Origin of the sequence: Xanthomonas phaseoli pv. dieffenbachiae (assembly GCF_008639345.1) — a bacterium.
GTDB classification, from domain to species: Bacteria; Pseudomonadota; Gammaproteobacteria; order Xanthomonadales; family Xanthomonadaceae; genus Xanthomonas; species Xanthomonas phaseoli.
Map to the genome: position 1 here is coordinate 2698266 of NZ_CP041380.1, position 57420 is coordinate 2755685.

Annotated in this window: 50 protein-coding genes, 1 tRNA gene, 1 other RNA gene and 2 pseudogenes (1 of these 54 cut by a window edge); 25 read left to right on the forward strand and 29 right to left on the reverse strand. The window is 65.0% G+C overall.

Going from position 1 to position 57420, the window contains the following annotated elements; translation table 11 throughout:
• The first annotated feature begins 187 nt into the window (after positions 1-187).
• Positions 188-1279 carry a ribonuclease D gene (rnd, locus tag FLG15_RS12335; RefSeq protein ID WP_150146424.1) on the forward strand — a complete coding sequence of 364 codons (1092 nt, stop codon included), beginning with the start codon at positions 188-190 and terminating at the stop codon, positions 1277-1279.
• Between the two features lie 203 nt (positions 1280-1482).
• On the opposite strand, the gene ligD is transcribed toward rnd, so the two are convergent.
• Positions 1483-4101 (reverse strand): DNA ligase D, encoded by a 2619-nt coding sequence (ligD, locus tag FLG15_RS12340; protein WP_150146427.1) that lies wholly within the window; start codon positions 4099-4101, stop codon positions 1483-1485.
• A 14-nt stretch (positions 4102-4115) separates the two neighbouring features.
• Positions 4116-4292, reverse strand: coding sequence for a DUF3606 domain-containing protein (locus FLG15_RS12345; RefSeq protein WP_017156156.1), 177 nt, complete (start codon positions 4290-4292; stop codon positions 4116-4118).
• A 218-nt stretch (positions 4293-4510) separates the two neighbouring features.
• Between FLG15_RS12345 and FLG15_RS12350 the strand changes: the two genes are divergently transcribed.
• From FLG15_RS12350 to FLG15_RS12360, 3 genes are all read left to right on the forward strand, one after another.
• Positions 4511-4912 carry an H-NS histone family protein gene (locus FLG15_RS12350; RefSeq protein ID WP_003485983.1) on the forward strand — a complete coding sequence of 134 codons (402 nt, stop codon included), beginning with the start codon at positions 4511-4513 and terminating at the stop codon, positions 4910-4912.
• A gap of 92 nt (positions 4913-5004) precedes the next feature.
• Positions 5005-5080: transfer RNA gene (locus FLG15_RS12355), tRNA-Ala, on the forward strand.
• Positions 5081-5253: 173 nt separating this feature from the next.
• Positions 5254-6489 carry a tyrosine-type recombinase/integrase gene (locus FLG15_RS12360; RefSeq protein WP_244665522.1) on the forward strand — a complete coding sequence of 412 codons (1236 nt, stop codon included), beginning with the start codon at positions 5254-5256 and terminating at the stop codon, positions 6487-6489.
• Positions 6490-6728: 239 nt separating this feature from the next.
• On the opposite strand, the pseudogene yecR reads toward FLG15_RS12360, so the two are convergent.
• A pseudogene (gene yecR / locus FLG15_RS12370) lies at positions 6729-7051 on the reverse strand (YecR family lipoprotein).
• Between the two features lie 183 nt (positions 7052-7234).
• On the opposite strand from yecR, the gene FLG15_RS12375 reads away from it, so the two are divergent.
• The 3 genes from FLG15_RS12375 to FLG15_RS12385 all read left to right on the forward strand — a co-directional run bounded on the left by FLG15_RS12375 (position 7235) and on the right by FLG15_RS12385 (position 8973).
• Positions 7235-7447 (forward strand): helix-turn-helix domain-containing protein, encoded by a 213-nt coding sequence (locus FLG15_RS12375; protein ID WP_228507970.1) that lies wholly within the window; start codon positions 7235-7237, stop codon positions 7445-7447.
• A 174-nt stretch (positions 7448-7621) separates the two neighbouring features.
• Positions 7622-8533, forward strand: a complete 912-nt coding sequence (locus FLG15_RS12380; protein WP_017163762.1) for a ParB N-terminal domain-containing protein — start codon at positions 7622-7624, stop codon at positions 8531-8533.
• Positions 8534-8739: 206 nt separating this feature from the next.
• The gene (locus FLG15_RS12385) at positions 8740-8973 is read left to right on the forward strand and encodes a helix-turn-helix transcriptional regulator (RefSeq protein ID WP_244664086.1); all 234 of its coding nucleotides are present in this window, start codon (positions 8740-8742) and stop codon (positions 8971-8973) included.
• A gap of 223 nt (positions 8974-9196) precedes the next feature.
• Here FLG15_RS12385 and FLG15_RS23485 read toward each other — a convergent pair whose 3' ends face one another.
• Complete coding sequence (locus FLG15_RS23485) at positions 9197-9514, reverse strand: hypothetical protein (protein WP_209228174.1); 318 nt, start codon at positions 9512-9514, stop codon at positions 9197-9199.
• Positions 9515-9706: 192 nt separating this feature from the next.
• Between FLG15_RS23485 and FLG15_RS12390 the strand changes: the two genes are divergently transcribed.
• The gene (locus FLG15_RS12390; RefSeq protein WP_170922292.1) at positions 9707-10813 is read left to right on the forward strand and encodes a sensor domain-containing diguanylate cyclase; all 1107 of its coding nucleotides are present in this window, start codon (positions 9707-9709) and stop codon (positions 10811-10813) included.
• Between the two features lie 42 nt (positions 10814-10855).
• Here FLG15_RS12390 and FLG15_RS12395 read toward each other — a convergent pair whose 3' ends face one another.
• Both FLG15_RS12395 and FLG15_RS12400 read right to left on the reverse strand, forming a co-directional pair.
• Positions 10856-11365: a chemotaxis protein CheW gene (locus tag FLG15_RS12395; RefSeq protein WP_017156159.1), complete on the reverse strand. Its 510-nt coding sequence runs from the start codon at positions 11363-11365 to the stop codon at positions 10856-10858.
• Between the two features lie 11 nt (positions 11366-11376).
• Positions 11377-13035, reverse strand: coding sequence for a methyl-accepting chemotaxis protein (locus FLG15_RS12400; RefSeq protein ID WP_150146436.1), 1659 nt, complete (start codon positions 13033-13035; stop codon positions 11377-11379).
• Positions 13036-13347: 312 nt separating this feature from the next.
• On the opposite strand from FLG15_RS12400, the gene FLG15_RS12405 reads away from it, so the two are divergent.
• Positions 13348-13953: a DNA-3-methyladenine glycosylase gene (locus FLG15_RS12405; RefSeq protein ID WP_170922345.1), complete on the forward strand. Its 606-nt coding sequence runs from the start codon at positions 13348-13350 to the stop codon at positions 13951-13953.
• Here the strand turns inward: FLG15_RS12405 and FLG15_RS12410 are convergent.
• Positions 13893-18287 carry a DEAD/DEAH box helicase gene (locus FLG15_RS12410; protein ID WP_150146439.1) on the reverse strand — a complete coding sequence of 1465 codons (4395 nt, stop codon included), beginning with the start codon at positions 18285-18287 and terminating at the stop codon, positions 13893-13895. The genes FLG15_RS12405 and FLG15_RS12410 overlap by 61 nt on opposite strands.
• Before the next feature lie 190 nt (positions 18288-18477).
• On the opposite strand from FLG15_RS12410, the gene FLG15_RS12415 reads away from it, so the two are divergent.
• Together FLG15_RS12415 and FLG15_RS12420 are read left to right on the forward strand one after the other, a co-directional pair.
• A non-coding RNA gene (locus FLG15_RS12415) (sX9 sRNA) lies at positions 18478-18554 on the forward strand.
• Between the two features lie 76 nt (positions 18555-18630).
• Positions 18631-19011 carry a DUF3301 domain-containing protein gene (locus FLG15_RS12420; protein WP_057677894.1) on the forward strand — a complete coding sequence of 127 codons (381 nt, stop codon included), beginning with the start codon at positions 18631-18633 and terminating at the stop codon, positions 19009-19011.
• A 191-nt stretch (positions 19012-19202) separates the two neighbouring features.
• On the opposite strand, the gene FLG15_RS12425 is transcribed toward FLG15_RS12420, so the two are convergent.
• The 8 genes from FLG15_RS12425 to FLG15_RS12465 all read right to left on the reverse strand — a co-directional run bounded on the left by FLG15_RS12425 (position 19203) and on the right by FLG15_RS12465 (position 26589).
• The gene (locus FLG15_RS12425) at positions 19203-19538 is read right to left on the reverse strand and encodes a hypothetical protein (protein ID WP_057677895.1); all 336 of its coding nucleotides are present in this window, start codon (positions 19536-19538) and stop codon (positions 19203-19205) included.
• Positions 19539-19727: 189 nt separating this feature from the next.
• On the reverse strand, positions 19728-20168 hold the full coding sequence (locus tag FLG15_RS12430) for a ClpXP protease specificity-enhancing factor (protein ID WP_057677896.1): 441 nt from the start codon (positions 20166-20168) through the stop codon (positions 19728-19730).
• Positions 20169-20246: 78 nt separating this feature from the next.
• A complete protein-coding gene (locus tag FLG15_RS12435) occupies positions 20247-20882 on the reverse strand; it encodes a glutathione S-transferase N-terminal domain-containing protein (protein WP_017159210.1) in 636 nt (211 codons plus the stop codon).
• Positions 20883-21287: 405 nt separating this feature from the next.
• On the reverse strand, positions 21288-22046 hold the full coding sequence (locus tag FLG15_RS12440) for a cytochrome c1 (protein WP_057677897.1): 759 nt from the start codon (positions 22044-22046) through the stop codon (positions 21288-21290).
• Positions 22039-23298 (reverse strand): cytochrome b, encoded by a 1260-nt coding sequence (locus FLG15_RS12445; protein ID WP_017156168.1) that lies wholly within the window; start codon positions 23296-23298, stop codon positions 22039-22041. Before FLG15_RS12445 ends, FLG15_RS12440 begins: the two co-directional genes overlap by 8 nt.
• On the reverse strand, positions 23298-23942 hold the full coding sequence (petA, locus tag FLG15_RS12450; RefSeq protein WP_011347774.1) for a ubiquinol-cytochrome c reductase iron-sulfur subunit: 645 nt from the start codon (positions 23940-23942) through the stop codon (positions 23298-23300). The genes FLG15_RS12445 and petA overlap by 1 nt, the downstream gene beginning before the upstream one ends.
• A 505-nt stretch (positions 23943-24447) precedes the next feature.
• Positions 24448-25431, reverse strand: coding sequence for a lytic transglycosylase domain-containing protein (locus tag FLG15_RS12460; protein ID WP_057677898.1), 984 nt, complete (start codon positions 25429-25431; stop codon positions 24448-24450).
• A gap of 192 nt (positions 25432-25623) precedes the next feature.
• A complete protein-coding gene (locus FLG15_RS12465) occupies positions 25624-26589 on the reverse strand; it encodes a helix-turn-helix transcriptional regulator (protein WP_057677899.1) in 966 nt (321 codons plus the stop codon).
• 165 nt (positions 26590-26754) lie between these two features.
• On the opposite strand from FLG15_RS12465, the pseudogene FLG15_RS12470 reads away from it, so the two are divergent.
• The 9 genes and pseudogenes from FLG15_RS12470 (at position 26755) to FLG15_RS12510 (ending at position 35170) form a co-directional block, all read left to right on the forward strand.
• A pseudogene (locus FLG15_RS12470) lies at positions 26755-27347 on the forward strand (glutathione S-transferase family protein).
• 39 nt (positions 27348-27386) lie between these two features.
• Positions 27387-28841 (forward strand): tRNA (N6-isopentenyl adenosine(37)-C2)-methylthiotransferase MiaB, encoded by a 1455-nt coding sequence (miaB, locus tag FLG15_RS12475; protein WP_057677900.1) that lies wholly within the window; start codon positions 27387-27389, stop codon positions 28839-28841.
• Positions 28842-29264: 423 nt separating this feature from the next.
• Complete coding sequence (locus FLG15_RS12480; protein WP_057677901.1) at positions 29265-30248, forward strand: PhoH family protein; 984 nt, start codon at positions 29265-29267, stop codon at positions 30246-30248.
• A gap of 1 nt (position 30249) precedes the next feature.
• Entirely contained in the window at positions 30250-30798 is a 549-nt protein-coding gene (locus tag FLG15_RS12485) for a hypothetical protein (RefSeq protein ID WP_057677902.1), read from the forward strand.
• 97 nt (positions 30799-30895) lie between these two features.
• A complete protein-coding gene (gene ybeY / locus FLG15_RS12490) occupies positions 30896-31381 on the forward strand; it encodes an rRNA maturation RNase YbeY (protein ID WP_008571323.1) in 486 nt (161 codons plus the stop codon).
• A complete protein-coding gene (locus FLG15_RS12495) occupies positions 31381-31899 on the forward strand; it encodes a hypothetical protein (RefSeq protein WP_057677903.1) in 519 nt (172 codons plus the stop codon). Before ybeY ends, FLG15_RS12495 begins: the two co-directional genes overlap by 1 nt.
• A gap of 95 nt (positions 31900-31994) precedes the next feature.
• Entirely contained in the window at positions 31995-32873 is an 879-nt protein-coding gene (locus FLG15_RS12500; RefSeq protein WP_057677904.1) for a CorC family transporter, read from the forward strand.
• On the forward strand, positions 32870-34153 hold the full coding sequence (locus FLG15_RS12505) for a lipoprotein N-acyltransferase Lnb domain-containing protein (protein WP_057677905.1): 1284 nt from the start codon (positions 32870-32872) through the stop codon (positions 34151-34153). Before FLG15_RS12500 ends, FLG15_RS12505 begins: the two co-directional genes overlap by 4 nt.
• Before the next feature lie 15 nt (positions 34154-34168).
• Positions 34169-35170, forward strand: a complete 1002-nt coding sequence (locus FLG15_RS12510) for a magnesium and cobalt transport protein CorA (RefSeq protein ID WP_057677906.1) — start codon at positions 34169-34171, stop codon at positions 35168-35170.
• Between the two features lie 165 nt (positions 35171-35335).
• Here FLG15_RS12510 and FLG15_RS12515 read toward each other — a convergent pair whose 3' ends face one another.
• The 9 genes from FLG15_RS12515 to FLG15_RS12555 all read right to left on the reverse strand — a co-directional run bounded on the left by FLG15_RS12515 (position 35336) and on the right by FLG15_RS12555 (position 47148).
• Positions 35336-36727, reverse strand: a complete 1392-nt coding sequence (locus FLG15_RS12515) for an NAD-dependent succinate-semialdehyde dehydrogenase (protein WP_209228165.1) — start codon at positions 36725-36727, stop codon at positions 35336-35338.
• A gap of 182 nt (positions 36728-36909) precedes the next feature.
• The gene (locus FLG15_RS12520; RefSeq protein ID WP_057677907.1) at positions 36910-37758 is read right to left on the reverse strand and encodes an ABC transporter permease subunit; all 849 of its coding nucleotides are present in this window, start codon (positions 37756-37758) and stop codon (positions 36910-36912) included.
• Complete coding sequence (locus FLG15_RS12525; protein ID WP_150146444.1) at positions 37755-38666, reverse strand: ABC transporter permease subunit; 912 nt, start codon at positions 38664-38666, stop codon at positions 37755-37757. Before FLG15_RS12525 ends, FLG15_RS12520 begins: the two co-directional genes overlap by 4 nt.
• Positions 38663-39796, reverse strand: a complete 1134-nt coding sequence (locus FLG15_RS12530; RefSeq protein WP_057677908.1) for an ABC transporter ATP-binding protein — start codon at positions 39794-39796, stop codon at positions 38663-38665. Before FLG15_RS12530 ends, FLG15_RS12525 begins: the two co-directional genes overlap by 4 nt.
• A gap of 114 nt (positions 39797-39910) precedes the next feature.
• Complete coding sequence (locus FLG15_RS12535) at positions 39911-41401, reverse strand: efflux transporter outer membrane subunit (RefSeq protein ID WP_209228166.1); 1491 nt, start codon at positions 41399-41401, stop codon at positions 39911-39913.
• A 4-nt stretch (positions 41402-41405) separates the two neighbouring features.
• Positions 41406-42992 carry an MDR family MFS transporter gene (locus FLG15_RS12540; RefSeq protein ID WP_017156184.1) on the reverse strand — a complete coding sequence of 529 codons (1587 nt, stop codon included), beginning with the start codon at positions 42990-42992 and terminating at the stop codon, positions 41406-41408.
• Positions 42989-44191 carry an HlyD family secretion protein gene (locus FLG15_RS12545; RefSeq protein ID WP_057677910.1) on the reverse strand — a complete coding sequence of 401 codons (1203 nt, stop codon included), beginning with the start codon at positions 44189-44191 and terminating at the stop codon, positions 42989-42991. The genes FLG15_RS12540 and FLG15_RS12545 overlap by 4 nt, the downstream gene beginning before the upstream one ends.
• Before the next feature lie 249 nt (positions 44192-44440).
• On the reverse strand, positions 44441-45556 hold the full coding sequence (locus FLG15_RS12550) for a polyamine ABC transporter substrate-binding protein (RefSeq protein ID WP_057677911.1): 1116 nt from the start codon (positions 45554-45556) through the stop codon (positions 44441-44443).
• 224 nt (positions 45557-45780) lie between these two features.
• Positions 45781-47148: an aspartate aminotransferase family protein gene (locus FLG15_RS12555; RefSeq protein WP_150146450.1), complete on the reverse strand. Its 1368-nt coding sequence runs from the start codon at positions 47146-47148 to the stop codon at positions 45781-45783.
• A 185-nt stretch (positions 47149-47333) separates the two neighbouring features.
• Here FLG15_RS12555 and FLG15_RS12560 point away from each other — a divergent pair, with 185 nt between their 5' ends.
• On the forward strand, positions 47334-47741 hold the full coding sequence (locus FLG15_RS12560; protein ID WP_209227612.1) for a hypothetical protein: 408 nt from the start codon (positions 47334-47336) through the stop codon (positions 47739-47741).
• Positions 47742-48012: 271 nt separating this feature from the next.
• On the opposite strand, the gene FLG15_RS12570 is transcribed toward FLG15_RS12560, so the two are convergent.
• The gene (locus tag FLG15_RS12570; protein WP_150146458.1) at positions 48013-49398 is read right to left on the reverse strand and encodes a glutamine synthetase family protein; all 1386 of its coding nucleotides are present in this window, start codon (positions 49396-49398) and stop codon (positions 48013-48015) included.
• Between the two features lie 6 nt (positions 49399-49404).
• Positions 49405-50160 (reverse strand): gamma-glutamyl-gamma-aminobutyrate hydrolase family protein, encoded by a 756-nt coding sequence (locus tag FLG15_RS12575; RefSeq protein ID WP_057680103.1) that lies wholly within the window; start codon positions 50158-50160, stop codon positions 49405-49407.
• Between the two features lie 143 nt (positions 50161-50303).
• Here FLG15_RS12575 and FLG15_RS12580 point away from each other — a divergent pair, with 143 nt between their 5' ends.
• From FLG15_RS12580 to FLG15_RS12595, 4 genes are all read left to right on the forward strand, one after another.
• Positions 50304-51683, forward strand: a complete 1380-nt coding sequence (locus FLG15_RS12580) for a glutamine synthetase family protein (protein WP_057687080.1) — start codon at positions 50304-50306, stop codon at positions 51681-51683.
• Positions 51680-52999, forward strand: a complete 1320-nt coding sequence (locus tag FLG15_RS12585) for an NAD(P)/FAD-dependent oxidoreductase (RefSeq protein ID WP_170922318.1) — start codon at positions 51680-51682, stop codon at positions 52997-52999. Before FLG15_RS12580 ends, FLG15_RS12585 begins: the two co-directional genes overlap by 4 nt.
• Positions 53000-53083: 84 nt before the next feature.
• Complete coding sequence (locus FLG15_RS12590) at positions 53084-54382, forward strand: diguanylate cyclase (RefSeq protein ID WP_209228167.1); 1299 nt, start codon at positions 53084-53086, stop codon at positions 54380-54382.
• Positions 54383-54511: 129 nt separating this feature from the next.
• Positions 54512-54973 carry a bacteriohemerythrin gene (locus tag FLG15_RS12595; RefSeq protein ID WP_057677890.1) on the forward strand — a complete coding sequence of 154 codons (462 nt, stop codon included), beginning with the start codon at positions 54512-54514 and terminating at the stop codon, positions 54971-54973.
• Between the two features lie 119 nt (positions 54974-55092).
• Here the strand turns inward: FLG15_RS12595 and FLG15_RS12600 are convergent, their stop codons facing one another.
• The 3 genes from FLG15_RS12600 to FLG15_RS12610 form a co-directional block, all read right to left on the reverse strand.
• Complete coding sequence (locus FLG15_RS12600; protein ID WP_150146461.1) at positions 55093-56373, reverse strand: MFS transporter; 1281 nt, start codon at positions 56371-56373, stop codon at positions 55093-55095.
• A 505-nt stretch (positions 56374-56878) separates the two neighbouring features.
• The gene (locus tag FLG15_RS12605) at positions 56879-57157 is read right to left on the reverse strand and encodes a hypothetical protein (RefSeq protein WP_057677889.1); all 279 of its coding nucleotides are present in this window, start codon (positions 57155-57157) and stop codon (positions 56879-56881) included.
• Positions 57147-57420 carry the 3' portion of an FdhF/YdeP family oxidoreductase gene (locus tag FLG15_RS12610; protein WP_057677888.1) on the reverse strand. 2075 nt of this gene lie beyond the right edge of the window, so 274 of the gene's 2349 nt are visible here — the last part of the coding sequence; its start codon lies off the right edge, out of view; its stop codon occupies positions 57147-57149. The genes FLG15_RS12605 and FLG15_RS12610 overlap by 11 nt, the downstream gene beginning before the upstream one ends.

Here is a 57420-nt window from a genome sequence, read left to right on the forward strand (position 1 = left end):
GCGCCCGCCTGCTGGCTGCGCAGGCGTTTTGCCAGCCGCTCTGGGCGCGACCATTGCCCACGCTGCCATCCGGTCACCGCACTCACCCACCACCTGCTCCTTCCAGTGCTCTGCCGCACGACAGGCGATCGCGACGTTAGGCTATTCTGCGCGCTCTGCGCAAACCCTTGCCGCCGACGGAAATCACGTGCCCCATTGGATCACCCACCCCTCCGAGCTGACTGACCGCCTGCAGGCAGCGCGACCATCGCGTATCGGCCTGGATACCGAATTCATTCGCGAACGCACCTACTGGCCGCAGTTGGCCCTGGTGCAGATGGCCATCGGCGATGAGAGCCTGCTGATCGACCCGCTGATCCCGGGCATGAATGCGGCGCTCAAGGAGTGGTTGACCGCCACCGACATCGTCAAGGTGATGCATAGCGCCAGCGAAGACCTGGTCACGTTCAAATGCGCGTGTGGCGCCTTGCCGCGGCCGTTGTTCGACACCCAGATCGCCGCGGCGCTGGCCGGTGTCGGCGGTGGCATGGGCTACCAGAAACTGGTGAAGGAAGTCACCGGCACCTTGCTGACCAAGGGCGAAACACGCTCGGACTGGATGCGTCGCCCGCTGTCGCCGGCGCAGCTGGAATATGCCGCCGACGACGTGCGCTATCTGTTTGCGATCCACGACGAGCTCACCCGCCGCCTCGCCGAGCAGAACCGGCTGGAGTGGCTGGCCGAAGACGCCGACCGCCTGCTCGCCACGGTGGAGCACGACGATGGCGAGCGCTGGCCGCATGTGAGCCTGCGTGCCGCACAGTTCTTGGAACCGGCAGCGCAACGCCGGCTGCTGCGCCTGCTGCGTTGGCGCGACCTGCAGGCACGGCAGAGCGATCGCCCGCGCAGCTGGATCCTGGACAACGAACTGGCCAGCCAGCTGGCGCGGTTTCCACCCGCCGATCCGGAAGCCTTGCTGCGGCAGTTCGATAAATTTCCCAAGGCGCCGCGCAAGCTCGCCAACGCGGTGTGGGATGCACTCAACACCCCGCTTCCGGACGAAGAGCACGCGCCGCTGGCGCAGGCCGCCACCGACGGCAACAAGGCCTTACTCAAGCGGCTGCAAGACACGGTGGCGCAACGTAGCCGCGAACTCGGCTTGCCGGACGGCCTGCTGGCCTCGCGCCGCCACCTGGAAACCTTGATGGAACAGCGCAGCTGGCCTGCGGCGCTGGGCCAATGGCGCCGTGCCCTGCTTGAAGCACAGCTGATGCCGCTGCTGGACAATACTGCAGCGTAGGATCGCAGCGGTTTTGGCGCGCCAGAGCCGGCAGCGATGCTGGCTCTTCATTAGATGCGGGCGAGCGGTGCCGAACTGGCGAAGGCCGCCTGACGAGCAGCATGGAATGCGCGAGGACGTCGCGCAGCGCCTGCGTCGCGGCGACTTCACTACCGGTCGCGTACGCGCAGCGGCAATGCCGGCATGCTCTGTGCCCAATCACATCACTCCTCGTCCTGCTCCGCCCAGCGCGCCAGGTTCTGCCGGATGCGGTCCATGTCTGCCCAAGGGTCCTTGCGCCGACGGCGCAGCTTCTCCGGGACATCGCGCAAGGTGAACGCATCGGCGCGCTGCAGCTTGGACAGGTCCGACCACGCCAACGGCAACGCAACTGGCGCCCCCGGACGACCACGCAAAGAATAGGAAGCAACTGCAGTGGCGCCACGGCCGTTGCGCAGGTAGTCGACGAAGATGCGCTTGTTGCGCAGCCGCTTGGTGGCTGTGGCAATGAACCGCTGCGGCTCGGCCTGCGCCAGGGCATCTGCAAATCCCTTGGCGAAACGCTTGGTCACCTCCCAGTCGCAGCCGGGATTCAGGGGCACCACCACGTGCAACCCCTTGCCGCCGGAGACACGCAGGAACGATTCCAGCTCCAGCTGTGCCAGCAGCTTGCGGATATCGTTGGCCGCACGTTTGACCTCGGCAAACGGCACGTCCGGGCCAGGATCGAGATCGAACACCACCCGGTCGGCCACATCCGGGCGATCCGCATGCGAGCCCCAGGAATGGAATTCCAGCGCATTGAACTGCACCAGTTCCAACAACCCGGGCGCGTCTTCGACCACCAGGTAATACGCGTTGGTGCCGGTCTCTTCGGTCAGCTTGACCGAGCTCACGCGCTCCAGGCCTGCGGTATGGTGCTTCTGGAAAAAACACGGTTTTTCGGCACCGCTGGGGCAGCGGATGATGGACAGCGGCCGTCCTACGATCTGCGGTAACAGGTGATCCATCACCGCCTGGTAGTAGTCCCAGACATCGCGCTTGGTCGCGCGGATATCCGGGTAGATCAACTTGGTCGGGCTGGACAGCGTGGGTAGCGCAGCCGAGGAAGGTGTGGCAACCGCAGATTTGCGCGCAGGCGCTGTTGCTCGCGTCGCTGCACGTTTGGGCGCCTGGGTTGCGGCGTCTTTGGCAGCACGTTTGTTTGCCGCACGCTTGGCAGACGACGATGCAGCCGGGCCGGCTCCTGCATCGCTGTCGGCCAGATCGGCAATGCGTTTGTCCGGGCGAAGCGCCTTGAACGAGGCCTGGCGCAACAACTGTTGCCCCCCAATGCCGCGATAGAACACCTCCACCACAAAGCGCGGCGCAAACCAGGTGGCGCCGCGCAGGTCGGTGTCTTCGGTGGGAATGTGCGCGGTAGGCTTGCGCCCGCCACCTTCCAGTTGCCGGATGACTTCACGCATCAGGTCATCGGAGAACCCGGAACCCACACGGCCCACGTACAACCAGCCATGCACCGGGTCCGGCGTGGCCAGCAACAGCGAGCCGAAGCCGCTGCGGCTGCCCTTGGGCGCGGTGTAGCCGACCACCGCATAGTCCTGACTGGCCAGTTGCTTGGTCTTGCGCCAATCGTCGCTGCGCCCGTCGCGATACGGGCGATCCGCGCGCTTGGAAATGATGCCTTCGAAGTGCTGTTCGCCGGCCACCCGGAACGCCTCGGTGCCATCGCCTTCAACGTGCGAGCTATAGGCCAGATGCGTGTTGGGTGCAGCCTCCAGCACCTGCTGCAACAGCTGCTTGCGTTCGCGCAACGGCGCCTCGCTGATGTCCACCCCGTCCACGTGCAACAGATCGAACACCGCCAACGCCAGCGGCACCTGGCGCTCGCCGGACAAGGTGGCCTGCAGCAGGTTGAAGTCGTCCTTGGTGCCGCGCCCGGCGATCAATTCGCCATCGAGTTGCGCGCTGCGCAGGCCCAGCGACTGGATGGCATCGGCAATTTCCGGTGTCTTGTCGGTCCACTCCAATGCATTGCGCGACCACAGCCTTACCTTGCCGTCGGTCACAGTGGCCAGGATGCGGTAACCGTCCCATTTGATTTCGTGCAGCCACTGCGTGCCTTCGGGCGGGGACTGCCCCAGCTTGGCCAGCTGCGGCGCGAACGGCGCATCCTCCATCTCGGCGCGACGTGCATTACTCAACGCCAGCGCCTGCTTCGCCCAGGTACCACGCTTTTTCGCCACCGGCGCAGGCACGGTCGTCAGCGCCTTGCGCTGGGTCTTGCCGGCGCCTGCGCGGCGTACATCGTCGGCAGGCGCGGCAGCGACGTCGGCCAGTAGGTCGTCGGCCTCCAACGTGCCGGCGTAGGCATCGTCTTCTTTAAACAGCAGCCACTGCGGCTGCCGCGCGGGCTTGCCCGAGCGCACCAGATGCCAACCGCCCTTGAGCTTGTTGCCGAACAACTCGAAGCGCAGATGTCCCTTGGCCAACTGCGCTTCGGGGTCGCCCGCCGTGGCCCACACGCCATGGTCGAACTGCGCCACGTGCCCGCCACCGTATTCGCCCTTGGGAATCTCGCCTTCGAAACTGGCGTAATCGACCGGGTGGTCTTCCACCTCCACCGCCATGCGCTTGACCTTGGGGTCGTAACTTGGCCCCTTCGGCACCGCCCAGCTCTTGAGCGCATCGCCCAACTGCAGGCGAAAATCGTAATGGCGACGGCTGGCGTGGTGCAGCTGCACCACGAAGATCGCACGCTGCCCCGGCGGCAGGGCCTTGCCCGGCTCCGGCTCGCGGGTCTTGTCGAAGCTGCGCTTGCGGCGGTATTCGCTCAGGCTCATGGCAGACCTTCCGCTTACTTGCCCAGATGCTGGCGTACGCTGGCGGCCATTGGCCCCACCTTCTGCACCGCCGCGCGCAATTCATCGGCACTGACGCCCAGAGTCTTGGTCCAGTACTGCAGCTCATAGGCTTCATTGACGTTGATGCGGTCACGGTCTGGCGAACCGACGTTGCGTTTGTCGTCACTCATGACATGCTCCTGTATCGTCGTGGTCGGGTCTGCTAACGTGAGCCGTCGGCCCAGCAGCACCCGTAGCGACAATGCGAAAGCGTTCGAACAGGCGTCGTGAAAGGCCTGTTCACGCCATGTGCAAGCCCCTGTTGCATAACGGCCGCTCCGGGCCACATGCCATAATGCCGCGCGCCCTACGGGCGGCGTGTCCACTCTTATTCCGAGGCCATACCTCTGTGAGCAATACCTCTTCGAAACTGGATTCCATCGCGCAAGCCAAGGCCAAGCTGCTGGACGAACTGCAGAAGCTGGAAGAACAGGAGAAAACCGAGCGCGCGAGCGAGGCATCCTCTGCGCATGCCACCATCGTTTCCCTGCTCGAGCAGTTTGCCGGTCACTTCAACACCAAGCAGCGCAACGACATTGCCGCTTACCTGGGCACCACTGCCGCGCGCAAGGAAGTGGTCAAGAGCGGCCGCAGCGAAGTGAAGCCCAAGTACGAGCTGCCGCACACCGGCGAAACCTGGTCCGGTCGTGGCCGCACGCCGAAGGCGTTCGCTGCCTGGGAAGGTTCGGTGTCGTACAAGGAATGGAAGGCGAAGAACCCGGACCTCAAGTTCCCGCTGGTTCGCGAGTAAGGCCAACACCCGCACGATCGTGCCGCCTGGCACCGTCGGCCGCGTCCTTCGCTTGGCGAACCGCGCGGCTTGTGGGTAGAATCGTCGCACGTGGGGCGGTAGCTCAGCTGGGAGAGCGTCGCGTTCGCATCGCGAAGGTCGAGGGTTCGATCCCCTTCCGCTCCACCATCTTGCCGTCCTAGACGGTGCAAACGAGGCCAGAAAGCACTGTGACATAAGGCTTTCCGGCCTTTTTTGTTTCCGAGGTAGTCTAGCCGAGACCGCGCAAATCCGGCGGTATCTGGCGGTAATTTTGGCGGTAGCTGGGGCATCCCCTAACCTGTTACCGCCAAGGAGCTACCATGCCTCTCACCGATACCACTATTCGTAGGACGAAGTGTCTCGCAACGCCTCAGAAGCTGCGCGACGGCAACGGCCTGTATCTGCTACTACGACCCGACGGCGCACGCTGGTGGCGCTACGACTACCGCCGCCCGGTCACCGGCAAGCGCAACACCCTGTCATTCGGCACCTACCCCGAAGTGAGCCTCGCAGATGCGCGGGAGAAGCTGGCGGAAGCGCGTCGGCTGCTCGCGGCCAAGGTAGACCCAGGCGAACAGCGGAAGGCCGTCAAGGCCGCTGGGGAGGCCGCCGCAGCGAACAGCTTCGAGGTCATCGCCCGAGAGTGGTTCTCCAAGCAGCAGAAGGATTGGAGTTCCCAGTACGCGGACAAGATCATCCGCCGCTTGCAGAGCGACATCTTTCCCTGGATCGGCAGCAGCCCCATCGCAGCCATTACCGCCCCGGAACTGCTGAAGCACTTGGAGCGGATCGAACAGCGAGGCGCCATCGAGACCGCTCATCGAGCCTTGCAGACCTGCGGCGCAGTCTTTCGGTACGCAGTGCGTACTGGCCGGGCCGAAGCCGATCCTACAGGTGCATTGAAAGGAGCGCTGACTCCCTGGCGATCCATGCCGTTCGCTGCTGCCACCACATCGGAGGAAGCTACGGGCGTGCTGCGGAAGATTGACATCAGCACCAGTCGGCCAGTGGTCAGGAGTGCCCTGCGACTGGCACCGTTGCTGTTCGCCAGACCCGGCGAGCTTGTCCGCATGAGGTGGGCGGAACTGGACCTCGACGCCGGACAGTGGCGCTACTTCGTGACCAAGACCAAGCGCACCCACATCGCCGCCCTTTCGACTCAGGCTGTGGAAATCCTGCGCGACCTATACCCTCTTACCGGACGCGGCGAGTTCGTTTTCCCTGGTGGGCGGGACCCTCGCAAGCACATGTCGGGAAATGCCATCCTCGTAGCCGCCCGCCGCTGCGGCATTGAGAAGGATGAAAGTTCCATGCGCAGTTCATTACTTCGATCCTTTTCACCCCTCAAAAAAGACGAAGAGCGTTTTTGCCTGCAAGCATTTCAAGTACCTCTATCAGGAGGAGTTTCGCTATGTATTTATCCCTACAAGCCCAATAAAGACCCTGCCTCCAATTCACTTAAATCTTGGCCCACTAAAGGACATTGCCGAACTTATCCACAGGAGCTAGCACTCCATAGGCGCACCCGCCCACAGCCGTCATCTGTATCATTTTAAATTTCAATGCGCCGAGGAAATCCTCACGATTGCAAAGGCTATAAGTGCTGCCACGAGAAGACCCATAACCAACTGCACCACAACCAAGTGCCAGGGCTTTTTGCCCAACCTCAATGTCAGCCTACTGGAAAGGGTGCTAATTGCACCAAGTGCAAACATGATAAGTGGGAGTGCAAGCAGTGTTCCCATGATTGACCTCGAAAAATCTGGCGACCCGTGTAGGTTTCGGCGCAACAAGATTAATTACCTGGATTGCCGATGCACTGGAATTCAATCGTCACGCGCCTTGATCCGCAGTTTCCGAAGCCTCGGCGTGACAAACACTCGGCACTCTGCGATCCGAACGGCTCCGCTCCCTTATAGCCCAGTTTTTGCACTTCTGCTCGGCAAGCTGCACGGCCTGCTGCTCGCTCATGTCGGGGCGCTGAAACTCATTGCGCTCATACGAAAGCGCTACCACACCATCCGCGCGACTGGCTTTGGTCACAAGCCAATCTGCATGAGTAGCACACGCACTGAGAAGAAGCGCGGCCCCGGCAACGCTGCAAAACTTCAACTTCATCGTTGGTCACCTTGTTCTGGACTTGTTGCACTGAGCGGGCGCTCCGCGCTCAATCGAATGATAGGCCCATCTCGCCTTTAATGTCACTCATAGAGGGTGAACTCATAGGGCGTGGCCCGATAAAGGGCGCATCGGCATCGTTCTCCAATGCTGGAGGAAGCGATGCCCACCGATCCGCGCGCCATGTTCGGACTGCGACTAGCCGAAGTTAGACGAGCCCGAGGACTTTCCCAAGAACGCCTCGCACTAGAGAGCGGGCTCGCACGCAGCTACCTGGGTGGCGTCGAGCGCGGGCAACGCAACATCGCGCTCCTGAACATCTACCGCCTTGCTGATGCTTTGGGCGTTCCTCCAGCCTCACTACTGGAGCCTCCATCTCAGGAAAAGTCAACCTAAGAGCCCTTACCTAGCTCCGTTAACCACCTGATTTTTAAAGGAAGCTCATTTCGGTACCCCTATAGGACACAACGCTGTCCTAGACGCGCTTGACTTCGGCACACGGAACAGACTCACCGGCATGATGCCGACTAAGTTATGCGCGTCTCCCGCGACTCGAATAGGAGGCCAGCAATGAACTATGACGCCGCACTTGAGCGATTCAGGTGCACCCCTCAACAGCATCTACTTATCAGCTATGTTCGGCTCGCTGACGCTTTGCAGCCCAGAGTGACCCGCATAGTTCCAATTCGCGACAAGGGCCGGATCGAGCAGGGCCGCGAGCAGCACATCGCCACCCTTCGATTAGCGCTAGAAGTATCGGAACAGACACAACTTGACCCTGTGTGGATAGCGGATATCGGGCACGCAGAGTCTGTGGCCCCCGGCTTGTACCTCGTAGACGGACACCATCGCCTAACTGCCTATAGACAGGCTGGTCGAGACACAATTCCCGCGAGTATCTTGCCGATGGACTGGCATGCGGCCGTCGCCGTCTCGAAGCTGGTGAACTGCACTGGCAGATCACTCGCCCTCCACAAAGAACAATGCCGAGATGCCGCTTGGCAGTACCTTGCAATCCTGACGCAACGAGGCGCCAACGAGCTTCCAAAGGGCGAATCGTTACGCTCTATCGCAGGCCGATTCGGCATCAGCAAGAACACCGTCGGCAGCATGGTGACTTATCTGCCCCGCGTGGTCCCAACGGAGTTCAATTCACTGTCGATTGACCCCGGCACTGGCTGGCCGAGGTGGCGATACGTGCGGGAAGCCAACAGCCCATGGCAGACAAGCTTGCCCAGTACCGAGCAGCAGCAGTTAGACCGGGATGCGGAGAAGGTCGCGCGCAGTATCGTCAAGCTGGTGGATGGCTCATCCCCAGCCGTGCGCGCCAGAGCACTTGAGATGCTGGCGAACGACGAGGTGAATGCCACAGATCAACTCGCATCGGTGGATCTTCTTGCTCACTTCAGCCCACCACCATACCGCCCTGTCCCAATTGGGACACCCGCTGTCCCAGCGCAACCGGCACATCTGGACAACTGACAGCCCAAGCCTGACTTGACCGCCCTGCCGGCGGGAGAAGAAAAAAGGTTTTCGCTGCGAAATTACGCGGCAGTCACTTCAACCATCCAAGGCCCAGCCGCCCCCATGCCGCCCCCTCCAGGGAGGCTGCCCTACGGCAGGCACCACACCAACCTAAAGGCTTGCTGCAACCTCATGCAGCGGGCCTTTCTCATTTCAAGGAAGCCATGACGACTCAACCACAGACGACGCTGCCATATCATTTCATGCGCTTGCCCGAGGTCATCGCCACCGTCGGCGTGAGCAAGTCCACGCTCTATGCCTGGGCCGCTGCGGGCAAGTTCCCGAAGCCAGTACAATTCCCCGGTGGCAACATTGCGGCATGGGTCTCCACAGAAGTGGCCGCATGGATGAGTGCAGCGGTAGACGCACGCAATGGTACGCGGGGCCTAGCCGCATGAGCTTGGCGGTAACTATGGCGGTAACAGCACTCACCGCATCGGAAATACTTATTGCATTACAGCTACTTGCAGGTATTATTCGGGAGCCTTCCGCCCACCATCGAGTCAAACGCACGAGCCCTGGAGACGTCATGTTTCCGGGGCTTGCGCGTTTTTAAGGCCCGCGGGTGACCTTCGGTGCAGGCCGGTCGGTCGCCGTGGCGTGGGGATCACGTCGCGCGCGCTAAGGTCCGGCTTCACTCCACAGCGGACCCACCCCATGAGCAAGCAAGGCCAACAACCCGATGACGTCGCCGACGATGCGCACGGCGTGACCGAGAGCCAGTAAGACCGCAAGCACGACGATGCCGCCAAGCAACTCCCGGGCCAGGAAGATCTGAAGGTGCACGACGAGCAAAGCCGTCGCCCCACTGGCAAGGCTGGCCAGGGAGAGTAAGCCGTCCAACCTGCTGCCTGGCACCGGGCAGCGTTGCGGCAATGTCGATGCGGCGAACCTCCATGCGGCGAACCTCCATGCTGCATCGTCGCCGGGGCGTTCCATCCTATCCTGCAGCTGAGAACGCTGCGTCCGCGGGACCGGAATCGGGCGCCGACCAGCCACGCCGCTCCTGTGGCAAGATCAGGACAGGCGCTCGCCGATATGCCGCTGCCCTGGGAAGCAGTGCCTTGCCACGGTGGCGATCGCATCGGCCAGTGCCTCATCGCGTTAACCCCTCATCGCCTCGATGGCGCCTTGTTCCCGGTGGTGCTTTGCATGCAGATACCCGACGCCCCTGCGTTGAACCTGACCCACGCAACGTTGCTGCCAGGCGGCGTCAACGCCATGATCGGGGCGCGCCTGCCGGCCAACGAAGATGAGCGCGTCCAGGCACTGCATGCTTACCGCCTGCTGGATACCGCACCGGAGCCGAGCTACGACGCGTTCACCGCGATCGCAGCCGCGGTCTGCCGGATGCCGATGGCGCTGATCTCGCTGGTCGATACCCATCGCCAGTGGTTCAAATCCCGGCTTGGCATGCAGCAGAGCGAGACCCCGCGCGAGTTGTCGTTTTGCGCGCATGCCATTCTCGAACCCGATCAGGTGATGGAAGTCGGCGACACTCACCTGGACGAGCGGTTTGTGCGCAACGCGCTGGTGACAGGCGAGCCGCAGATCCGCTTCTATGCAGGCGCGCCGTTGTTGACCCCGGACGGCATCGCACTGGGAACCCTGTGCGTGCTGGATCGCGTTCCGCGGCGGCTCTCGGTGGCCGAGCGCGATGCGCTGCAAGCCCTGGCCAAGCAAGTCGTCAGCACCATCGAACTGCAACAGGCCGCGCGGCTGGTGGAGCTGGACGCACTGCGCGACGCGCTTACCGGGCAATGGAATCGCGCCGGGCTGGAGCACGCCTTGCACGCGCTTGCCGATGCGCCCAGCGCTGCCGCTGATGCGCCACTGGGTTTCATGCTGCTCGAACTGGATGGCTTCAAGCGGCAGAAATTGCAGGCCGGCGCGGCAGCGGCCGATGCCACCTTGCTGCAGGTCGCTACATTGCTGGAAACGCAGCTTCCGCCTGCCGCAATCGTGGCGCGCCTGGCCTGCGATCAATTCTGCGTGGCGTTGCCGGCGACCGCTGCATCTGCGGCCTTCGCCACTGCCGAAGACTTGCGCAAGGCGGTGGAAGGCGCGCGCTGGCCCACCGGTCCGTTGACGCTCAGCGCAGGTGTGGTGGAGGTGGCCACGCCAACCGCGCTCGACAGCAATACCTTGCTGGCCCGTGCGCGGCACGCGTTGCAGCAGGCGCGTGGCGATGGCCGCAACCGCGTGCACCGCTTCGACGGTTGGCAGCTGCGGGCCTGATCGACGCAGTCCGCGCCGATCGCCCTGCGGCATGGCTGTCGCTCAGGCCGCCAGTGCGTCGGTGTTTCCGGCGATCTCGTCCACCTGCAGCACTTGCTCCATCTCCAGCAGGACTACAAAGCGCTCGCCGACCTTGCCCATGCCGCGTAGCAGATCGCGGCGGATATGCGTGCCGAACGACGGCGCCGCTTCGATGTCCTGGTCGGCCAGTTCGATCACTGCATTGACCGCATCCACCAGCACGCCAATCACCTGCGTGCCCTGTGCCTGCTCGGTGGCCAGAATCACGATGCAGCTGCGTTTGCCGATCGTGCTGTCTGCGCGCCCCAGCCGCGATTGCAGGTCCACCACCGGCACCACCGCGCCGCGCAGATTGATCACCCCGCGCACGCAATCGGGCATCGACGGTACCGGCGTGGGAGCGCGGTATTGAATGATCTCGCGAATGCCGAGAATGCTGGTGGCGAAGGTTTCGCCATCCAGTTGAAAGGTCAGGTATTGCGCGGCGACATCGGCGTCGCCGGGCATCACATCAAGCGTCGGTGCGGTCATTGGTCGCTCTCTCAGAAACGCGCGAACTGGCCTTCGTCGGGACCCTCGGACATCGCATACGCCGGCGCTGCGTTGCTGCGCCAGCCACGCGTGCCCGCCGCACGCGCCGGCCGCGCGGCGACCTGCTTGCCGCGCTTGGGCGGCGCAGTCTGGGCGCCCTGCCCGCCCAGCCGGAAGAACGCCATGCTTTGCTGCAACTGTTCGGCCTGCGCGCTCATTTCCTCGGCAGTGGCGGCCAGTTCTTCGGATGCGCTGGCGTTCTGCTGGGTGGTCTGGCTCAACTGCACGACCGCCGAATTGATCTGGCTGACGCCGGAAGATTGCTCCTCGGAGGCGGCGGAAATTTCCTGCACCAGATCGGAGGTGCGCTTGATGCTGGGCACGATCGAATCCAGCAAACGGCCGGCGCGGTCGGCCAATTCCACGCTCGAACTGGCCACCTCGCCGATTTCCTGCGCGGCTACCTGGCTGCGCTCGGCCAGCTTGCGCACCTCGGCGGCGACCACGGCAAACCCCTTGCCATGCTCGCCGGCGCGCGCGGCTTCGATCGCGGCATTGAGCGCAAGCAGATTGGTCTGGTACGCGATGTCGTCGATGATGCCGATCTTCTGCGCGATCTGCTTCATCGCCTGGGTGGTGGCAACGACCGCTTCGCCACCTTCCACGGTTTCTTTCGCGGCCTGGGTAGCCATGCCGTCGGTGACGCGCGCGTTTTCGGTGTTCTGGCTGATCGATGCGGTCATCTGCTCCAGCGAGGCGCTGGTTTCTTCCACACCGGCGGCCTGTTCGCTGGCCGCCTGCGACAACGACTGCGCGGTGGCGCTGACTTCTTCGGACGCACTGGCGAGCGTTTCGGCGCTGGTGTTGACCTCGCCGACCACCTGCGACAGCTTCTGCACCATGGTGCGCATCGCTTCGAGCAATTGCGCGGTTTCGTCGCGGCCGTGCACATCGATGCGCATGGTGAGATCGCCTTCGGACAAGCCATTGGCCACCGCCACCGCGCGGCGGATCGGCCCGGTGACGCTGCGGCTGATCACCACACCGAGAATGGCACCGAGCAACACGCCGCTGCAGATGATGGCGACCAGCAGCCTGGAACTGCGCGTATGGATCGCATCGGCTTCCGCGTTGGCCGCCGCGGCGCTGCGCTCGCGCAGGCCGCTCAGGTCGGTCATCAGGTTATCCACTTCGTCCGAGCTGGCACGTACCGCGCGCGACAGCGCGGCCAGTTCCGGATTAGCCTCGCGCAGCGCTTCGCGGTTGGCGGCTTCGATGAAGCGGCCGCGCTCGTCCAGATATTTCTGCCAGGCGCGATCGAATTGCGCCAGCTTGTTCTTGCCTTCTTCGCTCTGGAAGCTCGCACGCGCACGGGTCATGTAATCGACCACCTTGGCGGTGTATTTGTCGATGTTCTGCACATGCGACTGGCGCTCTTCTGCGCTGCTGGCCAACAGCAGATTGGCGCGCGCGCGCCCTGCATAGATGAGGTTGATATTGGCTTCCTTGACGTTGGACATGCCGAGCAATTCGCGCTCGTACAACGAACTCGACAGCGCATTGATACGGCCGGAGTTGGAATAGCCCACCCACCCGATGCATGCGCCGATCGCCGAGACGATCAGGAATGCCACGATCAGTCTGGTTCCGATTCTGAAGTTGCCTAACATTGGGGAGTTCTCTCAAGAGGGATGCGTGGGCGACATGCGCTGCAGGAAGGCGATGGCGCTGCGCGTACCGCGCATGGCGATACGGCTGGTCTAACCCATCGCTAATGGCTATCGGCGACGACAAAACGCGCTTGAGATGCGTCCGGGGCCGCGGCGCCTATTCATCGAATCGAATCTGCGCTTTTGTGACAGATCACGCGCTCATCACGGGCCATATTCGGAAAAACCCTACCCCCGCCCGTGCGCTATCCAGGCCAATCCGCCGGGACATCACGTCCGCGTCGCTATGCTTTGGCCATGCCTGCAACGCCCTTGCCCCGTACGTTCTATGCCCACGACGCCCGCCAGGTCGCGCCGCAATTGCTCAACAAGGTGCTGGTCAGCGCCGACGGACGCCGCGGGCGCATCACCGAAGTGGAAGCCTATTGCGGCAGCGACGACCCGGCAGCGCACTCGTTCCGCGGCATGACGCCGCGCACGCGGGTGATGTTCGGTGCGCCCGGGCACCTGTATGTGTATTTCATCTATGGCATGCACTGGGCAATCAATGCGGTCTGCGGCGGTGCGCCCGGGCACGCGGTGCTGATCCGCGCGCTAGAACCGCTGGACGGGGTCGACCACATGCAGGCCGCGCGCGGCGCCGCGCCCGTCACCGCCTTGACCACCGGCCCAGGCCGCCTGGCGCAGGCGTTCGGCGTGACCGCCGCCGACAACGGGCTGGATCTCAGCACTGCGGCCGCGCGGCTATGGATCGAAGACGACGGCATGCCGCCTCCGTCCAACCCAGTGGCAACGCCGCGCATCGGCATCCGCAAGGCGGTCGATGCGCCCTGGCGGTGGGTGGTTGCAGATAGTCGCTATGTGTCGCGCCCGCTTCCGCGCGCGACCGGAAAAGCCACGCTGCTTGCCGGCGATTGAGCCAGCCAGCGCTCCATCGGCGATTGCTCGGCCGCGCCCGGCCCGCGCTGTAGCAGGCGCAACGCCTGCTCGGCCTGCGTGGGGGTGAGCTCCTGCAAGGCCTGGAAGCGGTCTGCCGCCCACACCGCCATCGGCAGCCCATCCAGCGAAGCGACCCGATTGCCCGGCACGCGCGTGACCCGCTCGCCCGGCAGCAGACTGCCGAGCAGATTGCTTGGGTCGCTCGCACTGATGCAGATCCACTGCTGCGGCAATGGCTGCGCGCGCACGCGGCGCAAGGCCGCAATCGCCTCCGGCAACGCAAACTGCTCGCCGGACAACCCGGCGATAAACCGCCCGCTGCGGATTTCGCCGCGCGCTTCGAGCCGTTGATACATGCGCAGCAATTCGCGCCATGGCGGCAGCCACGCGGCCTCGCATTCGAGCAGCCGCCAACACACCACGCCGTAGCGGCGCAACAACGTGCGCGCCACGTGCTCGAGCGTGTCCTGATGGCGCTGCGCGGCCTCGGCAAGCGGCAGCTCGGGCAGCGCTCGCACCGGCGCCCAGCGGCCCGCATCGCGGATGCCCAGCGCGCTGGCACGGCGACGCTGCCGCGACAGTGCCGACGGCCGCTTGGACGCCGGCACCAGCAGCGCGCGCAGGCCGGCATAGCTGTCGCAATGCGCGCGGCCGCGCATTACCAGCTCGCTCAACGCATCTTCCAGCTCGGTGTTCATCAGATGTGCCGCGTCGGCGATTTCATCGAAGAACAGCGCGCCTTGCTGCTGCAACACGTCCATGACGCGTTGCGCGCGCGAACCCAATGGCGCGTCGTCGGCATCGCGCGCCAATGCGCTCCAACGCTGCGCTTCGCGCCGTGGCAGCAGCACGATCGGCGTGCTGCGCAGTGCAGCGCCGCTGCGGCCACCGCCGGGCCGCAAGCGTGCCCATAGCGTGCGCCCGGCGGTGCACAACTCGTCCAGCCAGGCCGGTTGATAGTCGCGGATGCGCGCCGGCAATAGCTCGCTCTCCCACAGCACCGCAGGCGCCTCGAAGCCCTCGAGCTGCCCCACCACCCCGGCCAGCGCATCCGGCCCAGCCACCCGGCTGCTGCTGTCCACGTGCTGCCACTCGAACAGAAAACGCGCGTAATCGCGCTGCGATACCGGTTCGATCTCGCGGCGCAGACGCCCCAATGTGTAGCGGTGGATGCGTGCCAACAGATGGCGCTCGCACCACTCTTCGGCCTGCGCGTGCGCACTGAACTGCCCGGCCATGACATAGCCCTCGCGTTGCAGGGCCGCCAGCGCCAGCGCGATCTCTGATTCGGGCACCAGCAACGCCTGGGACAGGGCCGGCACCTGTGCCGGGCCGACCGCAGACAGGCGCCCGCGCAGCAGTTCGCGCACCGCCCAGTCGCGCTGCCAGTCGGCAACACGGCAATCGGCCGGCGCCTGCAGCGGCGGCTGCGCAGTTGCTTGCCGATACAACGGCATGAACCAGTCGATGCGCTCGGCGCTGATCCACAGCGCCGGGCTGCCGTGCAAGGCAATACAGCTGGCACGACCCGCTGCGGCCAGCGCGCCCAACCATGCCTGCCACTGCGCATCGGTGGCCTCTGCGACCGGCAGCACGCCCAGCCCCACCAGTGCCTCATGCATCTCTTCGGCATCGCGCGGCTGTGGCCAGGCCTCTTCGCGAACGGCCTCGATGGCTTGCGGATCGAGCTGGCCCAGGTCGTCGCTGCTCTGCGGCGTGTAGCGCCGACTTTGCACGGCCTGGGTGCGGCGTTCTTCCAGCGGCGCATCGTCGAGGAATGCATACGGACGCGCATTCAAGGCTTCGGCGGCCAGTGGCGACGGCGCAGCCAGGTCGCGTGCGACCAGCGTCACCGCGCCCGATTCCAGACCGCGCAATACCTGCAGCCAGCCTTCGCTATCCATGGCGTGGTGCAGGCAATCTTCCAACGTCTGCGCCACCAACGGATGGTCCGGCACCTCGCGCTCGCCGACCAGGTTCTCCGCACAGGCCACCTGGTCCGGGAATACCGTAGCGAGCAAATCTTCGGACTTCATGCGTTGCAACTGCGGCGCAACCTTGTTGCCGCCACTGAAGCGCGGCAGCGCCATCGCGTTGGTCGCGTTCCAGCGCCAGCGCACGCCGAACAGCGGTGCATCCAGCAATGCCTGGATCAATACATGCTCGGCCGAGGACGAATGCAGGTAACGGCCAACCTCTTCCAGCGCAAAGCTATGACTGGTCGACAGCGACAACACAATCGCATCTTCGGTGGCTGCCGCCTGCAATTCGAAATTGAAGGTGCGGCAAAAGCGCTTGCGCAGCGCCAGCCCCCATGCACGATTGATGCGGCTGCCGTATGGCGAATGGATGACCAGCTGGGTACCGCCGCTGGCATCGAAGAAGCGCTCCATCACCAGGCACTGCTGGGTGGGCATCGCGCCCAACGCCGTGCAAGCGCTTGCCAGATAATCCACCAGTTGCCGCGTCGCTTCGGCAGACATCTCCAGCTCGCGCTGCAGCCAGTCGCGCGCGGCTTGGTGCGGCGCGGTGTCCAGACGCGTGGCAATCTCGCCACGCAGGCGCGACACCGCCGCAGACAGTTCATCGCTGCGACCCGGCGCTTCGCCCAGCCAGAACGGAATGTTCGGCGGCGCACCCTTGGCATCTTCCACGCGCACGCGCCCGGCTTCCACGCGCAAGATGCGGTAGCTCGCGTTGCCGAGCTGGAACACATCGCCGGTGAGGCTTTCGACGGCGAAATCCTCGTTCACCGTGCCGATCTTTTCGGCTTGCGGTTCCAGCACCACGCTGTAGTCGCCGGTTTCGGGAATGGTGCCGCCGGAGGTGAGCGCCGTCATGCGCGCACCGCGCCGGGCGTGCAAGCGCCGATGCACCGCATCGCGATGCAGGTAGCCGGCGCGCGGACCGAGCCGGGTGCTGAAGCCATCGCACAACATGCGCACCACGCTGTCGAAGCTGGCACTGCTCAACCCGGCGAACGGCCACGCGCGCCGCACCAGCGCGAACAGCGCATCTTCGTCCCAGTCTTCGCAGGCGGTTTCGGCAACGATCTGCTGCGCCAGCACATCCACCGGCGCTGGCACGATGCGCAAGGCATCCAGTTCGCCGCGGCGGATGCTGTCCAGCAGCGCGGCGCATTCGACCAGTTCGTCGCGGGTTTGCGGAAACAGGCGCGCCTTGGGCGTACCGCCGACCTTGTGTCCGGAACGCCCGGCGCGTTGCAGGAAGGTGGCGATCGAGCGCGGCGAACCGAGCTGGCAGACCAGATCGACATCGCCGATATCCAGCCCCAGTTCCAGCGATGCGGTCGCCACCAACACGGTGAGGTCGCCGGCCTTGAGCCGTTGCTCGGCCAGCAGGCGCGTCTCGCGCGAAAGGCTGCCGTGATGCGCCGACACGCGCTGCTTGCCGAGCAGATCGCCCAGATGCCGCGCCGCGCGTTCGGCCATGCGCCGTGTGTTGACGAACACCAGCGTGGTGCGATGCTGCTGCGCCAGTGCGGCCACATCGGCGTACACCTGCAGCCACTGGTCGTTGGACATCACCACGCTCAGCGGCGTGGGCGGCAACGCCAGGGCCAGGTCACGCCGGCGGGTGTAGCCGATATCGACGATCTCGCACGGCGGCGGCACGCCGTCTGCGTCGACACCGACCAAAAATTGCGCCACCGTTTCGATGGGCTTCTGCGTCGCCGACAGCCCCACCCGCGTGATCGGCTGCGCGACCAGCCGCTGCAGGCGCTCCAGTGTCAGGCTCAGGTGGCTGCCACGCTTGTCCGACGCCACCGCGTGGATTTCATCGACGATCACGGTCCGAACATGCCGCAGCGACGTGCGCCCGGATGCCGACCCCAACAGCACGTACAGCGACTCCGGCGTGGTCACCAGAATATGCGGCGGCGTGCGACGCGGCTGCGCGCGCTCGCGCTGCGGGGTGTCGCCGGTACGCACCGCCGTACGAATCGGCACATCCGGCAAGCCTCCGGCGACCAGCGCCGCACGGATGCCCTGCAACGGCGCGTCCAGGTTGAGGTGGATGTCGTTGGACAAGGCCTTCAACGGCGAGACATACACCACACGGGTTTCGTCGGGCAACGCACCGCCGTTGGCCAGCCCGTCGCGGATCAACGCATCGATGGCGGCGAAGAACGCCGTCAGCGTCTTGCCCGAGCCGGTCGGCGCGGCCACCAGCGTGTGACGTCCGGCCTGGATCGCCGGCCACGCGGCGATCTGCGCCGGTGTCGGCGCAGCGAAGGTCTGCGCGAACCACGCAGCGACCACAGGATGGAAGTGTTGCAGGACAGGATGCATTGGCAATGCCCGACGCCATTGCTCATCATGACGGCAAGGCGCGCGGATGTAACTCGGCGGGAACTACCATCAATGGGGCTGCGCAGCGGTGCAGACAAGCCATGGGCCAGGCCGGTAGTGAACGATTTAGAGCGGCTGACAAAACGACTGCGCAGCCGCCAGGCGGGCGCGGCCGGTGCTCGGAATCGGCATGTCCCACTCGTACACTCCGGTTCTGAGCGCGCCGTCCACGCCCACCTGACAGCTGCTCGCTACCTTTTGTTAGCCGCTCTTAGCGCAATGGTGACGGCCTCTGCCGTCGACAAGGCGACGCCTTCGCAACGCTGCGGCGCCGGCCCGGCGATTGTCCGCCGGCCACGTGCCGTGGCACATTGACGGCATGCCCAGCCTGATTCTTTTCATGATCGCCGGCGCCGCGCTGTTCGCGTTCTGGAACTCCTCGCGTGCGGCTGCCGAACGCGCCGACATCCTCGGCCGCAATGCCTGCCGCGCGGCCGACGTGCAATGGCTGGACCAGAGCGTGCATTCCACCAATCTCCGCGTGTGCAGGATGCCCAGCGGCTGGCTGGGCTTCGAGCGCACCTTCCGTTTCGAGTATTCCTACGACGGCGTGGATCGCCATAGCGGCAAGCTGGTGCTGCGGGGCGATCAACTGATTGCCTTCACCGGGCCGCAGGTCGCGACCGTCAGGGCCTTGCACCCGGAGCATGAGCGTCTGGAGTAAGGCGCGCAGTTGCCGGTCGCACGCGCGCCGACGTCTAACGTACCTGCAACTTCACATGCCTGGGCGACAGCAACTGGCCGGCCGGTTTTCCTCTTGGATTCCGGCGGTCGTCAAACTGTCGCTACGCGCTGTCGCTGTGCGTGCACGCGGTTGGCCGTTCCAGCAGTCGCGGCACTCCACAGCCGGCCGCGTCATTCCAAGGCCGTCGAATCCGGAACGGGCTCGTAGCCATTGCCCCTGCCGCTCAGCCAGCACAACTGCAGCTTGCCCTCTCGACGCAGCTGCGCCTGGGCGAACAGCGACAACGGATCCAGCAGGTCGGCATCCTTCAATAGACGCGACTTGCCGGCAACGTCGATGCTGAGAAAATGCGCCTCACTCGGCGTATCGATGTAACTGCGCGCAACCAGACAACGCTCGCCATCCACGAAGCGATAGATGTCGTACTCGTACACGTAGGCGTCGTCGAGCGCGCCGGACGCATCCGGCGCGCTGCAATCGACATGACGGGTGCGCTCTACGTGCAATCGAACCCTCCACTTGCCGAGCCTGCAGGTCATATGCTCGCCGCTTTCACCGCAGCTCATGGAACCTGGGGCGCCATCACCGGTCGCCGTGGACGGTACGCGGCAACCTTAGCTTACGGATGGTCCCTGCCGATTCCGGTCACGGGCTGCACTCGCCTTGCGGCGGCGCAAACCTGTGGTGCGCTGTCCTTATTTCACCACGCGAAGATGCGGGCGCTTGCCGCCGCTGGGCGGTTCGTCCGGCGTCGGCGCGCTCGGCGGTGGCGTGCCCGGATCGGGCGGCTCGCTGTTGGTGCCGGGAATGTCGTCCGGCAGGGCCATGCCCTGCCCGGTTTCGCGCGCATAGACCGCCAGCACGGCGGCCATCGGCACCATCACCGGGTGGCTCACGCCACCGAAGCGCGCAGTGAAGCTCACGCTTTCGTTGTCCACCTGCAGGCCAACCACGGCACGCTCGGCGATATTCAAGACGACGCGACCGTCCTTGACGGCACTGGCAGGCACCTGCACACCGGGCAAGCCGGCATCCACCAAAACGTGCGGCGTCATGCCGTTGTCGTTGATCCATTCGACCAAGGCCCGCAACAGGTACGGGCGATGGCTGGTCATGCGGGGGAAATCTTCGCTCATTGCGTCATTTTACCCGCACATGGCCCGTCGCGGCGGCCACGCGATCGGAAGTCGGTCTGTTGGCATACAGCCGTCGCATCAGCCCGGCAGATCGCGCAGCTTCTTTTCCTGGTCGGTGAGGCTGCGGATGAAGCCCGGGTTGCGGAAGATCCGGTTGCCGTAATCCTCGATCGCCTTACCGTCCTTGGGCAGGCTGATTTCCAATGCATCCAGTCGCCAGATGATCGGCGCCATCGCGCAATCGGCCAGACTCATTTCCGGATTGAGGAAGAATTTGCTGGCCTTGAACAACGGCACCGATGCGGTAAGCAGTTCTTTCAGGCGCTTGCGGCCGGCCTCGGCCTGCGTCTTGTTGCCGAGCTGGATCGCCTGTACTTGCGGCACCCAGTCATGCTCGATGCGCAACATGGCCAGGCGCAGACGCGCGCGCGAGAGCGGGTCGACCGGCATCAGCGGCGGATGCGGATAGCGCTCGTCCAGGTATTCGCTAACCACCGACGCGGCGTACAGCACCAGGTCGCGTTCGACCAGCGTCGGCACCGAATGATAGGGATTGAGATCGATCAGATCTTCGGGAGGATTTTGCGGGTCGACCGCCACCAGGTCGTAGGTCACCCCTTTCGCCGCCAGGACCAGACGAACCCGGTGGCACAACACGTCGTCGTTGGACGAAAACAAAGTCAAGGTATTCCGCATACGCACACTCGTCGCCATTCAAGGCTCTCCGACGACCGGAATCCGCCGGCCGCATCGGCGCGGCCGGCCCAACGCCGACAGTCACCACGGTCTATCGAGTGTGCAATCACGTCACGCAAAAGCCAAGAGTGATAGGGCTTATTAATGTTCCGATAAGGCGGTTGTTGCGGCACTCCCCGAAACCGCAGCACGCGTGGGCGCTGCCACCCTGTTTCAGCGAGCGACGCAGGCGGCCCCGATAGAGATGCTGTCCGCCTGCCAACCATCGCCCCGCCCCTCTCCGTACGGGAGAGGGCAAGCGGTTCCCGTTGGCAGCGCCCGCAAGGCGCGGCGATCAGTGAGGTCTCCAAACACCTAGCCATGCCTGCCCTGCACTGCACTGCAAAGGTTCGCTCCCGCAGCCGATGACGGCCTGCGCAGCGCTCAATGCACGTCCTTCCAGTACTCCTTCTTCAGCAAGTAAGCGATGAAGGTAAGCAGCGCCAGGAACAGGACCACCCACACGCCCATGCTCTGGCGCTTCAATGCAGCTGGCTCGCCGGCGTACTCCAGGAAGTTGGCGATATCGCGCACGGTCTGGTCGAATTCCACCGGCGTCTGGCGCCCCGGCTGCCCCAGCTTCAATGCCTCTACCGGCTTGTCGCCGGTGGCCTTGTCGGCCGGGCCGAATTGCGCCTGCTGCAAGCCCTGCAACTCCCATAGCGGGTTGGGCATCGACGCGTTCGGAAACAGTTTGTTGTTCCAGCCCAGCGGGCGGGTCTGATCCAGATAAAACGACTTGAGATAGGTGTAGACCCAGTCCGTACCGCGCACGCGCGCAATCAAGGTCAGATCCGGCGGCGCCTTGCCGAACCACTTGGTCGCGGCATCGTGCGGCATGGTGCCTTCGATGTGTTCGCCGACTTTGGCACCGGTGAAGTTGAGGTTGGTCATGACCTCCTCTTCGCTCAAGCCCAGATCGCTGGCCATGCGCGAATAGCGCAGGTACTTCAACGAATGGCAGCCGGAGCAGTAGTTCATGAACAACTGCGCACCGCGCTGCAGCGATGCGCGATCGCTCAGGTCATTGCCGGCTTGCTGCACCGCCCCGCCTTCGGCAGCCACCGCACCGCCAGCGATCACCAGGCCGCAGAGCAAGGCGACCACGCGCGACGTCCATGACCTCACGTTCGAATTAGTCATGGGTCGTCACCCGCTCCGGCACCGGCTTGGTCTTGTCCAGCCGCGTCCACACCGGCATGGTGATGAAGAAGGCGAAGTACAGGAAGGTCAGCACGCGCCCGACATAGGTTTCATGCGCGTCGGTGCCGGGGCCGGAGCCGATCACGCCCAGCCAGACGAAGCACACCACCAGCACGCCCAGCGCCAGCTTGGAAATCCAGCCGCGGTAGCGCACCGATCGCACCTTGGCGCGATCCAGCCAGGGCACCAGGAACAGGATTGCGATGGCCGAGAACATCACCAGCACGCCACCGAGCTTGTTGGGCACCACGCGCAACATGGCGTAGTACGGCGTGTAGTACCACACCGGCTTGATGTGCTCCGGCGTCACCAACCGGTTGGCCTCGGTGAAGTTGTCATGCTCCAGGAACAGGCCGCCGAACGCCGGTGCGAAGAAGATGATGAAGGCCGCGATCAACAACAGGAAGCCGACGCCCACCAGGTCCTTGACCGTGTAATACGGATGGAACGGAATGCCATCGGCCGGCTTGTGCGCGTCCCAGCGATTGCCCTTCGGACCTTTCTTGATGTCCACGCCGTCCGGGTTATTGGAACCCACTTCGTGCAGCGCACCGATGTGCAGCACGATCAACAGCAGCAGCACCAACGGCAGCGCGATCACATGCAGCGCGAAGAAGCGGTTGAGCGTGGCATCGCCGGGCAGGTAGTCGCCCATGATCCATTCGGTCAGCCCGTTGCCGATCACTGGAATGGCACCGAACAGCGAGATGATCACCTTCGCGCCCCAGAAGGACATCTGTCCCCACGGCAGCACATAGCCCATGAAGGCTTCGGCCATCAGCACCAGGTAGATCAGCATGCCCAGGATCCACACCAGCTCGCGCGGCTTCTGGTAGCTGCCGTACATCAAGCCGCGGAACATGTGCAGGTACACCACGATGAAGAACAGCGAGGCCCCGGTGCTGTGCATGTAGCGGATCAGCCAGCCCCACTCCACGTCGCGCATGATGTATTCGATCGAAGCGAATGCATCGGCGGCGCTGGTCTTGTAGTGCATCGTCAGGAAGATGCCGGTGACGATCTGGTTGACCAGCACCACGATGGCCAGCGAGCCAAAGTAGTACCAGAGGTTGAAGTTCTTCGGCGCGTAGTACTCGCTGATGTGCTTGCGGTACATGGGCATCAGCCCGGGCGCGCGCTCGTTGACCCAATCGAACACGCCGTTGGCGGTACGGACCAGAACATTGCTCATCAGGCAGCCCCCGTGGTTTTGGCCGACGCACCGGCATCGTCAGGATCGACGCCGATCACCAAGGTGTTGTCGTCCACGTAGTGGTGTGGGGGCACCAGCAGATTGATCGGTGCCGGCACGCCGTCGAAGACGCGGCCAGACATGTCGAAGCGCGACTTGTGGCAAGGGCAGAAGTAACCGCCTTTCCACTGGGGGTCGTAAGGCTCGGGGCGGATTTCGGCGACCATCTCCGGCGAGCAACCCAGATGCGTACACAGCCCGACCAGCACCGAAATGTCGGACTTGATCGAGCGATATTCCGGGTTTTTCAGCACGTATTCCGGCTGCTGGTCCTTGTTCTCGGACTTGGGGTCCTTGAGCCGGTCGTCCAGCGACGGGAGCGCGTCGAGCATGGCCTTGGAGCGTTTGACGATCCAGATAGGCTGACCGCGCCATTCAAGGACCATGCGCTGGCCTTCCTGCAAGGCGCTGATGTCGGCGGTTACCGGTGCGCCAGCCAACTTGGCACGCGCACTGGGATTCCACGACTTCACGAACGGAACTGCAACGAATCCTGCTCCGACCGCACCGACCACGGCCGTTGTCGCGGTCAAAAACCGACGACGCCCGATATCAGCAGGTGCGTTAACCCCATCGTTGGCCATCCGGCTCTCCGATCTTGATTAGGTAGCGTGAGGCTGCCAACGGCTGGCGGGGGGTCCAGCCGCGATGAATCGACCGCAGTGTAGCGGAACGCTTAATGCACAGACAACGCAATGTACGCAGTCGGCCCTATGCGATGCAACGGCCGATGCAGACGGCAGCCGATTCGACGGAGTTCAAGCAGCATGGAAGGCGCATGGCTGTGACGTAGTGCCATTGCGTCGCCTGCAACCGCAATGCACGCGTGCGGCGGATGCGTGGGCATGGTGCAAGCGCAGCAAATACGCGTCCGCGACTCGCTGCGGACGCTGCAACCGAGGTCGCTGGTACACAAGCACTCGCCCCACCGCACGCTGCGCGGCGCCGTGGCGGAGATTCCCGACCGCAGCTACCAATACGTCAATCAGCGGTCCGGGCATGGATCGCGCAGACGCCTCGGGACTTGTGAGATGTCAGGAGCGCCGGCCGCGCCCGCCGGGCAGCTGCACAGTCGTTTTGCTAGCCGTTTTAGTTGGCTGCCGTGGCCTGGCCACGATAGCGGCCGGCCAAGACGCCCACGCGTTGCACGTAACGCTGGGTCTCGCTGTACGGCGGCACGCCGCCGTAACGGTCCACCGCGCCCTCGCCGGCGTTGTAACCGGCAGCGGCCAGGGTCAGGTCGCCATTGAAGCGCTTCAGCAGCCAGGACAGATACTGCACGCCCCCGCGAATATTTTGCGTTGCATCATAGGCATCGCTGACGCCGAAGCGGCGCGCGGTGCCTGGCATCAACTGCATCAGGCCTTGCGCACCGGCACGACTGAGCGCAAGCGGGTTGTAGGCCGATTCGGCGTGGATGATCGCGCGCACGATCGATTCTTCCACCCCGAACTCGCGCGCCGCCGCTGCGATTTCCTGCTGGTACGCGTTGGTGTTGAGCCGGATCGCACCGAAATTCACCCCGGGCTTGGCACCGCAGGCGTAGCAGGTTTCGATGAAGCTGTAATGGATGGTGCGCAAGCCTTCGATGCTGGCGACCTGGCGCGGACGGGCGCTGGTGTAGTGACGCACGCCGTCCTTCATATAAGAGTAAACCTGCCCGCTGACGACCCGGCGCGGGTTGGTTGCTGCTGGCGCTGGCGGCGTGACGACCGAGACGGACGACTCCGGCAAGGCACGCGGAGCGGGTGCAGAAGCGACCTCGGCAACATGCCGTGGCGGCTGGCTGACCGGCTGACTGATAATGGTGGCGGGCGCGCCGCTGTCGATATTGGCCATGCTGTGCGCAGGGCTGATGGCTAGACGCCCGGCCGAAGGAGATGACGGCAGGCGGCGGGCCGAACGGTCGGGGGTATAGCTGCTGATGACGCTGCAGGTGGCGCCGCTCTGGCGCTTGCTCAGGTAGCTGGTGATGCCGTCAGCGTCGACGCACTTGTACAGCGTGCCGGCGCTGACCGGCGCAGCCGACAACGTGACGAGCATCAGCCCCAGCAATCTTGACATCCCCTTCATGCGCGGAGTGTCCCAGCTTGCCCAGGGCTTGCCAAGTGTCGGCCGGCGTTTGGAGCAGCCAGCAAAGCGCCCTGCGCAGCCGCCAGGCGTGCGGGACCGGTGCTCGAAATCCTCGAGTCTCCATCCCGCACTCCGATGACGAGCGCGCCGCCGGCCACCCGAGGACCGCTCGCGACGGCCTGGTGGCCGACCTCACTGCGGCAGCCGGTCCAGCTGCGTGTGCAACGCGTCCAGTGCCTGGGTCAAGGCGGACCGGGCTTCGGCCGGCGCAATCGCGTCGAACGGCAGGTCCAGCAACAACAGGTTGGCTGCCAGCGCGGGCATGCTCGGCGCCCCAAGACCCAGCCAGCAATGCGCGGGACCATCGGCCTGCAATGCACCCAGCCAGGGCGGGATGCGCGCGGCCAATGCCTGGACCGTGCCGGCCAGACGCACCCGCGCCCGGCACGGAAACGGCGCTTCGCCGATCGCCTTGCGCAAGAGCTGGAGTGGCTCTTCGGGCAATGCACGAGGAGCGAACCGCGCGCCGGTGGCGACCGCCTGATCGATCCGGTCCACGCGCAGGCTGCGCCAGTCCTGGCGTTCGCAGTCCCAGACCAGCAGGTACCAGCGCCGCCCGTAGTTCACCAGCAGTGCGGGCTCGACGTTGCGGGTGATGGCCGTACCCGAATGGCGCCGATAGTCCAGCCGCAGCGTGGTCCGATCGCGGCAGGCGGCCGCCAGCTGCGCGAGCAGGCCCGCATCGACCAGCGATTCCGTTTCGGCAGCCGGCATGCTGGCGATGGCGGCATGTGCGGCACTGGCGCGCTGGCCGCTGCGGCGCGGCAGCAGGGGATCCAGTTTGGCCATCACGCGTTCCGCAGCGGCGTCCATCCCGCGCACCGCTGGCGCGGCGGCGCGCAAGGCGACCGCCACGGTCAGCGCCTCGTCCTCTTCCAATAACAGCGGTAATGCCGCACCGCCCTGCCCCAGCCGGTAGCCTCCGCCGCTGCCGGGCGCTGCATGCACCGGGTAACCCGCTTCGCGCAGGCGCTCGATATCGCGCCGCAGGCTGCGCGGATGGATGTCCAAGCGCTCTGCCAGCGCGACACCGGACCAGCTCCGCCCGCCTTGCAGCAGGGAAAGCAGACGCAACAGACGGGCAGCAGTGGAAGCCATCACGCCACCGTATTGCGGACAGAAACTGTCCGCAAGTGGCCCGTAACATCGTGATACCCCGCCCTCACACCACCTGCTTCGCCACCGCAGCCACCCCGGAAGACCGCAATGTCCGACGACCGCCACGTCACCCTCTTCCACAACCCCCGCTCCCGCTCGCGGGGGGTGCTGGTCTTGCTGGAAGAGCTGGGCGCACGCTACAGCCTGCAGCCCATCGATCTGGAGAAGGAACAGCAGCGCACACCGGAATTCCTTGCGATCAACCCGATGGGCAAGATTCCGACCATCGTTCATGGCACCAGCGTGGTCACCGAACAGGGCGCCATCTATCAGTACCTGGCCGAGCTGTACCCGGAAGCCGGCCTATCCCCGGCGCCGGGCGATGCCGACCGCGGCGCCTACCTGCGCTGGCTTGCGTTCTACGGCTCGGCCTTCGAACCGGCAATCATCGACCTTGCGCTCAAGCGCCCCGCCCCGCCCCGCCACGCTCGCTCTCGCCTTATGCCGACGCCGACACGGTGCTGCAGGTGGTCGATGCGCAGCTGGCAAAGGGCGATTACCTGCTGGGCGAGCGCTGCAGTGCAGCCGATGTGCTGTGGGGCGGCGCCTTGGCGTGGATGGTGGACTTGGGCCTGATCGACCCGCCGGCCCCGACCCGCGCCTATATCGCCCGGATGGCCGCGCGCCCGGCAGTGGCGCGCGCCGACGCCGTCAGTGCCGGGCGCGCGCCCGCGGACGGCGCCAGCGCAAGCGGGTAAACTGCGCGGCTCTCTTCCTACCCGCCTGGAATAAGCGCCATGCCCGGGACACCCGTTTCCGACCTGTCCGCGGCCGCTGCCATGGACGCACCCGCCCTGTTGCCCTTGCCCGTCGCGCGCCCATCGGCACCTGCCGTAGTCCGCGGCAAGCTCTATATCAAGACCCACGGATGCCAGATGAACGAGTACGACTCGGCCAAGATGGCCGACGTGCTTGCCGCTTCCGAAGGCCTGGAGCTGACCGATAACCCGGAAGAAGCGGACGTGGTGCTGGTCAATACCTGCTCCATTCGCGAAAAGGCCCAGGAAAAGGTCTTCAGCCAGCTGGGGCGCTGGAAGGCGCTCAAGGCCGGCGGCAAGCCGGTGATCATCGGCGTCGGCGGCTGCGTGGCGTCGCAGGAAGGCGAAGCCATCGTCAAGCGTGCGCCCTACGTGGACCTGGTGTTCGGGCCGCAAACGTTGCACCGGCTGCCGGAACTGATTCGCGCGCGACGCGAATCGGGCAAGTCGCAGGTGGACATCAGCTTCCCGGAGATCGAGAAGTTCGACCGCCTGCCCGAGCCGCGTGCCGAAGGTCCGTCGGCCTTCGTCTCGATCATGGAAGGCTGCTCCAAATATTGCTCGTTCTGCGTGGTGCCCTACACCCGTGGCGAGGAAGTCAGCCGTCCGTTCGAGGACGTGCTGGTGGAAGTGGCGCAGCTCGCGGCGCAAGGCGTGCGCGAGATCAACCTGCTGGGCCAGAACGTCAACGCCTATCGCGGCGCATATGGCGCCGATGCAGGCGAGGCGGCGCAGTATGCCGATCTGGGTCTGTTGATTCGCACCATCGCGCAGATCGACGGCATCGGCCGCATCCGCTTCACCACGTCGCATCCGCTGGAGTTTTCCGATTCGCTGGTGGATGCCTACCGCGACGTGCCGCAGCTGGCCAACTACCTGCACCTGCCGGTGCAGGCCGGCAGCGACCGCATTCTGTCGGCAATGAAGCGCGGCTATACCGCGCTGGAATTCAAGTCGAAGATTCGCAAGCTGCGTGCAGTGCGCCCGGACATCTCGATCAGTTCGGACTTCATCGTCGGCTTCCCCGGCGAGACCGAGGCGGACTTCGAAAAGACCATGAAGCTGATCGAGGACGTGGGCTTCGACCAGAGCTTTTCGTTCGTGTATTCGCGCCGCCCCGGCACCCCGGCATCGGACCTGCAGGACGACACGCCGGAGGCGGTGAAACAGGCGCGTCTTGCGCGCCTGCAGGCGCACATCAACGCGCACGCGGCGAGCATTTCGCAATCGATGGTGGGCAGCGTGCAGCGCGTGCTGGTGGAAGGCCCCTCGCGGCGCGATCCGAACGAATTGACCGGCAAGAGCGAGAACATGCGCCCGGTGAATTTTCCGGGCAACCCGCGTTTGATCGGACAGTTCGTCGATGTGTTGATCACCGAGGCGATGAGCAATTCGCTGCGCGGCCGGATTCAACTGGACGACAGCGCACGATGATGGCGCGTGGGCGCTGCGCGATGCGGCGCCCCTTCAAGCAGGCCAGCCACGCGGCGAAGCGTGTTGCGCGCAATGGTCAAAATTTCGCCACACCTCCGTAGCGCCTTGCAACGCAAGGCCTCGTCTTACTTACCCACAGGCTTTGCCGAATTCGATCCACATCCTGTGTGGACAACCCTGTCGGCACTGGCGATTTTTTCACCAACTCCCCGGCAAACCTTGCGCCAGTAAGCGCGCCGCGTTTTATCCACAGCTTAGTGATGCGTGACTCCACAGCGCTTGTGGAAAACCTGCACGCGTCTGCGGACAGTCGCATCGCCGAGGTGCCGCGCCGCCCGCTGTGTTGGTGGGATCACATGCCGCGCGCTACCCTTTCGCTCCCGCCCTACCGACGCGCACCCAGGTGCGCTGTCCGATCCAACCATGAACGCACCTGCACATCGCGATTTCACCCTGGAACCGGAGGACATCGAGCGCCTGGCCAACCTGGCCGGTCCGTTCGATGCGCATCTGCGCCAGATCGAACTCAAGCTTGGCGTGGAGATCGCCAACCGCGGCAACGTCTTCCGGGTGACCGGACCGGAGCCGGCCATCGCCGCTGCCCAGTCGCTGTTGACCGCGTTGTACGACGAGGCCGCAGCCACGACGTTCGACACGCACGCAATCCACCTGCGGCTCAACGATGCCAACCTCGAGCATGTGGCCGAGCGCGCGTATCAGGCCCAGGATGTGGCGATCAAGGTCAAGCGCGGCACCGTGCGTGGCCGTGGTGCCAACCAGGCCAAGTACCTGCACGCGATCGCCACCCACGACATCAATTTCGGCATCGGCCCGGCCGGCACCGGCAAGACCTTCCTGGCGGTCGCAAGCGCGGTTGAAGCGCTCAACGAATCGCGTGTGCAGCGGCTGATTCTGGTGCGCCCGGCAGTGGAAGCCGGCGAAAAGCTGGGCTTTCTGCCGGGCGATCTCAGCCAGAAGGTCGATCCGTACCTGCGCCCGCTCTACGATGCGCTGTACGAAATGCTGGGCGTGGAAAAAGTGGTCAAGTTGCTGGAGCGCAACGTCATCGAGATCGCGCCGCTGGCCTATATGCGCGGCCGCACGCTCAACGATGCGTACGTGATTCTGGACGAAGCGCAGAACACCACCATCGAACAGATGAAGATGTTCCTGACCCGCCTGGGCTTCGGCTCCACGGCGGTGGTCACCGGCGACCTCACCCAGATCGATCTGCCCAAGCACGTCAAGTCCGGGCTACGCGATGCGATCGAAGTGCTGCGCGATGTGGAAGGCACCAGTTTCACGTTCTTCGAAGCACGCGACGTGGTGCGTCACCCATTGGTGCAGCGCATCGTCACCGCCTACGACAAGCGCGATAGCGCCGTGCTGCCTCCTGCGGCTAACTGACGTGCAAGGCCGCGCCCTCCTGCTTGGGGTGTGGTTGGTACTGGCTTGCCACCAACCTGCGCATGCGCAGGCACGCCAACAGGCCGACACGACCACGCGCGTCATGCTGCGGCAGCAGCTGGCCGCGTCCTGTGTCTCGCTGGCCGGTGCGCAAGCGACCATCCTGTTGGATCGGGCCGAACTGGAACGCCTGGCGTCGGAGACACCTGCAGCCGGTGCGGCGGCGGCCGATGAGGATGCGCGGCGACAGGCGCTGCTAGCCGCAACGCGAGCGCAGGCGCTCCTTGCCGCTACCGGCAAGGCGCACGACCGCTTCGGCTGCGCAGTAGCTCACGATGACAAGGAAAGTGCCGACACGCGCTATCTGGTTGGTCGCTTGCTGGAGCACGGCCAAGCCGCAATCTGGACCCAATCGCCACCGGGTTTCGCGCCGGTCCTGGAGATCAGGCGGGCCGACCCGCACTGCCAGAACGGGCCGATGGGCAGTGCGTTTTATCGTGTTGCCAACGGCGGCGCGCTTGTCCTGGTGCTGGTCGAGTGCGTTCGCTGATCCCGGACCGGGCGGCCAGGACGCACACGCAGGCGTCGCAGCAGGACGCCACTCGCGCGATACTGTCACCTCTGTCTGATCTGAATGCCGGTGTTCCATGACCAAGGGCCCTGTCCGCCTCGACGTTGCCGTCAGCTATGCGCTGCCGCGCGCCGGCCTGCCGTCGGCGGTGAGTTTTCGCAAATGGGTGGCCGCAGCGTTGAAGGGACGCATCCGCGAGGCCGATCTGGCGGTGCGCGTGGTCGACGAGAAGGAAGGCTGCTCGCTCAATCACCACTACCGCGGCAAGGATTACGCCACCAACGTGCTGAGCTTCCCCGCCGAACTGCCGGAAGGCTTGCCCAAGGGCATCAAGATGCCGCTGCTGGGCGACCTGGTGATCTGCGCGCCGGTGGTGGCGCGCGAGGCCGCCGAGCAAGGCAAATTGCTGGCGGCGCACTACGCGCACCTGACCGTGCATGGCACCTTGCACTTGCTTGGCTGGGATCACGAAGACGACAAGGAGGCCGAGGCGATGGAGCAACTGGAGCGCGAGATCCTTGCCGACCTCGGCATCGACGACCCTTACGCAGGAGAACACTGATGCGTTTCTGCATTGCCGGTGCCCTGCTGCTGTTGAGCGTGCCCGGGGCCTGGGCGCAGACCGCACCGGTGCGCCCGGACCTTGCCGCCTTGATCGAATGCCGCCAGCGTATCGGCGATTTCAGCGCATTGGCGCCGGTACTGGCCGACCCGCTCAAGGCGGTGGCGCTGGGCTGGACGCCGCTGGATCAGTCCAACCTGTTCATGACCGAATACACGCTCAACACGCCCATTCGCGTGTTCGGCCACAGTACCAATCACATCGCGTTTTCCGGCGCCAGCATCATGGCGATCCTGGACCTGCCCGATCCGCGCCCGCTGGCCAAGCAACTGGATCTGGAACTGGGCGTGGATAACGCCGAGAAGGTCATGTACGGGCGCGAGCTGGTCAGCGAGGACACCACCAACCCCAAGACCGGCGAGGCGATGATCGAATCGGTCGTGCTGAGCGTGACCAACGTCAAATCGCACCCGGGCAAGACCGTGGTCGGCTGCGGCTACAGCCTGGACCTGCCCTGAGCCGGGCCAGGCGACGGCGCATCCACAGCGCCTTGCCGGCTTCCTGCTAGACTGACGGCTAACGCCTGGTTTGCCGGGTGCCCTTCCCCGTCACGATGTCCGAAGACGACAGTAGCCAATCCCTAGAAACACCGGAAAAACGCCGTAGCTGGCTCGAGCGCCTCAGCGCTGCCTTCTCTGGCGAACCCCATACCCGCGACGAACTCGTCGCCTTGCTGCGGACCGCCGAACAGGACGGTCTCATCGCCGCAGACACCTTGCGCATGATGGAAGGCGCGATTTCCGTGTCCGAGCTCACCGTGGGCGATGTGATGATTTCGCGCTCGCAGATGGTCTCGCTGCCGGTGGAGGCGCGCTTCATCGACCTGATGAAACAGGTGGTCGAATCGGGCCATTCGCGCTTTCCGGTCCACGGCGAGAACAAGGACGAAGTGCTTGGCATCCTGCTGGCCAAGGACCTGTTGCGCGGCGTGGTGGCCGACAATGGCCCGGGCAACGTGCGCGAACTGCTGCGCCCGGCGGTGCTGATCCCCGAGTCGAAGAAGCTCAACGTCCTGCTCAAGGAATTCCGCCTCTCGCGCAACCACATGGCGATCGTGGTGGACGAATACGGCGGTGTTGCCGGGCTGGTCACCATCGAGGACGTGCTGGAGCAGATCGTCGGCGAGATCGACGACGAGCACGACGATGCCGAGGAAGAGAATTCGCTCATTGCGATCCAGGCCGATGGGCGCTATGTGGTCGATGCGCTGACGCCGATCGAAGACTTCAACGAACGCTTCGGCGCCGAGTTCCCCGACGACGAGTACGACACCGTGGGTGGGCTGGTCACCGATGCGATCGGGCACCTGCCCGAAACCGGCGAAGAGTTGACGCTGGGGCGCTTCGCATTCCGCGTGGCCAAGGCCGATGGGCGGCGCGTGCACGCCTTCCACGTCACCATTCTGCCGCCCGATCCGCAGGACGACGCTTGAACCAGCTGACCCGCAGTGCCTATACGGCGCCGCAGCGTGGTGGCGCCTGGCAGTGTGTTGCCCGCTGGGCACTGCTCCTGGTCACGCTGCTGGTAGCCCCGCTCGCAGTGGCCCAGGCCGTCCAAGGCAATGCCTCGCAGGAAGCTGCCCTGAGCGTTGCACCGGCGCCACGCGTCGGCGTGGTGACCATGCAACCGGGCGAAGTGTTTTTCGAACGCTTCGGCCACGATGCCATCGTGGTGGTCGACCCGCGCACGCAGCAGGCCACCTCGTACAACTTCGGCTTTTTCGACCCGAGCGAGCCGGACTTCGTACCGCGGTTTGCGCGCGGCGAAATGATGTACTACCTGGTCGCGCTGCCGCTGGACGAAGACCTTTCGCAATATCGCGATGCCGGGCGCGGTGTCAGCATCCAGTGGCTGGATCTGCCGCCAGACCAGGCGCGCGCGTTGGCCGACGGTCTGGCGGTGCGTAGCCAACCGGAAAACGCGCGCTACCACTACGATTACTTCATGGCCAACTGCGCCACCATGGTGCGCGACACGCTGGACCGTGCGATGGGCGGTGCGCTCAGGTCGCAGCTGGCTGGTCGTTCGCGCGGCAACACCTTCCGCAGCGAAGCGGTGCGACTGGCCTCCCCTGCGCCTTGGATGTGGCTGGGCTTCGATCTGGGCCTGGGGCCGTATGCAGACCGTCCGCTGTCGCGCTGGGAAGAGGCCTTCGTGCCGATGCGGCTGGCCGACAGCCTGACCCAGGTGCACAACAGCGCCGGTCGCCCGTTGGTGCAATCCACGCAGGTCCTGCTGCCGCATCGCATCGCGCCGGAGCCGGCCGAACAGCCGCGGCACTGGTGGCCGTGGTTGCTGACCGGGCTCCTCGTGGCCGCAGGCGTGCTGGCCCTGGGCCGTAGGCAGCGCCTGCTGGCTGGACTGGCGTTACCGTTCTGGCTGCTGTGCGCCATCGGCGGCGGCCTGCTGGTGTATCTGTGGGGTTTCACCGCGCATCAATCGGCGTGGGGCAACCGCAACCTGCTACTGGTCAACCCGCTGTGCGTGCTGCTGTGGTTCGGCGGCATACGGCTGCAGCTGGGCCATCGGCCGGGCCGCTGGTTCAACGTGCTGTCCTGGGTGGTGGCGGCCTGCGCGCTGGCGGCGCTGGTGATCCACTGGCTGTCCTTCCAGGCGCAGGACAACCTGCAATGGGTGATGCTGTTGTTGCCGATCCATACCGCACTTGCCATTGCCCTGCGACCGCGTGACCTGCCCGTCCGTATGCGCTGACCCGAGGATGCGCTCATGAACAGCCACGGCCATCATCCGGATAATCCGTCCTGCGTCATCACCTGCGCTTACTACGACGGCGACGGCGAGCGCCACGACATCAGCCTGGAGCACATCAGCGATGTGTTGCAGCGGCCGGATGGCTTCGTCTGGGTGGGGTTGTACGAGCCGCAGGAATCGGTGCTGCGCAAGCTGCAGGACGAATTCGGCCTGCACGATCTGGCGATCGAAGACGCGCTCAAGGCGCATCAGCGCCCCAAGGCCGAAAGTTACGGTAACTCGCTGTTTGTGGTGGTCAACACCGCGCAGCTGGTCAACGAGCGCATCCGCTATGGCGAGACGCACGCGTTCCTGGGAAGGCGCTTCCTGTTGACGGTGCGGCATGGCGCGTCGCTGTCGTACGCGCCGGTGCGGCATCGGGTCGAACGCGAGCCGGCGATGCTGCACATGGGCGCGTCGTTCTGCCTGTATGGCGTTCTCGATTTCGTGGTCGACAATTACCTGCCGATCATGGACGAGTTCCGCGACACGCTCGAACGCCTGGAAAAAGACATCTTCGCCGACGACTACAAGCGCGAGACGGTGGTGCGCCTGTATGAGCTCAAGCGCGAACTCAACAAGATGCGGCTAGTGGTGGCGCCGCTGCAGGACGTGCTCTCGCACCTCAAGCGCAATCCAGGCTCGTTGATCCACGAAGAAGTCGGCATTTACCTGCGCGACGTGCTCGATCACGCCGTGCGCATCAACGATGCCATCGACACCCTGCGCGAGATGCTGGGCACGGCGCTGAGCGTCAACCTGTCGATGGTGACGCTCGCCCAGGGCGAAACCGTCAAGCGCCTCGGCGCGTGGGCCGCCCTGTTGGCAGCCCCCACCTTGATCACCAGTTGGTACGGCATGAACTTCGCCCACATGCCCGAACTCGATGCCCGCTACGCCTACCCCCTGCTGGTCGCCGGCGTCGTGGGTTCGTGCCTGGTGCTGTATCGCCTCTTCAAGCGCGCTAAGTGGCTGTAGGGCCGCGTTGCGGCCGGGAATGGGGAGTTGGGAATCGGGAATTGGTAGAGCGGCTCACAGCGGACTTTGGCCTGAATGCGAAGGGTCTCCTCATCATCCCTTCCCCCGGCAGATCGACGGAACGGCTCTTACGATTCCCGATTCCCTACTCTCGATTCCCGGCTTTCAAGCCACATAAATTGTCTTGACGTTCATGAACTCATGGATGCCGTGCTCGGCCAGTTCGCGGCCGAAGCCGGAGCGTTTGATGCCGCCGAACGGCAAGCGCACATCGCTCTTGACCACCGAGTTGACGAACGCCGCGCCGCACTGCAGCTGCTGCGCAACGCGCTCGCCGCGCTTGGCGTCGGCCGTCCACACGCTGCCACCCAGCCCGAAGGCGGTGTCATTGGCCACGCGCACCGCGTCCGCCTCGTCGGCCACGCGGATGATCGACGCGACCGGGCCGAAGAATTCTTCGTCGTATGCCGGCATGCCGGGGGCGACGTTGTCGAGGATGGTGGCCAGATAACCGGCATGCGAGCCGGCGACCGGTTCGCCGCCCAGCAAAACCTTGGCGCCCTTCGCCACGCTGGCCTGCACCTGCTTGTGCAATTCGTCGCGCAGGTCGGCACGTGCCATCGGCGCCAGCGTGGTGCTGTCATCCTGCGGATCACCGAGAACACGCTTGGCTGCGGCGGCGACAAAGCGCTCGATGAACTGCTCGGCGATCGCGTCCACCACGATGAATCGCTTGGCGGCGATGCAGGTCTGCCCGCTATTGTCGAAGCGCGACTGCACGGCCGACTGCACGGCGTACTCCAGATCGGCGTCTTCCAGCACCACGAACGCGTCGCTACCGCCGAGCTCCATCACGCACTTCTTGAGCTGGTCGCCCGCGTTTGCGGCCAGCGAGCGGCCGGCGCGTTCGCTGCCGGTCAGCGTTACCGCAGCAATGCGGTCATCGCGCAATACATCGGCAGCCTGGTCGTTATCGATATGCAGCACATCGAACACGCCTGGCGGAATGCCGGCGGCGTCCAGCACTTCTTTCATGGCGTCAGCGAAGCGCGGCACATTGCTGGCGTGCTTGAGCAGCGACACGTTGCCGGCCATCAGGCTTGGCGCCAGAAACCGGAATGCCTGCCACAGCGGGAAATTCCACGGCATGACCGCGAACACGCAGCCCAGCGGTTCGTAGCGCACATAGCTGGACTGCGCTTCGGTGGGAATGTCGCGCGGCGCCAGATAGTCGGCGGCGTGTTCGGCGTAATACGCGCAGGCCTGCGCGCACTTGTCGATCTCGGCCAGCGCCTCGCGGCGTAGCTTGCCCATCTCGGCGGTCATGATGCGTTGCAGGTCGTCGCGGCGCGTGGTCAGCTCCTCGCCAATGCGGCGCAGCAAGGCGCCACGCTCGGCCAGCGGCAACGCGGCCCAGGCCGGAAATGCCTTGGCGGAAGCAGCCAGGCGCGCTTTGATGGCAGCGGCGTCCAGGGTTTGCTGGGTGTGCTCGACCTGGCCATTGGCGGGGTTGACGGTGTCGTAGGACATGACGGTCTCCTGTTGCGAGGCGGTCATGCTAGACGCCGGCAAGTTCGGGGCGCGTCACAATCGCCTGAAACTGCTGCAACACTGTGTTCGCAAGGACCGTGGCCGTCAGCCACTTGGTGCGTGCAGCCGCATTGGTTTCCAAGGCAGTTCTGCCGAAAGTCCACCTGCCCGCGTACGCATCTGCACCTCGTGCCCAGCCTGCTGCGCGCTCAGCCTTCGCGTTGCAAGGCCAGTTGCGCATCGCGCAGGCGGCGTTTTTCGCTGCGCGACAGCAGCCACCAGCCGATCAGCGCGGCCACCGACACTGCCAGCACCATCACCGTGGCCAGCGCATTGATCTTCGGGCTGATGCCCAGGCGCACCGACGAAAACACCTTGATCGGCAAGGTGGTGGAACTGGGCCCGGCCAGGAAGCTGGCAATCACCACATCGTCCAGCGACAGCGTAAAGGCCAGCAGCCAGCCCGATGCCAGGGCCGGCGCGATGATCGGCAAGGTGATCTGGAAAAACACCTTCAACGGCGTGGCACCGAGATCCATCGCAGCTTCTTCTAGCGAGCGGTCCAGTTCCTGCAGCCGCGAAGAAATCACCACGGTCACGAACGATACGGTGAAGGTGACATGCGCTACCCAGATCGCCACCGCACCGCGCGGCGCGATGCCGAGCACGCCTCCCATCGACACCAGCAACAGCAGGATCGACAGACCAATGATGACTTCGGGCATCACCAATGGCGCGGTGATCAGTGCGCCGAACAGGGTTTTGCCGGGAAAACGCCGCATGAGCACCATCGCCATGGCCGCCATCGTGCCCAGCACCGTCGATGCGCACGCTGTCCAGAACGCCACCTCCAGGCTGACCCAGGCCGCGTCGAGCAATTGCCGGTCGCGCACCAATTCGCCGTACCACTTGGTCGAAAACCCACCCCACACCGTTGCCAAGCGCGAGGCATTGAACGAGTACACCATCAACAACAGGATCGGCAGGTACAAGAAGCCGAAACCCAGTGCGAGCACGCTGCCGCCGAGCAGGCGCCCACCGCGCGAAGCGCGCATCATGTCAGCCGCCCTTCCAGCTCACGCTGCTGGTAGCGGTGGAAGATCACGATCGGCAGCAACAACAACACCAGCATCACCGTGGCCACGGCCGCGGCCACCGGCCAGTCGCGGTTATTGAAGAACTCGCCCCACAGCACGCGCCCGATCATCAAGGTGTTCGGCCCGCCCAGCATTTCCGGGATGACGAATTCGCCCACCGCCGGAATCATCACCAGCATGCAGCCGGCCACGATGCCGTTGCGCGAAAGCGGCAAGGTGATGCGCACGAATGCCTGCCATGGCCGCGCGCCCAGATCGTAAGCCGCTTCGAGCAGGCGCTGATCGTGCTTGACCAGGTTGGCGTACAGCGGCAACACCATGAACGGCAGGTAGCAGTACACGATGCCGATGTAGGCGGCGATCGGCGTGTACAGCAACTGCAATGGTTGCTTGATCACGCCCAACGCCAACAGCGCCTGATTGAGCACCCCATTGCCATCGAGAATGCCGATCCACGCGTACACGCGGATCAAGAACGACGTCCACGACGGCAGCACCACCAGCATCATCGCCACGTTGCGCGTGGCCAGCGGCAGTCGCGCGATCACGTAGGCCATCGGGTAGCCGATCAACAGCGCCAGTGCAGTGGAGATGGCCGCAATCTTGATCGAACTCAGGTACGCAGCCACGTACTGGCTATCGCGCAGCAAGGCCAGATAGTTGCCCAGATGCAGTTTGAGGCTCACCGCACCGTCTGCCGCAACCGCCAATAGCGGCGTATACGGCGGCATCGCGGTGGCGCGCTCGGCGAAGGAAATCTTCAGCACGATCAAGAACGGAATCGCGAAGAACACCAGCAGCCACAGATACGGTGCGGCGATCACGCCCCAGCGTGCGCCCGGCAACCCGCGTACGAACACGCGCTTCATGCGGTGAGCACCACGCCGTCGTCTTCGCCCCACCCTACCCACACGGTGTCGCCCCAGGTCAGCGCTTCGCTGGCCCAGCGCTGGCGATTGGCGAAATTGGCCATCAGCTTGACTCCGCTGGGCAAGCGCACGTGGTACACCGAATGGCTGCCGAAATAGGCGATGTCTTCGATCACGCCACGCGCCTTGTTGCAGGCCTGCGCCGGCTCGTCCTTGCCGATCGCAAGCTTTTCCGGGCGCAACGCGAACGCCACCGCCTGCCCTTCGAAGCCGGTGATGCCGTGGCCGATGCGGATGCAGGCATCGAACGCAGGCGTCTTCAAGGTGACGTATTGCGGCTGGTCTTCGACGATGATTGACTCGATCAGATTGACCGAGCCGATGAACTCGGCCGCAAACCGGTTGGCCGGCTGTTCGTAGATTTCATCGGGCGTGCCGACCTGCTGGATCCAGCCCTGGTCCATCAGCGCGATTCGGGTGGCCATGGTCATGGCCTCTTCCTGATCGTGGGTGACCATGACGCAGGTCACGCCGGAGGTTTCGATGATGTTGACCAGTTCCAGCTGCATCTGCGAGCGCAGTTTTTTATCCAGCGCCCCCATCGGTTCGTCCAGCAACAGCAGCTTGGGGCGCTTGGCCAGCGAGCGCGCCAGCGCCACGCGTTGCTGCTGCCCACCGGAGAGCTGGTGCGGCTTGCGCTTGGCCAGCGCGCCAAGGCGCACCAGCTCGAGCATCTCACCAACGCGGGTGGCGATCGCAGCCTTGGGCAAGCCTTCCTGCTTCAGCCCGAAGGCGATGTTCTGCTCCACGCTCATATGCGGAAACAGCGCGTACGACTGGAACATCATGTTGATCGGGCGTTCGTACGGCGGCAGCGCATCGATGGGTTGACCATCCAGGACGATGCGCCCCTTGGTCGGCCGCTCGAACCCGGCAAGGCAGCGCAACAGCGTGGATTTGCCGCTGCCGGAACCACCGAGCAATGCGAAGATCTCGCCCTTGCGAATCTGCAGGCTGACCTCGTCGACCGCAACGAAGCCGTCAAACTCCTTGCGAACCGCGTCGATGCTCAGGTAGCCGCTGTCGCCAGCGGTGAAGTGGGGTTGCGGAGTGGCCTCGGGGGATGCCATTGAACCTCTCGATTGCGCAATGCGTACGCCACAACGGCGACTGCCGACCATGATGGCAAAACCCGGACGCGGCCGCCGCATGGGCTGGCGCGTCACAGATTGCCTTGCCTACTCTCAGCGCGCGGCCTGCGCCGGTTCGCTCCAGCCCAGCCCCAGGCTCTTCTGCAGGGCCACGTAATTCACCAGCAACTGCACCTGCGCCTGCGCGGCGGCGTCCTGCGCCGACAACTGCTGGCGCTGCACATCCAGCAGATCGATCGATGAGGTGGCACCGGCATCGCGACGCTGCTGCATCAGCCCGGCCGAGCGCGTGGCCGAGGCTTCGGCCTGGCGTGCGACCACCAGTTGCCTGCGTGCCGAACCGAAGCGCGCCAATGCCGAATTGGCATCCTGCAACGCAGCCAGCACGGTCCCTTCGTATGCTGCGGTACGACCGGCATTGCCGGCGCGCGCCTGCTCCACCTGCGCGCGGGTCTTGCCGAAATCGAAGATCGACCAGCGCAGCATCGGCACCGCCAACGTGGTCCGCGCATCGGAATTGAAATCGCTCGGCGAGCCGGCGACCCAGCTCAGCCCCCCCAGCAGACTCACCTGCGGGAAGTAGCCGTTCAACGCCTCGCCGATCTGCGCGCTGGAGGCGGCCAGCTCGCGCTCGGCCTTGCGCACGTCCGGGCGCCGCCGGATCAACGCGCCGGCATCGTCCACGCGTACCTGTGTCGGCAGCATCGGCAAGGGCTGCGGCGCGCTGAGCTGCGCATCCAGCGCACCGGGCTCGCGCCCGACCATCAACGCTAGCTGGTCCAGCGCTTCTTGCGATTGCATTTCCAGCGGCAGGCGCTGGGCTTGCTGCTGCTGCACCTGGGTGGCGATCTGCTCGACCTGCAGGTCCGAGGCAACGCCCTGCCCGCGGCGTTGCTGTACCAGCTGCAGCGACTGTCGGATCTTGTCCAGGTTGGCATCGGCAATGGCCAGCCGCGCCTGCAAGCCGCGGTAATTGAGATAAACCTGCCCGACTTCGGCGGCCAGCTGCACCTGCGCATCGGCCAGCTCGGCTTCGGAGGCCTGTGCCTGCGCCAGCGCGCCTTCGGCGGCGCGACGGCGGCGGCCGAAGAAATCCAGCTCCCAGCTGGCATCGAAACCGGCGCTGTAGATCTCGGTCTTTTCCAGATCCAGCGCCTGGCTGCCGGCCGCCGGCGGTTGGCCGGGTTGGCCCTGTTGCAGCCCGCCGAGCGTATCGACGATGGTTTGCGGCGGCTCGGCGTAGGCATACACCGCGCTGGCGTTGAGTTTGGGCAAGCGTTCGGCGCGGCGTTGCTGGGCCAGCGCGCGGTTGGCGCGCAATCGCGCCTGCGCCGCGCGCAGGTTGGGGCTATCGGCCAATGCCTGGGTGACCAACTGGGTCAGGAGCGGGTCGTGCAGTTCCTCCCACCAATGGTTCAACGGTGCGGCGGCGACCACGTCCGCGCCGCTGGCGCGATGCAGGGTGGGTGCTTGCATCGCCGCGTCGGCAACCGCTGGCGGCTTGGTGTAGTTGGGGCCGAGCATACAGCCGCCAAGCAGCAGCGTGCTCAACGCCGCAGCCAGCGGCATGCGAATCAGGCGCATGGAATCAGTGCATTGCAAGGTGCGCCCCCTTGGGTAACGGCTTGAGCAAAAAGGCCAGCGGAATCGTGCAGACCACGATCACGCCGAAGATCCAGAACAGATCGCTATAGGTCATCACCAGGGCCTGCTGTTGCACGACGCGGGCGAACTGGGCGATCGAGCGGGCGGCGGCCTCGCCGCCGGCGCTGCCCTGCATCTGTGCGGTCAGGCCGGCCAGCGCCTCCTGCGCGCGGCTGGCGTTGGCGGTGATCGAGCTGCCGATGGTTTCGGTGTGGAAGGTCATGCGGCGCTCCTGAAAGGTGGAGATCAGCGCCAGCCCGACCGAACCGCCCAGGTTGCGGCCGGCGTTGAACAGGCCCGAGGCATCGCCCGCCAATTCCGGCGGCACCGACGAGATCGCCGCCTGGTTGAGCGACATCATCGCCAATGCCAGGCCGCAGCCCTGCAGCAGCTGCCCGGCGACGAAGTGCGTGCCCACGGTGTCGGCAGTCAGCGACAGATTGACGAAGCAGGCAGCGGCAAAGCAGATCAGCCCGGCTATCACCAGGATGCGCACGTCCACCGTTTCCAGCAGCTTGGGCATCATCGGCATCAGCAACACGGTCGGCAGGCCAGACAGCAGCAACACGTATCCGGCCTGCTCGGTGTTGTAGCCGGAGATGACCGCCAGGAACTGCGGAATCATGTACATGACGCCGAACAGGATCATGCCCACCGCCATCACCATGATGAAGACCGCGCCGAAGCTGCGCTGCAGCAGCAGCGACAGCCGGATCACCGGAGGGCGCCGCCGGAACTGGCTGATCACCAGGGCGATGAATCCGCTCAGCGCCATCAGGCTCAGCGTATTGATCTCGCTGGACTCGAACCAGCGCTCGCGCTGGCCTTCTTCCAGCACCACGGTCAGCCCGCCCAGGCCGGCCGTCAACCCGTAGATGCCCAACCAATCGGCATTGAGCAGACCGGCCCAATCGCCCTTTTCATGCCTGAGGCCGAGCAGCAACAACGCCACCAGGCCGACGCAGATCGGCACGTTGATGAAAAACGCGTAGTGCCAGCTGACATTTTCGGTCAACCAGCCGCCAAGCAGCGGGCCGATCACCGGGCCCATGATCACGGTCATGCCGAACAAGGCGGTGCCCATGGTCTGCTGGCTGGGCGGCAACCGCGTGGCGACGATGGTCAGCGCAGTCGGAATCAGCGCGCCACCGGCCAGGCCCTGCCCGACGCGGCCGATGATCATCATCGACAGCGATGTCGACAGCCCGCACACCACCGAGAACGCGGTGAACATCACTGCACAGATCAGCAGGAAATTGCGCAGGCCCAGCGTGCGCACGAACCAGCCGGTCAGCGGGATCATGATGATCTCGGCCACCAGGTAGGCAGTGGAAATCCAGGTACCTTCGGTGCCGCTGGCGCCGACCTCGCCCTGGATGGTGGGCAGCGCGGCGTTGACGATGGAAATATCCAGCGTCGCCATGAACGAGCCGATGGTGCCGGCCAGCACCGCCAGCCAGGCGCCCGGCTCGGCCTTCTCGCGCTGGGCGCTGCCGCCGGCACGCGGGCCGGTGGCGGCCGCTGCACTCATCGCGCGCGCTCCTGCTCCTGCACGCGGTCGGACTCTTCTTCGGCACGCTGCTTGGCGTCCTTGGCCGAACGCGTGTCCACGGTGACCTCCACCGACATGCCCGGCACCAGCACCTTGCGCGCCTCTTCACCGGCCAGCACACGAATGCGCACCGGAACGCGCTGTACCACCTTGGTGAAATTGCCGGTGGCGTTTTCCGGCGGCAGCAATGCGAACTGCGAGCCGGTGCCCGGCGACAGGCTCTCGACCTTGCCGTGCAGTTTTACGCCCGAAAGCGCATCGACCTCGATCTCGGCCGGCTGGCCGGGACGCATCAGGCCGACCTGGGTTTCCTTGAAATTGGCAACCAGATACAGCGATTCCTGCGGCACGATGGTCATGGTGCGGGTGCCGGCGCCGAGGAACTGGCCCACCTGCACGGTCTTGTCGCCAACCCGGCCGTGGATACGGCTGGTCAGACGGGTGTCTTCCACCGCCACCCGCGCCTGGTCGGCATCGGCGGTGGCCTGTTTCACGCCGGCCTGCGCCTGTTCCAGTTGCGCGCGGCTGGCCTGGATCTGGCTCTCGCCGGCCTTGGCCTGCGCCTGCGCGGCGTCGTACTGGGCGCGCGCGCGCGCCAGGTCGTGCTGCAGGCTTTCCTGGTGTTCGTGGGTGTCCGCGCCGGAGGCGGCCAACGGTGCGAAGCGCTTCACTTCGGCCTGGGCGAACTTGAGGCTGGCAGCGGCCGCGGTCACCTGGGTGCGCGCCTGCAGCAGCGCCGATTCCTGCGCGGAGACATTGGCAGTAGCAGCGACGATATCGGCCTGACGTGCGGCAATGGCGGCTTCGGCCTGCTGCAGGGTGGCCTGGTAGGTGCGGTCGTCGATCTGCAGCAAGGGCTGGCCGGCCTCCACGATCTGGTTGTCGCTCACCAGCACCTTGGTCACGTAGCCGCTGACGCGCGGTGCCACAGCCACCGAATCGGCCTGCAGATAGGCGTTGTTGGTGTCCTGCATGTAGCGGCCCTTGATCAGGTAATAGGCCAGCCATACCACCAGCAGGATCAGCACCAGCACCCCGACCAGGATCAGCGTCCACTTCACCCTGGGGTTCTTCAACGGCGAGGGCTTGGGCGCCTCCTGCTCGTCTCGCGCGCCTGCGCCCTGCGCATCCGTGGCCGAGGACTGGCCGTCATTGGACTGATGGTCGTGGTTACTCAAAAGGATGCGTCCTGTGTGATGGGCGAGGCGCGCCACGCAGCGGCCGTCTCGGCGGCGTCGGCAACGGCGGCGCAACCATACAATTATTTGAACTGCCCGGTACAGATTGCGTGATGACCCGGTCGGCCGGCCATCGGCCTACCAGGTCCCGATGGTGCCGTCCCGACGCCGTGCGCTGGGCACGCGGAATGGGCCGTCGTACCAGGCAGCACGGCGCTCGAGCGCAGCACCCGCCGTCAACGCCGCAGCTCAATGCCCGGTCTTGATCTCGGTCCACAGCCGCGTGTACAGCCGGTCCACTTCCGGCGGATTGATCGCGTAGGTGAACATCTTGGCGGTCACTTCCGGCGGCGGGTAGATGGTGGGGTCGTTGCGAATCGCCGCATCCACCAACGGCGTGGCGGTGCGCACCGGGTTGGCGTAATGGATGAAATTGGTATTGGCCGCGGCCACGTCCGGCTTCAACAGATAATTGATGAAGGCATAGGCGTTGTCCGGGTGCTTGGCGTCCTTGGGAATGGCCAGCATGTCGAACCACTGCGGCGCACCTTCCTTCGGAATGGCGTAGGCCACCTTGATGTTGTTGCCGGCTTCCACGGCACGGTCGCGCGCCTGGATGATGTCGCCCGACCAGCCCACCGCCAGGCAGGTATTGCCGTTGGCCAGCGAGGTCACGTACTGGCTGGAGTGGAAGTTCTGCACGTACGGGCGAATGGCCTTGATCAGCGCGGCAGCTTTTTCGATCTCGGCCGGCGCCGTGCTGTGCGGATCGAGCCCGAGATAATTGAGCGCAATCGGAATCATGTCCGACGGCGTGTCCAGGATGGTCACGCCACAGTCCTTGAGTTTGGACAGATTCTCCGGCTTGAACACCAGGTCCCAGCTGTTGGCGACGTCGGTATTGCCGAAGATGGCCTTGAGCTTGTCGACGTTGTAGCCGATGCCGGTGGTGCCGATCATGTACGGCACGCCATAGGCGTTGTTCGGGTCTTGCGCGGCGATGCGGCGCATCACGTCCGGATCCAGATTGACCAGATTGGGAATCTTGCTCTTGTCCAGCGGCAGGAAGACGCCGGCCTGGATCTGCCGGCCGAAGAAATTCAGCGTGGGCACCACCACGTCGTAGTCGCTGCCGCCGGCCAGCAGCTTGGTTTCCACCATTTCGTCGCTGTCGAAGACGTCGTAGGTGACCTTGATGCCGGTGCTCTTTTCGAACGCGGGAATGGTGTCTTCGGCGATGTAATCGGAATAGTTGTAGACGTTGAGCACCTTGGCCTGCGCGTCGGTCTTGCCGGGCGCGCCAGCGCCGCCGCAGCCGGACAACAGGGTGATGGGCAGCGTCAGGGCGAGCAGTCGCAGCGTCATGTGGGTCTCCAGGCAGCGCGATGGGGCGGCCGGTGTCGAATCCGGGCTCTTCCCAGCCTACCCACCACGCCCGGATTTGCCCAGCGCAGCGAGGCCGGCACAGACAGGCCTTGCCGGCTGGCGAGCGCGGCAGCCGCCGCGATGGCACCGATGTGTGCGCATGCTTGGTCGTCCTCGTCCTCGTCGCGGCCCGCTGCGGTGCGGTGGAACCGGTTGTGCGGGAGCTATCGGCCCAGCGCCTGCGCAGTGTCGTCCAGCGCGGCCCAGGCCTTGTCGAACAGTTCGTCGACCTGCGCGCGGGTGATGATCAACGGTGGCGACAGCAGCATGGCATCGTAGGTCGCGCGCAGGATCAGCCCGCGGCGCAGCGCGAAATCGCGGCACAGCGCCCCGACCCGCCCGCGCCCCGGGAAATACGCACCGCGACGCTGTTTGTCCGGCACCAGTTCCAGCGCCCCGACCAACCCGGCGATGCGTGCCTCGCCCACCAACCGATGCTCGCCCAGCGCGGCCCAGCGCTGCGCCAGGTAAGGCGCAACCTGCGTGCGCGCGGTCTCCACAATGCCCTCGTCCTGCAGCAGGCGCAGGTTTTCCAGCGCCACCGCCGCGCACACCGGGTGCCCGGCATAGGTGCCACCGTGCGCCAGCTCGCCGCCTTGGCTCTTGAGCACACCGGCCACGCGGTCGTTGAACATCGCCGCCGCCAGCGGGATGTAGCCGGAGGTGATGCCCTTGGCCAGGGTCATCACGTCGGGCTGGAAGCCGAAATACTCCGCACCGAACCACTCGCCGGTGCGGCCGAAGCCGCAGATCACTTCGTCGGCAACCAGCAGGACGTCGTAGCGCCGGCAAATCCGCTCGATTTCCGGCCAGTAACTGCGCGGAGGGATGTAGGCGCCGATCGCGCCCATGATCGGCTCGCCGATAAAAGCGGCGACGTGATCCGGCCCGAGCTGCAGAATCTTGTCTTCCAGACGACGCGCCGCCAGCACCCCGTAGTCCTCCGGATCCATCCCCCCGCCATCGCCGAAGTGATATGGCGGTGCGATATGGTGGATATCGGCAATCGGCAACCCGCCCTGCTGGTGCATTCCCTTCATGCCGCCCAGGCTGGCGCCGGCCATGGTGGTGCCGTGATAGCCATCATGGCGGCCGATGAAGATGCATTTTTGCGGCTGCCCCTGCACGGTCCAGAAATGCCGCACCAGGCGCAGGATGGTGTCGTTGGCCTCCGATCCGGAGTTGGCGAAGAACGCATGATTCAAATCGCCCGGCGCCAACTCCGCCAGCTTGGCCGCCAGCTGGATGGTGGGTTCGGTGGTGCACTGGAAGAAGCTGTTGTAGTACGCCAGCTGCTCCATCTGCCGCGCCGCGGCCTGCGCCAGTTCCTTGCGCCCATAGCCGACATTGACGCACCACAATCCGCCGAACGCATCCAGCAACTGGTTGCCATCGGCATCCCACACGTACATGCCCTCACCGCGCGTCAGGATGCGCGTACCCTTCTGCGCCAGTGCCGCGTTGTCGTTGAACGGATGCAGATGATGGGCGGCATCGAGCTGCTGCAACGCCTTGAGCACCGAAGGATCCACGACCTGCTCCGCGCGTGAGGGGTTACAAGCATACCCAGGCCCTGTCGCCGGACCGTGGACGGCCTTGCAAAACGCCCCGCCACTTCCTTGCACGCCCGATGCACAGGTGGGCCGCAAGAACTTGCCCTGCCACCGACGTCGCCCTCATCCGCCCCTCGCGCACCTTCGCTCCATGAAGGAGGCCAATGTCCCGATGGAAGAAGGAAACATCTGGCGACGTAAACGGCCTGCACATTTCGACCGCACTTTCGGCATCCTGCCCAGCACTGCCTGGCCTGCACATGGCATCGCCGCACCTCCGTGCGTTGCGCAAGGCAGCGCTTGCCCTGCATTGCATTGCCCTGCTCTGCCTTGTCCTGCTTTGCTTTGCTTACGCTTTTCCGGGGCCCCATACCGCAGCGGCAAGGCCGGCAGATACGACCCGAAGGGCGGCGCGCATGGATGCGCAACGTTTTTGTAAGGGACATGGATGTCCCTTACAAAAATTTCTGCCGGACTTGCGCACCCGCAGCGCCGAAGGCGCGCAGGGCGCGAGGACGGGGTGTGCTTTCTTTTTGGTTACTTTTTCTTTGCACAAGCTAAAGAAAAAGTAACTCGCGCCCGAAGGGCGTGAAAGCCCTGCTTTTGGCTCAACTATCCAGAACAATTCCAAAGAAACGTGAAAGCTATGCTTAAAATTTGCCCCCCAAAAAACGCGCAAGCACTGATCACGCCACGCCTCAACATCGCCCAGCGCCGTACCCTCATCGCCCTTCGGGCACCTTCTCCCCCATAAAGGAGGACAATGTCCCGGCGGGAGAAGGGAAAAACCTGGGCTCTCGACGGAACAAGGGAAGCGCCCGGCACCGGCCTCAATCACGCCGCTCACACGTTCAACAACAAGAACTCCCGTTCCCACGAACTGATGACCCGGAAAAACGTTTCGTATTCCTTCCGCTTCACCGAGATGTAGGCACGCACGAACCGCCACCCCAACATCTCTTGCAACGCCTCGCAGCCTTCCAGCTCATCCAGCGCCTCGCCCAGCGAGCGCGGCAAATCGTAGCCTTGCTCCTTGCCATTGCTGCTGATCGGCGCGGTCGGTTCGAGCTTTTCGCCAATGCCCAATAACCCGCACGCCAGCGTCGCGGCCATCGCCAGATACGGGTTGGCGTCGGAGCCGGCGAAGCGGCTTTCCACCCGCATGTTCTGTGGCGCATCGATGGGCACGCGCAGCCCGCAGGTGCGGTTGTCGAAGCCCCACAGCACATTGCTCGGCGACACCTCGCCGAACATCAACCGCCGGTATGAATTGACGTTGGGTGCCAGCAGGCCCATCGCCATCGGAATGTATTTCTGCAAGCCGCCCAGATAATGCGCGAACGTATAGCTGAAACCGCCCTCGCGCTTGCCGCTGAACACGTTCTTGCCGGTGCCGGCATGCAGCAGGCTCTGGTGGATATGCATCGCACTGCCTGGCTCGGTTTCCATGGGTTTGGCCAGGAACGTGGCATACACACCGTGCCGCAGCGCGGCTTCGCGCATGGTGCGCTTGAACAGGAACACCTGGTCCGCGCGCGACATCGGGTCGGCATGGGTGAAGTTGACTTCCAACTGCGCGGCGCCGGATTCGTGGATCAGCGTGTCCACGTCCAGCTCCATCGCATCGCAATAGTCGTACATCAGGTCCAGGATGGGGTCGAACTCGTTGACCGCATCGATCGAATACGACTGCCGTGCGGTTTCCGGGCGCCCGGAGCGCCCTGCCGGCGGCAGCAGCGGGAAGTCGGGGTCGGTGTTTTTCTGCACCAGGAAGAATTCCAGCTCCGGCGCCACCACCGGTTGCAGCTTGGCCTGGGCGTAGGCGTCCAGCACGCGGCGCAGCACGTTGCGCGGGGCAAGTTCGTGCGGCTGACCATCCTTGGTATAGCAGTCGTGGATGACCTGCGCGGTGGGGTCGGCCGCCCATGGCACCATGCGCACGGTGCTGGCATCCGGGCGCAGATGCATGTCCGAATCCGACGGTGAGGTCAGCGCGTAATAATCGTCGGGGAAATCGCCGGTCACGGTGGTGGCGAAGATGCCTTCCGGCAGGCGCGTCCCGTAGTCATGCGAGAACTTGTCGGCAGGAATGATCTTGCCGCGCGCGTTGCCGGTGATGTCCGGCACCAGGCATTCCACCTCGGTGATGCTGCGCTCTTTCAGCCAGCGGCGCAGCGCGCTCTCCGGCTGCGTGGACGTGGTTTTGCGCGAACGTGTGCGGATGGACATGCAACCTCACTTGCCGCGTCGCGCGGCGTATTGGCGACAGGCCTCGCCGAAGGCCTGAAAGATGGCACGGTAGAACGGATGCTGTGTGACACGCCATTCCGGATGCCACTGCACCGCCAGCAGAAAGCCGGGGCCCGGGCCGCGGAATGCTTCGATCAGGCCGTCCGGCGCGGTAGCTTCGACCAGCAGGCCCTGAGCCAGTGCGGCAATGCCCTGCCCGTGCAGGGAATTGACCCATACCTGGGCGCTATCGCTCATGCCCGCCAGCCAGCCGCCGGGATGCAGGTGCACCACATGCGCGGGGCCATATTGCGCGTCTACGGGTGTGCTGCGGTCTTCCCGGTGATCGGCCAGGCCGGGCACGTCGTGCACGCGCTGATGCAGGCGCCCGCCCAGCGCCACGTTGACCTCCTGCAGCCCGCGGCAGATCGCCAGCACCGGCAGTCCAAGCGCAAGCGCCTGCGGGATCAGCGCAAGGCTGGTGGCATCGCGCGCCGGATCGTGCGGGTTGCCTTCCCAGCTGGGCTCGTCGCTGTAGTGATGCGGCTCCACATTGCTGACCGCTCCGGTCAACAACAGCCCATCCAGCCGCTCCAGCCACGCGCCCGCATCCAATGCCGGCTGCAGGCTGGGCAACAGCACCGGCATCGCGGCGGCTGCCTCGACCACCGCGCGGATGTACTTCTCGCCGGCGGCCAGGAACGGATGAGGCCCTTGCAGGATGCGATCGGTCGGCAGGCCGACCAGCGGAACGACAGCCATGCGCGAAAATCCGATACGTTCGGTGGAACGTCGATACGCTCGACGTTACCGCGCCACTGCCGGCATTGCCAAGCGCGCCACTGCGCTTGCGATTACTCACGCGCGCTTTGCTACGCTGCGCGGCGACTTCGCAGGTGTTGCCCATGGCTTCCGAGAACTCCATCGCCTCCCTGCCCGCTGCCGATGCAGATACCCTCTCTCGCATCGCCGGGTGCGAGTCTGTCGACCTGTTATTGCCCGACACCAATGGCGTGCTGCGCGGCAAGCGGGTGACCGCCGATGCGCTGGGCAAGGTATATCGCGACGGTGTGTGCCTGCCGATGTCGCTGATCGCCACCGACATCACCGGCAACACGGTGGAAGAAACCGGGCTTGGCTATGCGATCGGCGACGCCGACCGCATCTGCCGGCCGATCGAAGGCTCGCTACGCCCGGTGCCCTGGGCGCCACGGCCGATGGCGCACCTGCTGTTGGCGATGCATACCCCCGAAGGCGGGCTGTTCGACGTTGCCCCGCGTGCAGTGTTGCAGCGCGTGCTGCAGGGGTTTGGCGCACTCGGCCTGACCCCGGTCATCGCAGTGGAACTGGAGTTCTATCTGTTCGATGCGGTCGCCGATGCACAGGGGCGACCGCAGACCCCGCGCGACCCGATCACCGGTGAACGCAGCGACAGCACGCAGGTGTATTCGCTGCAGGACCTGGACGACCAGCGCGGCTTCACCGATGCGGTCACCGCCGCGTGCCGGCAGCAAGGCATTCCGGCCGACACCGCCGTGGCCGAGTACGCGCCCGGCCAGTTCGAAATCAATCTGCAACACCGTGCCGATGCAGTGGCCGCCTGCGACGAGGCGATGTTGCTCAAGCGCACCATCAAAGCCATTGCGCAGCAGCAGGGCAAGCTGGCCAGTTTCATGGCCAAGCCTTTCCCCGGCCAGGCCGGCAGCGGCCTGCATCTGCATGTGAGCCTGCTCGATGCCGCCGGGCACAACGTGCTGGCCAGTGCCGCCGACGTGCCTGCGCAGCCGCTACGCCACGCCATCGCCGGGCTGCAGCGGCATGCCGACGCCTCGCTCTTGATGTTCGCCCCGCATGCCAACAGCTATCGCCGCTTCGTCAGCAATGCGTTCGTGCCGCTGGATGCGAGCTGGGGCTTCAACAACCGTACCGTGGCGCTGCGCATCCCGCACAGCGATGCGCACAATACCCGGATCGAACACCGCATTGCCGGCGCCGATGCCAACCCGTATCTGGCCGCTGCAGCCGTGCTGGCGGCGATGCTGGACGGCCTGCGGCAGCCGGCCGAACCCACCGCGCCGGTCACCGGCAATGCGTACGCGCAGTCGGCGTTCATCCCGCGCAGCTGGCAAGGCGCGGTGGATGCGTTCCTCGGCAGCGACTTCATCGCCGAACAGTTCGGCACGCAGTTCCAGCACGTATTCGGCCAGCAGAAGCAACGCGAGCTGCTCGACTACCAGGCGCAGGTCCCCGACCTGGATTACGCGCGGTACCTGCGCACCGTGTGATGGCCTACCCGCACGCGCCACTGCCGCACGGCGATTCACCGGGCAACGGGTATCCGGACAGCTGGTACGCACGCAGCACGCCGGCCCTGCCACAACAACCGCGCCTGCAAGGCGCCGAGCACGCCGACGTCTGCATTCTCGGCGGTGGCTATACCGGCCTTGCCGCCGCGCTGGCGCTGGCCGAGGCCGGTTACGCCGTCATCGTGCTGGAAGCCCGGCGCGTGGGCTGGGGGGCGTCCGGGCGCAATGGCGGCCAGGCCATCGTTGGCTACGGGTGCGAGCAGGAAACGCTGGAAGCGCTGGTCGGCAACGACGATGCTCGCCTGTTGTTCGATTTTTCGCGCGACGGCATGCGCCTGCTGCGCGAGCGTATCGCGCGTCATGCCATCGCCTGCGACTGGCGCGACGGCCACGCGCATGTACCGCTGAAGCCGCGTCAGGTGCGGGCGCTGCAACAGGGCATCGTGCGCATGGCCGAACGCTACGACTACCCGCTGCAATGGTGGGACCGCGCACGGACCCGCCAGGTGCTGGACAGCCCGCTATACCTGGGTGCCATGTTCGACCCCGCCAGCGGCCATCTGCAGCCGCTGGCCTATGCGTTGGGCCTGGCGCGAGCCGCGCTGGCCGCCGGCGTGCGCATCTACGAAGACTCGGCCGTGACCAGGCAGCAGCCCGGGGAGCGCGTGGTGATGCATACCGTCCACGGCAACGTGACCGCCGCGTTCGGTGTGATCGCCGGCAACGCCCTGCTGCGCGGCATCGCCCCGACGCTGGAACAACGCATCATGCCGGTCGGCACCTATGTCGGCGCCACGCCACCGCTGGGCCAGGCGCGTGCACGCGCCCTGATCGCCAACGACATGGCGGTGGCCGATACCAACTGGGCACTGGATTACTATCGGCTCAGTGCCGATCACCGTTTGCTGTTCGGCGGGCGCGCCAGTTACTCCTCGCGTCCGCCTGCGGGCTTGCAGCGCCTGATGACCCAGCGCATGCACACGGTGTTCCCACAGCTGCACGATGTGCCGCTGGAAACGCTGTGGGGTGGCTACGTGGACATCTCGCGCAACCGTGCGCCGCACTGGGGCCGGCTGGCGCCCAACCTGTACTTCGCACAGGGCTTTTCCGGGCACGGCGTCGCGGCCACCGGGCTGGCCGGCCAGGTCATTGCCGAGGCCATCGCCGGCCAGAGCCGGCGCCTGGACGTGTTCGAACGCATTCCGCACCGCCCGTTCCCCGGCGGGCAGCGGCTGCGGACCCCGCTGCTGGTGGCGGCGATGAGCTGGTATCGGCTGCGCGATGCGCTGTGGTGAGCGCCCCGCTTTGGAACGTGGTGCTCAAGTTTTGGCGAGCAGGGCCGTTAGCTGACCTGACGGTTCGATCCAGATGGCCAGCCGATGTCTCCAGGTACCCTACATCGCAATAATGAAAGTGCAGTCCTGCCGCAGCGCGTGCTGTTGGTGGAGAACTCGCGCACGTTCACCAGCATGCTGCGCGAAGCCATCGAGCAACGCGTGGAACTTCCGGTCACGGTCGTCTCGACACTGGCCGAAGCCGCGCGCGTGCTCGACGAAGAGGACGGCTGGTTCCTGGTCCTCACCGGCCTGGTGCTGGTGGACGGCGACCGCGACAAGGTCGTGGAATTCTTTCTCTCGCGCAAACTGCCCACCGTGGTGGTCAGCGGCGTGTACGACGAAGACCTGCGCCAGCGCGTGCTGCAGCAGCAGATCATCGACTACGTGCTGAAAAATGCACCGGGCAGCATCGAATACCTGGCATGGCTGGTGCAGCGCCTGGAGCGCAATCGCCGCATCGCCGCCCTGGTGGTGGACGACTCGCTGTCGGCACGCACCTATGCCGGCGCGCTGCTGTCGATGTACGGCTACCGCGTGGTACTGGCGGCCGACGGCGCTGCCGGGCTGGACGCGATCGAACGCGATCCCGGCATTCGCCTGACCATCGTCGACCAGGAAATGCCTGGGATGGATGGCGTGGAATTCACCCGCCGGCTGCGCGCGATCCGCTCGCGCGACAAGGTGGCGGTGATCGGCATTTCCGGCAATAGCGATTCGTCGCTGATCCCGCGTTTCCTGAAGAACGGCGCCAACGACTTCCTGCGCAAACCCTTCTCGCGCGAAGAATTCTTCTGCCGCGTGTCGCAAAACGTGGACCAGCTGGAATTGATCGGTACGCTGCAGGATCTGGCCACCCGCGACTTCCTCACCGGCCTGCCCAACCGCCGCTATTTTCTGGAACAGAGCCAGCGCGTCATTCCCAAGCTGCTGCTGCAAGACCAGACGGTCACCGCCGCGATGGTGGATATCGACCATTTCAAGCACATCAACGACACCTGGGGCCACGAAGCCGGCGACCAGGCGTTGCGTGCAGTGGCCGCCTCGGTGTCCGGACATGCGCGGCCGCAGGATCTGGTCGCACGCTTCGGCGGCGAAGAATTCTGTCTGTTGGTGCCCGGGCTGGATGCGGCCAATGCGACCAGCTATTTCGAAACCCTGCGCGAACGCATCAGCGCCCTGCGCGTGCGCGTGGGAGACGAAACGTTGAGCATGACGGTGAGCATCGGCGTATGCATCGCCAGCGAAAGCGACCAGTCGCTGCATTACCTGCTGAACGAAGCGGACAAGCACCTGTACCTGGCCAAGGCCGGCGGCCGTAACCAGGTGCGCCTGGCAAGCTGATCCTGCCTCGTCTGCCGGCCCAAGCGGCGCGTACGGACGATGTGCGTGCCGACATGCCTTGATCCAGATCAACGCCCTGCCGGTGTGCGCGGCTTACCGTATGCCCATCGCACTGGGCAAGGTACTTCGATGGCACTGCTGGTCTGGCAGGACGACCTCAACACCGGGATCGAGGTCATCGATCATCAACACCGGCGCATTGTGGACATGATCAATCAGCTGCATGTTGCGCAGACCAGTCTGCAGCAACTGGCTGTGGCGGAGGTGATCGACGAACTGATCGATTACACGCTCTCGCACTTCGCCTTCGAAGAAGAACTGATGCAGGAAGCCGGCTACCCCTTCAGCCAGGCGCACCAACGCGTGCATGCGGTATTCGGCAAGCGCGTGGGCGAATACCGCCTGCGCTTCCAGGCCGGCGAAGACGTCAGCGACGAGCTGCGCAACATGCTCTCACGCTGGCTGTTCAACCATATTCGCGGCGACGACCAGGCCTACGCACCGCAGGTGATCGCACACCTGGACCGGTTTTCGCGGACCCATCAGCACGGTAGTTGGCTGGGCCGCACGCTCAAGCGGATCTTCGGCTAGAAGCCGGATCGACGCCGCGGCGCTGCAGCAGCACTTTGATGCGCGCACGCTATCGCGTCATCGGGCACCGCCAGTTCGCTGCACGATCCGGACACTTCACACACCGTCGCGACCTCCGCTCAGCGACGCCAACGCCGCGCCACGACCAGCGCCACCAGGCTCAGCACGGCCGCCCCGCCCAGGTAATACCCCACCGATTGCACGCCGTAACTGGCCGCCAGTTGCGTGGCCACGTAGGGCGCCGGTGCCGCGCCCAGGATGCTGGCCAGATTGAACGACAGCGATGCGCCGGTGTAGCGCACCTCGGTGGGGTACAGCTCGGCCAGCAGCGTGCCGCAGGGACCATAGGTCAGGCCCATGAAGAAAAATCCCAGCGACAGGAACGCCAGCACCTGCAACGGGTGGCTGGCCTGAAACAGCGGTGCAAACGCCAGGCCGAATGCCACGATGGCGATGCTGGCCAGCATCATCGCCAGCGGCGCGCCGTGCCGGTCGCCAAACTTGGCCGACAGCGGAATGCCGAGCGCAAAGAACACGATGCCGGCCATCTGCAGCAACAGGAATTGTTCCTTGTCGTAGCCCAGCGTCTTGGTGCCGTAGCCAAGCGCGAACACCGTCATCAGATAAAACAGCACGAAGGTGGCGAATGCGCCCAGCGTGCCGACAATCAGTGCCGGCCAATGCTGCGACACCACGGTGCCCAGCGGCAGCCTGACACACGTCTTGCGGTCCAGCGTCTTCTGGAAATCCGGCGTCTCGGTGATGCTCAGGCGCACCCACAGCCCGGTCAGGACCAGCAACGCACTGGCCAAGAACGGCACGCGCCAGCCCCACTGCATGAACTGCGCATCGTCCAGCACTGCGCCCATGCCCAGAAAGGTGCCGGTGGACAACAAAAATCCCAGCGGCGCGCCCAGTTGCGGAAACATGCCGTACCAGACGCGCTTGCCCGGCGGCGCGTTCTCGGTGGCCAGCAGCACGGCCCCGCCCCACTCCCCGCCCAGTCCCAAGCCCTGGCCGAAGCGGCATAACGCCAGCAACGCAGGCGCAAACACGCCGATCTGCGCGTAACTGGGCAGCAGGCCGATGGCCACGGTGGACAGACCCATCGTCAGCAGCGCTGCCACCAGCGTGGCCTTGCGCCCTACCCGGTCGCCGAAGTGACCGAACACCGCCGAGCCCACCGGCCGTGCGACGAACGCGACCGCAAAGGTCGCCAACGACTGCAGCATCGCCGCACTGCCATCGCCGGCGGGAAAGAACAGCGTGGGAAACACCAGCACTGCAGCGGTAGCGTAGATGTAGAAATCGAAGAACTCGATGGTGGTGCCGATCAGGCTGGCGAACAGCACGCGCGCGGGTGAATTGGTGGGTGCGGCAAGCGGCGCAGCGGCAGTCATGGTTGATCGACATCCGGGAAGCAAGACGGCCGATTCTGGCAGATCGCGGCGCTGCTTTGCGCAGGCAAACCGGGATAGAAGGTTACAGGCGTGACCGACAGTGCTTTGGATCGCGTCCTACTGGTCTTGAACCAGATGTGTTTGCAGAAGTTTCCGGCAACCCGTCGCCGGAGATCGTCGCCTGCTCAGCCTGCAAGGTGCGAGGTCTTCGCATTTGCTACTCGCCCTGGGCCGCCCACCATCGCAGGACTCGCCGCAGGGACGTCCTCGCAGGCTCGATGGATGGATTCACGGCGCGTCCCGCAAGCGGTGAGGATGCCGCGCACTTAAGGTCTTTGCGTTTGCTGCAGAGCCCTGCCCGCCCACCATCGCAGGACACGCTGCAACTACATCCACGTCAGCTCCGTGGCGTCATCCATGCCGCCACCGGTCCCGCGCCGATGGGCGGGCAAGGACCAGTTGAGTTGGTCGTTCTGCACAGCTTTCAAAAGCCGCAGGAACTCGCTCAACCGCTCTGTGGCGCCTGCGCTGCTGAGCGCTGCGTCTGCTCCGCCAAACCGATCGGCGTCAGCACCGCAAACTGCCGCTCGCCGCGCGCTTCCACGCGCACCCAATCCGGACCCGGTTGACCGTCCAGGTTTGCGGCCCCCAACCAGGCAAGCGTGCGCAGCAGCACGCTCATGCGCACGCCCAGATGCTTGCATAGCCGCGCCAGCGACACGCCATCGGGCGCGTCGGCAAGCACATGCAGCAGCTGCACGGTCAGCTGTGGATCAGCGGACAAGCACCGCTCCGATATCGCGCGGTGCCGCATCGGCGGTTTCGGCGCGGTGCGGCAGCACGATCACCGGAATCGACTTGGAAGTCGGCGTACGCGCCTCGTCGGCGAAACTGGACAACGGCACCAGCGCGTTGGTTTCCGGGTAGTACGCGGCCAGGCAGCCACGCGGGATGTTGTAGTCCACCAACAGGAAACGCCGCGCCTCGCGGCGCACACCGTCCTCGCACAGGCTTTCCAGGTCCACCCAATCGCCCGCCTTCATGTTC

What these genes read in the sequence shown, in the direction of transcription:
- FLG15_RS12430 (WP_057677896.1), bottom strand. Translation starts at nt 20,168, where the DNA reads ATGAGCGAAGATTTCCCCCGCATGACCAGCCATCGCCCGTACCTGTTG.
- FLG15_RS12500 (WP_057677904.1), top strand. Translation starts at nt 31,995, where the DNA reads ATGTCCGAAGACGACAGTAGCCAATCCCTAGAAACACCGGAAAAACGC.
- FLG15_RS12520 (WP_057677907.1), bottom strand. Translation starts at nt 37,758, where the DNA reads ATGATGCGCGCTTCGCGCGGTGGGCGCCTGCTCGGCGGCAGCGTGCTC.
- FLG15_RS12395 (WP_017156159.1), bottom strand. Translation starts at nt 11,365, where the DNA reads ATGACCGCACCGACGCTTGATGTGATGCCCGGCGACGCCGATGTCGCC.
- FLG15_RS12440 (WP_057677897.1), bottom strand. Translation starts at nt 22,046, where the DNA reads ATGACTAATTCGAACGTGAGGTCATGGACGTCGCGCGTGGTCGCCTTG.
- FLG15_RS12385 (WP_244664086.1), top strand. Translation starts at nt 8,740, where the DNA reads ATGACGACTCAACCACAGACGACGCTGCCATATCATTTCATGCGCTTG.
- FLG15_RS12360 (WP_244665522.1), top strand. Translation starts at nt 5,254, where the DNA reads ATGCCTCTCACCGATACCACTATTCGTAGGACGAAGTGTCTCGCAACG.
- FLG15_RS12560 (WP_209227612.1), top strand. Translation starts at nt 47,334, where the DNA reads ATGTCCCGATGGAAGAAGGAAACATCTGGCGACGTAAACGGCCTGCAC.
- FLG15_RS12595 (WP_057677890.1), top strand. Translation starts at nt 54,512, where the DNA reads ATGGCACTGCTGGTCTGGCAGGACGACCTCAACACCGGGATCGAGGTC.
- ligD (WP_150146427.1), bottom strand. Translation starts at nt 4,101, where the DNA reads ATGAGCCTGAGCGAATACCGCCGCAAGCGCAGCTTCGACAAGACCCGC.
- FLG15_RS12380 (WP_017163762.1), top strand. Translation starts at nt 7,622, where the DNA reads ATGAACTATGACGCCGCACTTGAGCGATTCAGGTGCACCCCTCAACAG.
- FLG15_RS23485 (WP_209228174.1), bottom strand. Translation starts at nt 9,514, where the DNA reads ATGGAACGCCCCGGCGACGATGCAGCATGGAGGTTCGCCGCATGGAGG.
- FLG15_RS12375 (WP_228507970.1), top strand. Translation starts at nt 7,235, where the DNA reads ATGTTCGGACTGCGACTAGCCGAAGTTAGACGAGCCCGAGGACTTTCC.
- FLG15_RS12535 (WP_209228166.1), bottom strand. Translation starts at nt 41,401, where the DNA reads ATGCGCCTGATTCGCATGCCGCTGGCTGCGGCGTTGAGCACGCTGCTG.
- miaB (WP_057677900.1), top strand. Translation starts at nt 27,387, where the DNA reads ATGCCCGGGACACCCGTTTCCGACCTGTCCGCGGCCGCTGCCATGGAC.
- FLG15_RS12465 (WP_057677899.1), bottom strand. Translation starts at nt 26,589, where the DNA reads ATGGCTTCCACTGCTGCCCGTCTGTTGCGTCTGCTTTCCCTGCTGCAA.
- FLG15_RS12480 (WP_057677901.1), top strand. Translation starts at nt 29,265, where the DNA reads ATGAACGCACCTGCACATCGCGATTTCACCCTGGAACCGGAGGACATC.
- FLG15_RS12445 (WP_017156168.1), bottom strand. Translation starts at nt 23,298, where the DNA reads ATGAGCAATGTTCTGGTCCGTACCGCCAACGGCGTGTTCGATTGGGTC.
- FLG15_RS12495 (WP_057677903.1), top strand. Translation starts at nt 31,381, where the DNA reads ATGCGTTTCTGCATTGCCGGTGCCCTGCTGCTGTTGAGCGTGCCCGGG.
- FLG15_RS12435 (WP_017159210.1), bottom strand. Translation starts at nt 20,882, where the DNA reads ATGGCGACGAGTGTGCGTATGCGGAATACCTTGACTTTGTTTTCGTCC.
- FLG15_RS12525 (WP_150146444.1), bottom strand. Translation starts at nt 38,666, where the DNA reads ATGAAGCGCGTGTTCGTACGCGGGTTGCCGGGCGCACGCTGGGGCGTG.
- FLG15_RS12580 (WP_057687080.1), top strand. Translation starts at nt 50,304, where the DNA reads ATGGCTTCCGAGAACTCCATCGCCTCCCTGCCCGCTGCCGATGCAGAT.
- FLG15_RS12345 (WP_017156156.1), bottom strand. Translation starts at nt 4,292, where the DNA reads ATGAGTGACGACAAACGCAACGTCGGTTCGCCAGACCGTGACCGCATC.
- FLG15_RS12540 (WP_017156184.1), bottom strand. Translation starts at nt 42,992, where the DNA reads ATGAGTGCAGCGGCCGCCACCGGCCCGCGTGCCGGCGGCAGCGCCCAG.
- FLG15_RS12530 (WP_057677908.1), bottom strand. Translation starts at nt 39,796, where the DNA reads ATGGCATCCCCCGAGGCCACTCCGCAACCCCACTTCACCGCTGGCGAC.
- FLG15_RS12400 (WP_150146436.1), bottom strand. Translation starts at nt 13,035, where the DNA reads ATGTTAGGCAACTTCAGAATCGGAACCAGACTGATCGTGGCATTCCTG.
- FLG15_RS12515 (WP_209228165.1), bottom strand. Translation starts at nt 36,727, where the DNA reads ATGACCGCCTCGCAACAGGAGACCGTCATGTCCTACGACACCGTCAAC.
- FLG15_RS12550 (WP_057677911.1), bottom strand. Translation starts at nt 45,556, where the DNA reads ATGACGCTGCGACTGCTCGCCCTGACGCTGCCCATCACCCTGTTGTCC.
- ybeY (WP_008571323.1), top strand. Translation starts at nt 30,896, where the DNA reads ATGACCAAGGGCCCTGTCCGCCTCGACGTTGCCGTCAGCTATGCGCTG.
- FLG15_RS12460 (WP_057677898.1), bottom strand. Translation starts at nt 25,431, where the DNA reads ATGAAGGGGATGTCAAGATTGCTGGGGCTGATGCTCGTCACGTTGTCG.
- FLG15_RS12570 (WP_150146458.1), bottom strand. Translation starts at nt 49,398, where the DNA reads ATGTCCATCCGCACACGTTCGCGCAAAACCACGTCCACGCAGCCGGAG.
- petA (WP_011347774.1), bottom strand. Translation starts at nt 23,942, where the DNA reads ATGGCCAACGATGGGGTTAACGCACCTGCTGATATCGGGCGTCGTCGG.
- FLG15_RS12600 (WP_150146461.1), bottom strand. Translation starts at nt 56,373, where the DNA reads ATGACTGCCGCTGCGCCGCTTGCCGCACCCACCAATTCACCCGCGCGC.
- FLG15_RS12410 (WP_150146439.1), bottom strand. Translation starts at nt 18,287, where the DNA reads ATGCATCCTGTCCTGCAACACTTCCATCCTGTGGTCGCTGCGTGGTTC.
- FLG15_RS12575 (WP_057680103.1), bottom strand. Translation starts at nt 50,160, where the DNA reads ATGGCTGTCGTTCCGCTGGTCGGCCTGCCGACCGATCGCATCCTGCAA.
- FLG15_RS12590 (WP_209228167.1), top strand. Translation starts at nt 53,084, where the DNA reads ATGTCTCCAGGTACCCTACATCGCAATAATGAAAGTGCAGTCCTGCCG.
- FLG15_RS12510 (WP_057677906.1), top strand. Translation starts at nt 34,169, where the DNA reads ATGAACAGCCACGGCCATCATCCGGATAATCCGTCCTGCGTCATCACC.